Source organism: Seonamhaeicola sp. NFXS20 (assembly GCF_049132085.1).
Taxonomy (GTDB): Bacteria; Bacteroidota; Bacteroidia; order Flavobacteriales; family Flavobacteriaceae; genus Seonamhaeicola.
Window position 1 is genome coordinate 634,385 of sequence record NZ_JAFMPU010000001.1, and the last position, 57,671, is coordinate 692,055.

At 33.7% G+C, this 57,671-nt stretch carries 55 protein-coding genes and 1 tRNA gene (2 of these 56 running past the window's edge); 42 read left to right on the forward strand and 14 right to left on the reverse strand.

The features are described 5' to 3' along the window. From J1D01_RS02775 to argH, 16 genes are all read left to right on the forward strand, one after another. A protein-coding gene (locus tag J1D01_RS02775; protein WP_421149739.1) for an MFS transporter crosses the window boundary here: on the forward strand, window positions 1-184 show its final stretch. 983 nt of this gene lie to the left of the window's left edge; 184 of the gene's 1,167 nt are visible here — the last part of the coding sequence; its start codon lies off the left edge, out of view; its stop codon occupies window positions 182-184. A 6-nt stretch (window positions 185-190) separates the two neighbouring features. Next, a complete protein-coding gene (locus J1D01_RS02780) occupies window positions 191-1,339 on the forward strand; it encodes a Gfo/Idh/MocA family protein (RefSeq protein WP_421149740.1) in 1,149 nt (382 codons plus the stop codon). A gap of 125 nt (window positions 1,340-1,464) precedes the next feature. Beyond that, window positions 1,465-2,517 (forward strand): sugar phosphate isomerase/epimerase family protein, encoded by a 1,053-nt coding sequence (locus J1D01_RS02785; RefSeq protein ID WP_421149741.1) that lies wholly within the window; start codon window positions 1,465-1,467, stop codon window positions 2,515-2,517. Window positions 2,518-2,526: 9 nt separating this feature from the next. Continuing rightward, window positions 2,527-3,288, forward strand: coding sequence for a 3-keto-disaccharide hydrolase (locus J1D01_RS02790; protein WP_372935212.1), 762 nt, complete (start codon window positions 2,527-2,529; stop codon window positions 3,286-3,288). An 11-nt stretch (window positions 3,289-3,299) separates the two neighbouring features. Then, on the forward strand, window positions 3,300-4,277 hold the full coding sequence (locus tag J1D01_RS02795) for a ThuA domain-containing protein (protein WP_421149742.1): 978 nt from the start codon (window positions 3,300-3,302) through the stop codon (window positions 4,275-4,277). Window positions 4,278-4,791: 514 nt separating this feature from the next. Beyond that, entirely contained in the window at window positions 4,792-5,379 is a 588-nt protein-coding gene (locus J1D01_RS02800) for a GNAT family N-acetyltransferase (RefSeq protein WP_372935208.1), read from the forward strand. A 9-nt stretch (window positions 5,380-5,388) separates the two neighbouring features. Further along, complete coding sequence (locus tag J1D01_RS02805; protein ID WP_421149743.1) at window positions 5,389-6,564, forward strand: argininosuccinate synthase; 1,176 nt, start codon at window positions 5,389-5,391, stop codon at window positions 6,562-6,564. Window positions 6,565-6,640: 76 nt separating this feature from the next. Continuing rightward, window positions 6,641-7,624, forward strand: coding sequence for an N-acetyl-gamma-glutamyl-phosphate reductase (gene argC, locus J1D01_RS02810; RefSeq protein WP_372935204.1), 984 nt, complete (start codon window positions 6,641-6,643; stop codon window positions 7,622-7,624). Window positions 7,625-7,742: 118 nt separating this feature from the next. Then, on the forward strand, window positions 7,743-8,537 hold the full coding sequence (gene proC / locus J1D01_RS02815; RefSeq protein ID WP_372935202.1) for a pyrroline-5-carboxylate reductase: 795 nt from the start codon (window positions 7,743-7,745) through the stop codon (window positions 8,535-8,537). A 77-nt stretch (window positions 8,538-8,614) separates the two neighbouring features. Next, complete coding sequence (locus J1D01_RS02820) at window positions 8,615-9,739, forward strand: aspartate aminotransferase family protein (protein WP_421149744.1); 1,125 nt, start codon at window positions 8,615-8,617, stop codon at window positions 9,737-9,739. A gap of 85 nt (window positions 9,740-9,824) precedes the next feature. Then, a complete protein-coding gene (locus J1D01_RS02825) occupies window positions 9,825-11,021 on the forward strand; it encodes a glutamate-5-semialdehyde dehydrogenase (RefSeq protein ID WP_421149745.1) in 1,197 nt (398 codons plus the stop codon). 1 nt (window position 11,022) lies between these two features. Then, on the forward strand, window positions 11,023-11,787 hold the full coding sequence (gene proB, locus J1D01_RS02830) for a glutamate 5-kinase (RefSeq protein WP_421149746.1): 765 nt from the start codon (window positions 11,023-11,025) through the stop codon (window positions 11,785-11,787). Window positions 11,788-11,794: 7 nt separating this feature from the next. Then, entirely contained in the window at window positions 11,795-12,733 is a 939-nt protein-coding gene (locus J1D01_RS02835; protein WP_372935194.1) for an N-acetylornithine carbamoyltransferase, read from the forward strand. Window positions 12,734-12,818: 85 nt separating this feature from the next. Further along, window positions 12,819-13,598, forward strand: coding sequence for an acetylglutamate kinase (gene argB / locus J1D01_RS02840; RefSeq protein WP_421149747.1), 780 nt, complete (start codon window positions 12,819-12,821; stop codon window positions 13,596-13,598). Then, a complete protein-coding gene (locus J1D01_RS02845) occupies window positions 13,595-14,659 on the forward strand; it encodes a M20 family metallo-hydrolase (RefSeq protein WP_421149748.1) in 1,065 nt (354 codons plus the stop codon). Before argB ends, J1D01_RS02845 begins: the two co-directional genes overlap by 4 nt. A 37-nt stretch (window positions 14,660-14,696) precedes the next feature. Then, window positions 14,697-15,971 (forward strand): argininosuccinate lyase, encoded by a 1,275-nt coding sequence (gene argH / locus J1D01_RS02850; RefSeq protein WP_421149749.1) that lies wholly within the window; start codon window positions 14,697-14,699, stop codon window positions 15,969-15,971. A gap of 35 nt (window positions 15,972-16,006) precedes the next feature. Here the strand turns inward: argH and ppgK are convergent, their stop codons facing one another. The 5 genes from ppgK to J1D01_RS02875 all read right to left on the reverse strand — a co-directional run bounded on the left by ppgK (window position 16,007) and on the right by J1D01_RS02875 (window position 21,866). Then, the gene (ppgK, locus tag J1D01_RS02855) at window positions 16,007-16,741 is read right to left on the reverse strand and encodes a polyphosphate--glucose phosphotransferase (RefSeq protein ID WP_421149750.1); all 735 of its coding nucleotides are present in this window, start codon (window positions 16,739-16,741) and stop codon (window positions 16,007-16,009) included. Window positions 16,742-16,841: 100 nt separating this feature from the next. Beyond that, the gene (locus tag J1D01_RS02860; RefSeq protein WP_421149751.1) at window positions 16,842-18,329 is read right to left on the reverse strand and encodes a cellulose synthase family protein; all 1,488 of its coding nucleotides are present in this window, start codon (window positions 18,327-18,329) and stop codon (window positions 16,842-16,844) included. Next, on the reverse strand, window positions 18,329-19,018 hold the full coding sequence (locus J1D01_RS02865) for a glycosyltransferase family 2 protein (protein ID WP_421149752.1): 690 nt from the start codon (window positions 19,016-19,018) through the stop codon (window positions 18,329-18,331). Before J1D01_RS02865 ends, J1D01_RS02860 begins: the two co-directional genes overlap by 1 nt. 82 nt (window positions 19,019-19,100) lie before the next feature. After that, window positions 19,101-20,510 carry a 4Fe-4S binding protein gene (locus tag J1D01_RS02870; RefSeq protein WP_421149753.1) on the reverse strand — a complete coding sequence of 470 codons (1,410 nt, stop codon included), beginning with the start codon at window positions 20,508-20,510 and terminating at the stop codon, window positions 19,101-19,103. Window positions 20,511-20,519: 9 nt separating this feature from the next. After that, the gene (locus J1D01_RS02875; RefSeq protein WP_421149754.1) at window positions 20,520-21,866 is read right to left on the reverse strand and encodes an NAD(P)/FAD-dependent oxidoreductase; all 1,347 of its coding nucleotides are present in this window, start codon (window positions 21,864-21,866) and stop codon (window positions 20,520-20,522) included. A gap of 198 nt (window positions 21,867-22,064) precedes the next feature. Here J1D01_RS02875 and J1D01_RS02880 point away from each other — a divergent pair, with 198 nt between their 5' ends. Beyond that, a complete protein-coding gene (locus J1D01_RS02880; RefSeq protein ID WP_421149755.1) occupies window positions 22,065-23,066 on the forward strand; it encodes a glycoside hydrolase family 113 in 1,002 nt (333 codons plus the stop codon). 124 nt (window positions 23,067-23,190) lie between these two features. Then, entirely contained in the window at window positions 23,191-23,919 is a 729-nt protein-coding gene (locus J1D01_RS02885; RefSeq protein ID WP_421149756.1) for a metallophosphoesterase family protein, read from the forward strand. Between the two features lie 2 nt (window positions 23,920-23,921). On the opposite strand, the gene J1D01_RS02890 is transcribed toward J1D01_RS02885, so the two are convergent. The 9 genes from J1D01_RS02890 to J1D01_RS02930 all read right to left on the reverse strand — a co-directional run bounded on the left by J1D01_RS02890 (window position 23,922) and on the right by J1D01_RS02930 (window position 32,365). Further along, window positions 23,922-25,448, reverse strand: coding sequence for a carboxypeptidase-like regulatory domain-containing protein (locus J1D01_RS02890; RefSeq protein WP_421149757.1), 1,527 nt, complete (start codon window positions 25,446-25,448; stop codon window positions 23,922-23,924). Window positions 25,449-25,586: 138 nt separating this feature from the next. Next, window positions 25,587-26,300, reverse strand: a complete 714-nt coding sequence (locus J1D01_RS02895) for a TIGR04283 family arsenosugar biosynthesis glycosyltransferase (protein ID WP_421149758.1) — start codon at window positions 26,298-26,300, stop codon at window positions 25,587-25,589. Then, complete coding sequence (locus J1D01_RS02900; protein ID WP_421149759.1) at window positions 26,293-27,057, reverse strand: DUF547 domain-containing protein; 765 nt, start codon at window positions 27,055-27,057, stop codon at window positions 26,293-26,295. The genes J1D01_RS02895 and J1D01_RS02900 overlap by 8 nt, the downstream gene beginning before the upstream one ends. A gap of 20 nt (window positions 27,058-27,077) precedes the next feature. Beyond that, complete coding sequence (gene arsM, locus J1D01_RS02905) at window positions 27,078-28,049, reverse strand: arsenosugar biosynthesis arsenite methyltransferase ArsM (protein WP_421149760.1); 972 nt, start codon at window positions 28,047-28,049, stop codon at window positions 27,078-27,080. 1 nt (window position 28,050) lies between these two features. After that, complete coding sequence (locus tag J1D01_RS02910; protein ID WP_421149761.1) at window positions 28,051-28,863, reverse strand: purine-nucleoside phosphorylase; 813 nt, start codon at window positions 28,861-28,863, stop codon at window positions 28,051-28,053. Then, entirely contained in the window at window positions 28,856-29,488 is a 633-nt protein-coding gene (locus J1D01_RS02915; RefSeq protein ID WP_421149762.1) for a TIGR04282 family arsenosugar biosynthesis glycosyltransferase, read from the reverse strand. Before J1D01_RS02915 ends, J1D01_RS02910 begins: the two co-directional genes overlap by 8 nt. A 6-nt stretch (window positions 29,489-29,494) precedes the next feature. Then, window positions 29,495-30,559 carry an arsenosugar biosynthesis radical SAM (seleno)protein ArsS gene (arsS, locus tag J1D01_RS02920; protein WP_421149763.1) on the reverse strand — a complete coding sequence of 355 codons (1,065 nt, stop codon included), beginning with the start codon at window positions 30,557-30,559 and terminating at the stop codon, window positions 29,495-29,497. A 124-nt stretch (window positions 30,560-30,683) separates the two neighbouring features. Beyond that, entirely contained in the window at window positions 30,684-31,019 is a 336-nt protein-coding gene (locus J1D01_RS02925; protein WP_372936987.1) for an arsenosugar biosynthesis-associated peroxidase-like protein, read from the reverse strand. A gap of 203 nt (window positions 31,020-31,222) precedes the next feature. After that, the gene (locus J1D01_RS02930; protein ID WP_421149764.1) at window positions 31,223-32,365 is read right to left on the reverse strand and encodes an acyl-CoA dehydrogenase; all 1,143 of its coding nucleotides are present in this window, start codon (window positions 32,363-32,365) and stop codon (window positions 31,223-31,225) included. A gap of 91 nt (window positions 32,366-32,456) precedes the next feature. Between J1D01_RS02930 and J1D01_RS02935 the strand changes: the two genes are divergently transcribed. The 24 genes from J1D01_RS02935 to J1D01_RS03050 form a co-directional block, all read left to right on the forward strand. After that, complete coding sequence (locus J1D01_RS02935; protein WP_421149765.1) at window positions 32,457-33,542, forward strand: anhydro-N-acetylmuramic acid kinase; 1,086 nt, start codon at window positions 32,457-32,459, stop codon at window positions 33,540-33,542. Between the two features lie 142 nt (window positions 33,543-33,684). Next, complete coding sequence (locus tag J1D01_RS02940) at window positions 33,685-34,911, forward strand: Glu/Leu/Phe/Val dehydrogenase dimerization domain-containing protein (protein ID WP_421149766.1); 1,227 nt, start codon at window positions 33,685-33,687, stop codon at window positions 34,909-34,911. An 8-nt stretch (window positions 34,912-34,919) separates the two neighbouring features. Continuing rightward, window positions 34,920-36,320: a sodium:proton antiporter NhaD gene (nhaD, locus tag J1D01_RS02945; RefSeq protein WP_372936991.1), complete on the forward strand. Its 1,401-nt coding sequence runs from the start codon at window positions 34,920-34,922 to the stop codon at window positions 36,318-36,320. A 150-nt stretch (window positions 36,321-36,470) separates the two neighbouring features. Further along, a complete protein-coding gene (locus tag J1D01_RS02950; protein ID WP_372936992.1) occupies window positions 36,471-37,178 on the forward strand; it encodes a MotA/TolQ/ExbB proton channel family protein in 708 nt (235 codons plus the stop codon). 1 nt (window position 37,179) lies between these two features. Continuing rightward, window positions 37,180-37,572: an ExbD/TolR family protein gene (locus J1D01_RS02955; protein WP_372936993.1), complete on the forward strand. Its 393-nt coding sequence runs from the start codon at window positions 37,180-37,182 to the stop codon at window positions 37,570-37,572. 16 nt (window positions 37,573-37,588) lie between these two features. Then, entirely contained in the window at window positions 37,589-38,434 is an 846-nt protein-coding gene (locus J1D01_RS02960) for an energy transducer TonB (protein WP_372936994.1), read from the forward strand. Between the two features lie 3 nt (window positions 38,435-38,437). Next, window positions 38,438-39,655: a bifunctional folylpolyglutamate synthase/dihydrofolate synthase gene (locus J1D01_RS02965; RefSeq protein WP_421149767.1), complete on the forward strand. Its 1,218-nt coding sequence runs from the start codon at window positions 38,438-38,440 to the stop codon at window positions 39,653-39,655. Window positions 39,656-39,719: 64 nt separating this feature from the next. Next, a tRNA-Val gene (locus tag J1D01_RS02970) sits at window positions 39,720-39,794 on the forward strand. Window positions 39,795-40,025: 231 nt separating this feature from the next. Beyond that, complete coding sequence (locus J1D01_RS02975; RefSeq protein ID WP_421149768.1) at window positions 40,026-41,285, forward strand: site-specific integrase; 1,260 nt, start codon at window positions 40,026-40,028, stop codon at window positions 41,283-41,285. A 234-nt stretch (window positions 41,286-41,519) separates the two neighbouring features. Further along, a complete protein-coding gene (locus J1D01_RS02980; RefSeq protein WP_421149769.1) occupies window positions 41,520-42,356 on the forward strand; it encodes a DUF932 domain-containing protein in 837 nt (278 codons plus the stop codon). Between the two features lie 775 nt (window positions 42,357-43,131). Next, window positions 43,132-43,476 carry a single-stranded DNA-binding protein gene (locus J1D01_RS02985; RefSeq protein WP_421149770.1) on the forward strand — a complete coding sequence of 115 codons (345 nt, stop codon included), beginning with the start codon at window positions 43,132-43,134 and terminating at the stop codon, window positions 43,474-43,476. Window positions 43,477-43,566: 90 nt separating this feature from the next. Further along, window positions 43,567-43,947, forward strand: coding sequence for a DUF6876 family protein (locus J1D01_RS02990; protein WP_421149771.1), 381 nt, complete (start codon window positions 43,567-43,569; stop codon window positions 43,945-43,947). A gap of 407 nt (window positions 43,948-44,354) precedes the next feature. Next, complete coding sequence (locus J1D01_RS02995) at window positions 44,355-44,963, forward strand: BfmA/BtgA family mobilization protein (protein WP_421149772.1); 609 nt, start codon at window positions 44,355-44,357, stop codon at window positions 44,961-44,963. Then, window positions 44,932-45,966, forward strand: coding sequence for a MobB family relaxase (gene mobB / locus J1D01_RS03000; RefSeq protein ID WP_421149773.1), 1,035 nt, complete (start codon window positions 44,932-44,934; stop codon window positions 45,964-45,966). Before J1D01_RS02995 ends, mobB begins: the two co-directional genes overlap by 32 nt. Next, a complete protein-coding gene (locus tag J1D01_RS03005) occupies window positions 45,963-47,399 on the forward strand; it encodes a type IV secretory system conjugative DNA transfer family protein (RefSeq protein ID WP_421149774.1) in 1,437 nt (478 codons plus the stop codon). Before mobB ends, J1D01_RS03005 begins: the two co-directional genes overlap by 4 nt. Window positions 47,400-47,558: 159 nt before the next feature. Then, window positions 47,559-49,124 (forward strand): N-6 DNA methylase, encoded by a 1,566-nt coding sequence (locus tag J1D01_RS03010; protein WP_421149775.1) that lies wholly within the window; start codon window positions 47,559-47,561, stop codon window positions 49,122-49,124. Continuing rightward, window positions 49,121-49,462: a KilA-N domain-containing protein gene (locus J1D01_RS03015; protein ID WP_421149776.1), complete on the forward strand. Its 342-nt coding sequence runs from the start codon at window positions 49,121-49,123 to the stop codon at window positions 49,460-49,462. Before J1D01_RS03010 ends, J1D01_RS03015 begins: the two co-directional genes overlap by 4 nt. 1 nt (window position 49,463) lies before the next feature. Then, window positions 49,464-50,705 (forward strand): restriction endonuclease subunit S, encoded by a 1,242-nt coding sequence (locus J1D01_RS03020; protein ID WP_421149777.1) that lies wholly within the window; start codon window positions 49,464-49,466, stop codon window positions 50,703-50,705. A gap of 2 nt (window positions 50,706-50,707) precedes the next feature. Continuing rightward, window positions 50,708-51,913 carry a hypothetical protein gene (locus J1D01_RS03025; RefSeq protein WP_421149778.1) on the forward strand — a complete coding sequence of 402 codons (1,206 nt, stop codon included), beginning with the start codon at window positions 50,708-50,710 and terminating at the stop codon, window positions 51,911-51,913. Beyond that, complete coding sequence (locus J1D01_RS03030; RefSeq protein ID WP_421149779.1) at window positions 51,903-53,843, forward strand: ATP-binding protein; 1,941 nt, start codon at window positions 51,903-51,905, stop codon at window positions 53,841-53,843. Before J1D01_RS03025 ends, J1D01_RS03030 begins: the two co-directional genes overlap by 11 nt. 11 nt (window positions 53,844-53,854) lie before the next feature. Beyond that, a complete protein-coding gene (locus tag J1D01_RS03035) occupies window positions 53,855-53,977 on the forward strand; it encodes a hypothetical protein (protein ID WP_421149780.1) in 123 nt (40 codons plus the stop codon). Window positions 53,978-53,998: 21 nt separating this feature from the next. Then, the gene (locus J1D01_RS03040) at window positions 53,999-54,727 is read left to right on the forward strand and encodes a DUF6088 family protein (protein ID WP_421149781.1); all 729 of its coding nucleotides are present in this window, start codon (window positions 53,999-54,001) and stop codon (window positions 54,725-54,727) included. After that, the gene (locus J1D01_RS03045; RefSeq protein WP_421149782.1) at window positions 54,724-55,701 is read left to right on the forward strand and encodes a nucleotidyl transferase AbiEii/AbiGii toxin family protein; all 978 of its coding nucleotides are present in this window, start codon (window positions 54,724-54,726) and stop codon (window positions 55,699-55,701) included. Before J1D01_RS03040 ends, J1D01_RS03045 begins: the two co-directional genes overlap by 4 nt. Window positions 55,702-55,703: 2 nt before the next feature. Beyond that, window positions 55,704-57,671: the 5' portion of a type I restriction endonuclease subunit R gene (locus J1D01_RS03050; RefSeq protein ID WP_421149783.1), read on the forward strand. Its footprint extends 1,245 nt past the window's final position; 1,968 of the gene's 3,213 nt are visible here — the first part of the coding sequence; its start codon is at window positions 55,704-55,706; its stop codon lies beyond the right edge, outside the window.

The following is a 57,671-nucleotide window of genomic DNA, read 5'->3' on the forward strand; positions in this document are numbered from 1 at the left end:
GCTCTCAATTATGGGTGGTGCAGGTATGTTTTCGGTGTCGTTAGTATTACCTATTATGGGAAATTTAATGGATAATGCAAGTGCAGCTCAAGCTTTAAGAACAATGTCTATTTTACCAGCAATTTTAATTGTGGTATTCTTTGGGTTAAATATTTATATGAATAAAAGAAAACTAAAAGCATAATTTAAAATGAATAGAAAATTAAGAATGGGAATGATTGGCGGTGGAGCAGGCTCATTTATTGGCGATGTGCACCGAAAAGCCGCTGGAATTGATGGTATGATTGAATTGGTATGTGGTGCATTTAGCAGCACACCAGACAAATCAATTGCTTCTGGTAAAGCATTGTTTCTTCCAGAGCATAGATGCTATGGTTCTTTTGAAGAGATGATTTTAAAGGAAAAAGAATTGCCTGAAGGCGAGCGAATGGACTTTGTGTCTATTGTAACGCCAAACCACATGCACTTTCCGCCAGCAAAAATGGCTTTAGAACATGATTTTCATGTGGTAAGCGATAAACCAATGACACTTACTTTAGATGAAGCCATTGAACTAGAAAAAATAGTAGAAAAAACAGGAAAGCTTTTTGCTTTAACACATAATTACACCGGGCATCCTATGGTGAAGCAAGCCAAGGCCTTGGTAGATCATGGTGATATTGGTAGTATTAGAAAAGTACAAGTGCAGTATTTACAAGGTTGGCTGTCTACTGCTGTTGAAAAAACAGGGCAAAAACAAGCGGCATGGAGAGTAGATCCCAAACGTTCTGGTATTGGTGGTGCGTTGGGAGATATTGGTACACATGCCGAAAATTTAGTGGAATATATTACCGGACTTAAAATTGATGAATTAGCTGCCGATTTAGGTGTTTTTGGTGAAGGAAGAACTTTAGACGATGATGGCAATGTATTACTACGAATGGAAAATGGCGCAAAAGGTACCATGTCGTTTTCACAAATTGCTTTGGGTGAAGAAAATAATTTAGCTATTAAAGTGTATGGAGATAAAGGAAGTTTGGAATGGCATCAAGAAAACCCAAACCAATTAATTACACATTGGTTAGATAAACCTGTAAAAGTATATACACCAAATGGTAATGATTTGTATGAAGAGGCTTTGAATGTTTCACGAATTCCTGCTGGACATCCAGAAGGGTATTTAGAAGCTTTTGCAACCATCTATAAAAATTTTGCAATACATTTAATGGCGGTTTTAAAAGGAGAAACCATTGATAAACCAGATTATCCAACTGTTAAAGATGGTTTGCGAGGGATGCAATTTATTTATGCATCGGTTGAAAGTGATAAGAATAATGCAGCTTGGACAAAAATAAATTAATATTAAAACAATAGTTGGCAGACATTGCGTTAGGGATTGAACGGTATGTTGGAGCTCCTCTTTAGAGAGCGATTAGTGAAAGCCCGACCTTTAGGTAACGCCAAAATTATAAAACAATAAAGCACATGAAAACAATAAAAGGACCTGCTGTTTTTTTAGCGCAATTTGCAGGAAGTGAAGCACCGTTTAATAGTTTAGAAGGGATGTGTAAATGGGCATCAGATTTAGGGTATAAAGGCATTCAAATACCAACTTGGGAGACAGGCTTAATTGATATTGAAAAGGCTGCCGAAAGTGAAATTTATTGCGATGAGTTAAAAGGTAAAGTGAATTCGTATGGGTTAGAAATCACCGAATTATCTACCCATTTACAAGGGCAGTTAGTTGCTGTAAATCCCGCTTACGACACTATGTTTGATGGTTTTGCACCAGAGCATGTGCGCGGAAACCCTAAAGCTAGAACCCAATGGGCTATAGATTTTGTAAAAAAATGTGGTACTGTAAGTGGACGATTAGGTTTAAAATCGCATGCGTCATTTTCAGGTGCCTTAATGTGGCATACCGTTTATCCTTGGCCACAGAGACCTAACGGATTAGTAGAAATGGGCTTTAAAGAATTAGCTAACCGATGGTTGCCTATTTTAAATCATTTTGATGAACATGGTGTAGATGTGTGTTACGAAATTCACCCTGGTGAAGATTTACATGATGGTATTTCGTATGAGCGTTTTTTAGAAGCCACAGGAAATCATAGTCGTGCTAATTTATTGTATGATCCCAGTCATTTTGTGTTACAACAACTAGATTATTTATCATTTATAGATATTTATCACGAACGTATTAGAGCGTTTCACGTAAAGGATGCCGAATTTAATCCAACTGGAAGACAAGGTGTTTACGGGGGGTATGCCGATTGGAAAGACCGCGCAGGACGCTTTAGAAGTTTAGGAGACGGACAAGTAGATTTTAAAGCTATATTTTCCAAATTAACTAAATACGGCCTTGATTTATGGGCGGTTATGGAGTGGGAATGTTGTATAAAATCGTCTGAACAAGGCGCTAGAGAAGGCGCTCCGTTTATAAAGAAACATATTATTGAGGCTGCAGAACGTAGTTTTGATGATTTTGCTGGTGGTGATATTGATGAGGATTATTTAAAAAGTGTTTTAGGAATTTAAGTGATTTATATGAAACGTTCGCTGCTTGTTGTATGGTGTTTTTTAGGATTTTTAGCACATGGGTTTTGTCAAGTTGATGCTTTAGAGCCTACAAAGCCAAAACAAACAGAAGTTTGGGAACCTAAACCAAAGGTTGTAAATGTAGATGAAGCTACAGGAATTCCATCGGATGCTATTGTACTTTTTAATGGTGAACATTTTAATGAGTGGGTGTCATCAAAAGATTCATCGGCAGTACAATGGGTTTTGAAAGCTGATAAAAGCATGACAGTAAAAGATAAAGCAGGTGATATACAAACCAAACGTAATTTTGGAGATATTCAATTACATATAGAATGGAAATCACCCAAAGATATTCGGGGTAATGGGCAACATAGAGGTAACAGTGGCATTTTTCTTCAAAATAGATATGAAGTGCAAGTGCTAGATAATAATGATAACGATACTTATGTAAACGGACAGGTGGGTTCTATTTACAAACAAGCTATTCCGTTAGCAAAGGCATCGGCTAAAACAGGAGCATGGAACACTTACGATATTATTTATCATGCGCCAGAGTTTGATGAAAAAGGAAATAAAACAAAATCTGGCACAATAACTGTGTTACACAACGGGGTACTTATTCAAGATCATGCAGAAATAAAAGGAACAACCGAATTTATTGGTTGGCCTAAAAATAAACCACATGGAAAAGCCTCTATAAAACTTCAAGACCACAGAGATAATAGTGGTGTGAGTTATAGAAATATTTGGGTAAGAGAATTAAATTAAGAAATACAAAAATGATAAAAAAAGTTGTTTTTACATTGTTTGCGGTATGGTTTTTTACAAATATGTATAGCGCGAATGAGGGGAAAGGAAAAATTAAGGTTCTAATTGTAGATGGGCAGAATAACCATAATGTTTGGCCAAAATCTACGATTATGATAAAGCAATATTTAGAAGAAACAGGTTTGTTTCAGGTCGATATTGCAAGGACTAAATACTTGTACAACAGTAAGCGATTTTCCGACTGGTTAGAGTTGGCTGGTGTAAAGGAAGGGGTTGAAGGTAAGCCTAAAACCGATCCGGATTTTTGTCCTAAATTTAGTCAGTATGATGTTGTTATTTCAAATTTTGGATATAATGCAGCCCCTTGGCCAGAAAAAACACAAAAAAAGTTTGAAAAATACATACGTAAAGGTGGTGGTTTTGTGAGTGTGCATGCTGCCGATAATAGTTTTCCAGAATGGCAAGCTTACAACCAAATGATTGGTATTGGTGGCTGGGGCGGAAGAACCGAAAAACACGGACCATATTTATACATAGATAAAAACAATAAGCCTAAAAAAGATTATACCGAAGGTAAAGGAGGTAGACATGGTAAGCGCGAAGATTTTGTAGTAACTAATTATAACAATTCTCATGCTATTACGCAGGGTTTACCAAAAAAATGGATGCATGCCAATGATGAGTGTTATGCATTTTTACGCGGACCTGCAGAAAATGTTACTATTTTATCTACTGCGGTATCAACGCTTAAAAAACCAGAACTAGAGCAAAAAGAACCTGTTGTTATGACTATAGATTATGGAAAAGGCAGAGTGTTTCATACAACCTTAGGGCATGATGTAGAAGCCTTTGAATGTGTTGGGTTTATTACATTACTAAAACGTGGTACAGAATGGGCTGCAACTGGAAATGTAACACAAAAAACTGTTCCTGCAGATTTTCCAACTGAAACTCAAAAATCTACAAGATATTTTGAGTTGAAAAAATAAAACTTGATTACTTCTTGAGAAGATTAAAGTTTCTTAAAATTTGTGTGGTGAATACTTTATGAGTTTTCTATTGAATTGTAGGAGTATTGGCTTAATTTCAATAAAATTTAAAATAAAAACGAGGTTGAGTTAAGAATTTATTAATTCATTTTTAAGTTAATTTAAAACCTGTTTATTTTTCAATTATTTAGTTGTGTAATTCATAATTAGTTGTAATTTTGCTGCTTATATTAACGAAAGGGGCTCACGCCGACGATTTAGAGTTAATAGTTAAGATAGTTATTCAGTGAAAACAGGAAACAACATATCTCTTATCTCTTTTGTTCTAGTAAACACTACTAGAACTGTTGTTGTGCGTTTTCCTCAACCACGCCCCTAGGGGCTATTCAGTTTAAGAAAGCATCCGCTGCTTTCAATTTTCGTTATTATTTAGAATAAAAAAGTACAAAGCTTAAAGGCTTAATTAAATGCTTAGAGTTTAATTAGTTCTTAAGTGTTTAATAATTATTGAAAAATGAATTCAATATTGAATATAGATAAAAATATTGTGGTTGAGGAAGCTAAATCCTATTGTGATTTACAAGGTTTAGAAGTTGTTTTTACTTATGAGATTTCAAAAACTAATTTGCAGATAATCTCAGAAAGAACAAAAAATCTTCCTGCAATGTATCATGCCAGTGTAGGTATGTTACAAGATCGTTTAAAAAATGGTTGTTACCTTATAATGAAAGATGGTGAGATCTATGGTCACATTTTTGCACATAGGCATACCATTGATAAATATTCGGTTTTTGAGCGCTCGTCTTTGTGGGTGCATAAAGCTTACAGAAATCATAATTTAGGCCTACTTTTAATGGATTGCTTAACCAAAAAGTTTTCTAAAGAATTTCTTATTTCAATAGCTCAAGATGCCACCGTGCACCACAATAATGAGTTATTAGGTATGCAGTTTATTACACTAAAAGATTTGTCACCAGTTTTAATTGAAACCTTAGAAAAACTAGGTAAGCTAAGAGATGAATACAAATATAAATATTACGTTAATCCATATTTTGAATCTAAAATAAATCAATTTAATAAGATTCTTAAAAATAAAATTTAATTAATTACAATGAAAAAGTTAGTTATAGCCTACAGTGGCGGCTTAGATACATCATATTGTGCTGTAAGTTTATCAAAAGAATATGAAGTACATGCAGTAAGTGTAAATACAGGTGGATTTACTCAAGCAGAAATAGATCATATAGAAAGTAATGCCTATAAAATGGGGGTTACCACTTACAAAAACATTAATGCAATAGCAACATTTTACAAAAAAGTAGTGAAGTATTTAATTTTTGGTAACGTATTAAAAAATAATACCTATCCGTTATCAGTTAGTGCAGAACGTATTATTCAAGCTATTGAAATTGTAGAATACGCTAAAAGTATAGGTGCAGAATATATTGCTCATGGAAGTACAGGTGCAGGAAATGATCAAGTAAGGTTTGATATGATTTTTCAAACTTTAGCGCCAAATATTAAAATTATAACCCCCATTAGAGACGAGCAATTAACCAGACAGCAAGAAATTGACTATTTAAAAGAAAATGGTATTGATATGTCTTGGGAAAAAGCAAAATATTCCATTAATAAAGGACTTTGGGGTACTAGTGTTGGTGGTGCCGAAACCTTAACTTCAGAAAAACCATTGCCAGATGAAGCATATCCGTCGCAATTAAAACACGCAGAGGAAGAAAAAGTTAAACTTACATTTAATAAAGGTGAGTTGGTTGCTGTAAACGGTGTAGAAAACAACCCAGAAGTTAATATTGAAGTGTTAAACAATTTAGCATCGGCTTATGCTATTGGTAGAGATATTCATGTAGGCGATACTATTGTGGGTATTAAAGGTCGTGTAGGGTTTGAAGCGGCAGCAGCCTTAATTACTATTAAAGCGCACCATTTATTAGAAAAACACACCTTAACCAAATGGCAATTACAGCATAAGGAATACATAGCAAGTTTTTATGGTATGCATTTGCATGAAGGGCAATATTTAGATCCTGTAATGAGAGATATGGAAGCCTTTTTACAAAGCAGTCAAGAAAAAGTAACTGGAGATGTAACTGTAACATTAAAACCATACCACTTTGATTTAGATGGTATTAGCTCTGAGCACGATTTAATGAGTGCTAAATTTGGTAGTTATGGTGAAGAAAACAAAGTGTGGACAGCAGATGATGCTAAAGGGTTTATTAAAATTCTTGGAAATCAAAACAAAATATATCAACAGGTAAATAGTTAGTTATTGGTTATTAGTTGAAGGTTAGATTTTTAACCAAAAACTTACACCAATTGCAGATAGCTAAAAGCTATATAAAATGAAAAAAATACAAGTTGGAATTATTGGTGGCGCTGGTTATACTGCTGGCGAATTAATAAGATTATTAATTAACCACCCTGAAGCCGAAATAAATTTTGTTTACAGTACAAGTAATGCTGGTAATCAAATAAGTAAAGTACATCAAGATTTAGTAGGTACGTTAAATAAAACCTTTACAGATACTGTAAACCCTAATGTAGATGTGTTGTTTTTATGTTTGGGGCATGGTAATTCGGTTAAATTTTTATCGGCTAACAAATTTTCTGATAACACAAAAATTATTGATTTAGGAAATGATTTTAGGTTGGAAGCCGATAAAGTTTTTGAAGGTAAAACTTTTGTTTATGGGTTACCAGAATTACAAAAAGAAGCCATTAAAAGTGCTAATTATATTGCTAACCCAGGTTGTTTTGCTACAAGCATTCAGTTAGGGTTGTTGCCTTTGGCCAATGCAGGTTTGTTACATAAAGATGTGCATATTAATGCGGTTACAGGTGCTACAGGTGCAGGAACTTCATTGTCTGCTACTACACACTATACATGGAGAGATAACAACTTTTCGTATTACAAACCGTTTACGCATCAGCATTTAGGAGAAATTAACCAGTCGGTAAAACAATTACAAAATAGTTTCAATTCAGATATTTTATTTATGCCAAACAGGGGTAATTTCTCTAGAGGTATTTTTGCAACTATTTATACTGATTTTGAAGCTACTATTGAGGAAGCCAAAACTATTTATAAAGAGTTTTATAAAGATGCTGCTTTTACTTTTGTAAGCGATGATTTTTTACACCTTAAACAGGTAGTAAATACCAATAAATGTTTAGTGCATTTACATATACACGAAGGTAAATTGCTAATAACCAGTATTATTGATAATTTATTAAAAGGTGCATCGGGGCAAGCGGTTCAGAATATGAATTTAATGTTTGGCTTAGAAGAAACCACAGGTTTAGAATTAAAAGCAACATATTTTTAGAGAAACAGTGGTGCGTTAGCGATTGATGCGGCATCCTTTTTTTGAGGTACGAGAAAAAAGATATAGCGGAAAGCGCGACCCCTTGCGGGTAACGCCATAAAAATAAAAACAACAAAGCATGAAAATAGCCATTATAGGAACAGGGAATTTAGGGAGTTCTATAGCTAAAGGACTTATTAAAAACAAGTCGTTCACCTCTTTGTATTTAAGTGATAAAAATACATCTGCGGTAAAAAGTTTTGAAGATGAAGATTATGTAACCATTACCAATTATAATAAAGAAGCGGTAATGAATTCAGATGTCATAATTTTTGCATTACAACCAAAGCACATAGAAAGTGTGTTGAAGGAAGTAGAACCTGTAATTACCAAAAAACATTTAGTTATGTCGGTAGCTGCAGGATTTGCTATTTCTAAAATAGAAAGTGTGATTGGGGTAGATAAACACATTATTCGTGTTATGCCTAATACGGCTATTTCTATAGGAAAATCTATGACATGCTTATCGGCCAATGCAATAGGTGAAGAAAAAATAGAACTTGCTAAAACTATTTTTAATCAATTAGGAACCACTATGGTAATTCCAGAAGAACAAATACAAGCCGCAACTGTTATTTGTGCCAGTGGTATTGCTTTTTGGATGCGTTTGGTACGTGCTACCACACAAGGAGCTATTCAGTTAGGTTTTGAAGCCGAAGAGGCACATGAGTTAGCCTTACAAACCTGTTACGGGGCAGCTAGTTTATTAAAAGAATCTGGAAGACACCCTGAAGCAGAAATAGATAGGGTTACTACACCAAGCGGATGTACTATTGAAGGACTTAATGAAATGGAGCATCAAGGTTTGAGTTCGTCTTTAATAAAAGGTATTACAGCATCGTTTGAAAAAATTAATCAAATTAAAAACAGTTGATAGAGTTTTTATTAAACAGTAAGTAGTTTGCAGTTAACTAGCAACCATCAACTATTAACAAACAACAAAAAGAAAAAATGCCATTATTTGACGTTTATCCATTATATAATGTAACACCTGTTTCGGGTAAAGGTATTCATGTTTACGATGATAAAGGAACAGAATATCTAGACCTTTACGGAGGACATGCTGTAATTTCTATAGGGCATGCACACCCAAATTATGTAGAAGCAGTTACCAAACAAGTTGAAACATTAGGGTTTTATTCTAATGCTATTCAAAATCCGTTACAAACACAATTAGCCAATAAGTTAGAATCGCTTTCAGGCTGTAAAGATTACCAATTGTTTTTGTGTAATTCTGGTGCCGAAGCTAATGAAAATGCACTTAAACTAGCATCTTTTAAAACTGGCAAAAAGCGTGTTGTAGCTTTTAGCAAAGGCTTTCACGGACGTACATCGGCGGCTGTTGCAGTAACCGATAATAAAAATATTATAGCGCCAATAAACGCGCAACAAGCAGTAACAATTTTGCCTTTAAATGATATTGAAGGTGTAAAGGCCGAATTAGAAAAAGGCGATGTTTGCGCGGTAATAGTAGAGTTTATTCAAGGAGTGGGGGGCTTAGACCAAGGGAGTAAAGAATTTCTTGAACAAGTTTTTGCACTTTGTAAAGCTAATAACACCATGTTTATTGCCGATGAGGTGCAATCTGGTTACGGGCGCTCAGGCAAATTTTTTGCGTTTCAGCATTACAATGTAACACCCGATATTATTTCAATAGCGAAAGGTATGGGTAATGGTTTTCCTATTGGAGGTGTATTAATTCATCCAGATATCAAAGCTAAATACGGTATGTTAGGTACTACTTTTGGAGGAAACCATTTGGCTTGTGCTGCTGGTTTAGCGGTGTTAAATACCATCGAAGAAGAACATTTAATTGATAATGTAAACCAAATGTCTGAGTATTTTATTGAAAAATCAAAAGACATTTCAGAAATAAAAAACATTAAAGGCAGAGGTTTGATGATTGGTCTTGAATTCGATTTTGAAGTAGGCGAATTACGAAAAAAATTAATTTACGATTATCATATTTTTACCGGTGGTGCAGCAAACAAAAAGTTGTTGAGAATTTTACCGCCTTTAAACATTGAAAAATCACATATCAATCAATTTTTTGATGCCTTAAAAAAGGTGCTGTAAAAGTTTAACAAAAAATTATAAGGCTAAGTTCTGTATTCAATAAGAATAATTGTAGAATATAAGCTAAACAATAAAAAAAGAAGAAATGAACACCTTACTATCTATTAAAAAAAGAAACGCTGTTTTATTAAAAATGGCACAACTTTTAGAAGAAGAAAGGCAAGCAATTATTGAAATTAATAAAGTTGATTTAGAATCGTATCAAGGCGAAGACATTTCTATGTACGATCGCTTAAAAGTAGATGATGCTAAAGTAGACGAAATGATAAAATCAGTAACGCATTTAGCATCGCAAGAAGATCCTGTGGGTGTTGAACGTTTTAGTTTTAAGCACGAAAACGGCATGCAGGTTTATAACAAAACAGCATCGTTTGGTACGGTATTAATTATTTACGAGTCGAGACCCGATGTTACGGTTGAAGCTGCTGGTATCGCCTTTAAGTCGGGAAACAAAATCCTATTAAAAGGGGGGAAAGAATCGTTGCGTTCTAACTTAAAAATTGTAGCGTTGTGGCATCAGGCTTTAACTGAAGAAAGTGCTTCTACAGATTGGGTAGAATATTTACAATTTAATAGAACCGAAACACAGGCCTTTTTAGAAAAGCCAACCCAACCAGTAGATTTAATTGTACCTAGAGGAGGTGAACGATTAATAGCATTTGTAAAGCAACACGCAGCATGTCCTGTTATAGTAAGCGGTCGTGGTAACAACTTTGTGTATGTTCATAAAAATGCCAACACAGCTATTGCTTTAGATGTAATTGTAAATGGAAAAACTGCAAAAATTTCGGCGTGTAATGCGGTAGATAAAGTTTTAATAGATGCTAATCTTCCTAATAAAGAAGCGTTTATTCAAGCATTAATTTCAAAATTAAAAGAATTTAAAGTTGAAATTTTAGGAGATGAAAAAACGTCAAAATTTGATGAGATTACCAGATTTGAATCTGAAGAAATTTGGTACGAAGAGTTCCTAGATTATAAAATTGTAATTGGAGAAATAGCGTCTAATACCGATGCTATTGCAAAAATAAATACATATTCTGGCGGGCATTCATCATCAATTATCACAACCAATGAGGCCGAAGCCAAAACTTTTATGGAAAATGTAGATACCGCAGCGGTATATCACAACGCATCTACCCGTTTTACTGATGGCGGACAATTAGGTTTAGGTGGCGAGTTAGCTATTAGCACAGATAAATTACACCAACGTGGGCCTATTGGTTTACAGCATTTAGTAACCAATAAATGGTATATTTTTGGTAACGGACAAACCAGATAACATGCAAAAGAAAAAACGCATATTACTAAAAGTTGGTTCTAATACCTTAACCAAAGAAACCGATAATATTTCCAGAGGAAAGATTGAAGATATTGCAAATCAAATTGCGCAACTTCAAGATACTTGCGAGTTTATTATTGTAAGTTCTGGAGCTATTGCTGTGGCAAAACAGTTTGTGAAACTGGAAAGTAAACGCAAAGAAATTTTTGTAAAACAAGCGTTGGCATCTATTGGGCAACCACATTTAATTAGAATTTACCAAGAGATTTTTAGAGAATATGGGCTCTTAAGTTCGCAATGTTTATTGTCGTATTCAGATTTTGAAAAAGAAGAAAGTATTGTAAACATAACCAATACCATTAACGTTTTGGTAAATAACAATTATATTCCCATTATTAATGAAAACGATACGGTAGCTACCGATGAAATTAAATTTGGCGATAATGATAAATTGGGAGCCTTAGCAGCCTCACTTTTAAAAGCCGATTTATTTATTATTGCTACCAATACCAATGGTATTTATACCAAAGTATCAATGGAAAATGGTACACCAAAAACCATAGAACAGGTGTCAGATTTTGAAGCTTTAAAAGATCAAGTTGTTAATTCTAAATCCTCACATGGTAGTGGCGGAATGCAAAGTAAAATTGAAGCTGCCGAGGTTACCAAAAAAGCAAATATTGAAACATGGATAGTAAACGGTTTAGAAGATAATTTTATTATTAATGCCATGAAAAACAAGGTGCCGTTTACCAAAATAATATAAATTTAAAATGAAGCATTACACATCTATACAAGATATTGATAACATCAAAACATGGATTGAAGAAGCTAAAGCATTAAAAAAGGATCCGTTAGCGCATATTGAGTTAGGGAAAAATAAAACTTTAGGGTTGTTGTTTTTCAATTCTAGTTTACGTACACGATTAAGCACCCAAAAGGCGGCTTTAAATTTAGGAATGAATCCTATTGTTATGAATGTGTCTGGTGATGCTTGGGGCTTAGAATTTAATGATGGCACCATTATGAACGGTAATACTGCAGAACATATTAAAGAGGCTGCAGCTGTAGTATCTCAATATTGCAACGTTATAGCTGTTAGAGCATTCCCAACTTTAACAGATAAAGTAAAAGACGAAAGCGAACAGGTTTTAGAAGCATTTAAAAAGTATGCTTCTGTGCCAATAGTAAATATGGAAAGTGCTACCGGCCATCCGTTACAAGCATTAACAGATGCTATAACCATTTCAGAGTTTTCAAAAAAAGCAAAACCTAAGGTGGTTTTAACTTGGGCGCCACATATTAAACCATTACCACATGCGGTAGCCAATAGTTTTACACAAGCTATGCAAAAAATGGATGTTGAATTTGTTATTGCAAACCCTGAGGGATACGATTTAAATCCCGAAATTACTGGCAATACACCAATTTATCACAATCAAGAGGAAGCCTTTAAAAATGCCGATTTTGTTTATGCGAAAAATTGGAGTTCTTTTGAGGATTACGGAAAAGTCATAAAATCAGATACCAATTGGATGATTACAAAAGATAAAATAGGCAATGCAAAGTTTTTACATTGTTTACCTGTGAGACGAAATGTAGTAGTAGAAGATGCTGTTTTAGATAGTGAAAGTTCATTAGTAATTGAGCAAGCTAATAATAGAACCTTTGCTGCACAATTAGTATTAAAGAAGATTTTAGAAAATAAATAATCTGTCATTGCAGATATAATGAAGCAATCTCAATCTAAGAATAGATTACTTCGGCATAAATTTCTTATAATGACAAAAGCTTAGAATGAAAGAAAAATTATCAGTAGTAAAAATAGGAGGAAATGTTATTGAGGATAGTAAAGTTTTAAAAACATTCCTTGAAAATTTTTCTAATTTAGAAGGAAAGAAAATTTTGGTGCATGGTGGCGGTAAACGCGCTACTCATATAGCATCAAAATTAGGTGTAGAGTCTAAAATGATAAATGGGCGTCGTATTACAGATGCCGATACTTTAGAAGTAATTACTATGGTTTATGGCGGTCTGGTAAATAAAAACATAGTAGCGCAGTTACAAGCTTTAAATATTAATGCTTTAGGGCTTACCGGAGCAGATATTAATAGTATTACGTCTAAAAAAAGACCTGTTAAAGAAATAGATTTTGGTTTTGTAGGCGATGTAGAATCGGTCTCACATAATGCTATTGATAAACTAATTCAGGCAGATTTTACACCAGTATTTTGTGCTATTACGCATGATAAAAATGGGCAGTTATTCAATACAAATGCAGATACTATAGCTTCGGAATTAGCAATCGGACTTTCAAAATTATATAATATTGAGTTGTACTACTGTTTTGAAAAAAATGGCGTTTTAATGACTGTTGATGACGATAATTCGGTTATTGATTATATGGATTCTGGAACCTATGAGGTCTTAAAACAGGACGGCGTTTTTCATGATGGTATGTTACCTAAATTAGAAAATTGTTTTCATGCTTTATCAAGTGGAGTATCAAGAGTTTTTATAGGTAATCCATCGGTAATAAGTAATAAAGAACAAAAGTTTACAACCTTGTATTTATGATAAATCAGCTAACACAAGATGCTATACTGCTTTTAAAAAAGCTTATTGAAACCCAATCGTTTTCTTCAGAAGAAGACCAAACAGCAACACTTTTAGAATCTTGGTTTCAGCAATATAAAATTGATTACAAACGCACTAAAAATAACGTTTGGGCAGTTAATAAATATTTTAATGAAGATAAACCAACCTTATTACTAAACTCACATCATGATACAGTAAAACCAAATTCTGCATACACCAAAGACCCGTTTAAAGCTATTGTTGAAGATGGTAAATTATACGGTTTAGGAAGTAATGATGCAGGAGGTTGTTTGGTGTCGCTTATTGCCACATTTACTCATTTTTATAATCAAAAAAATTTAAAATATAATTTAGTAATTGTTGCTTCTGCTGAAGAAGAAAGTAGTGGGCCAAACGGGTTAAATAGTATGCTATCTGTCATTCCAAAAGTTGATGTAGCCATTGTAGGCGAACCAACATTAATGAATTTAGCGGTAGCAGAAAAAGGTTTAGTGGTTTTTGATGCGGTATTAACAGGAACACCAAGTCATGCAGCACATCCAAACGATGATAATGTAATTTATAAGTCGATTGAAGCATTACAATGGTTTAAAAATTATAAGTTTGAAAAAGGCTCTGAAGCTCTGGGTGATGTAAAGTTAACGGTGAGCCAAATAAGTGCAGGAAAACAACACAATGCAGTTCCAGCAGATTTAAATTTAGTGATTGATGTTCGTGTTAACGATGCCTACACTAATACTGAAATTGCCGAAATTTTACAAAAAGAAGCGCCTGTAACGAGCATTACACCGCGTAGTTTACGATTAAATTCATCCTCTATTCCAATAGATCACGATTTAGTAAAAGCAGGAATAGCTATGGGAAGAACTACCTATGGGTCGCCAACCTTATCAGACCAAGCAGTGTTGTCTTGTCCAAGTTTAAAACTTGGTCCAGGTGATAGCACACGGTCGCATTCGGCAGACGAATTTATATATTTAAGCGAAATAGAAGAAGGAATTAAAATATATGTTGAGTTGTTAAATCGGGTAATTATTTAAACAAATTAACGTATAAACAAATAAACATTTTTAAAAAATGAAACTCTGGGATAAAGGCATATCAATAGATAAAAAAATAGAGCAATTTACTGTGGGTAACGACCGCGAAATTGATATTCATATTGCTAAATATGATGTAATAGCATCTAAAGCACATGCTAAAATGCTACAAAGTATAGGCATTCTTACTACAGAAGAATTAGAACAACTTCTTGGTGGATTAGATGTTTTAGCATCTCAAATTGAAGATGGCACCTTTGTTATTGATGCCCAGTTTGAAGATGTACATTCTAAAATTGAGTTTGAGTTAACTAAAACTTTGGGTGAAGTTGGAAAAAAAATCCATACCGCACGCTCCAGAAACGATCAGGTTTTAGTAGCCTGCCATTTGTATTTTAAAGAAAATTTAAAGCTCATTCAAGCCAAAACAAAAACACTTTTTGATACACTTTTAAATTTAGCAGAAACCCATAAAGATAAGCTATTACCAGGTTATACACATTTACAAGTGGCAATGCCATCATCGTTTGGTTTATGGTTTTCAGCATATGCTGAATTAATGATAGATGATGTATATTTACTTAATGCCGCATTAAAAACAGTAGACCAAAACCCATTAGGTTCTGCGGCGGGTTACGGAAGTTCTTTTCCTATAGATAGGGAATTAACCACTAAAGAAATGAACTTTTCAACCTTAAAATACAATGTAGTAGCGGCACAAATGGGACGTGGGAAAAATGAGCGTACCATTGCAGCTGCTTTAGGGAGTTTAGCTAATACGCTATCTAGATTTGCTATGGATGTGTGTTTATATATGAGTCAGAATTTTGGGTTTGTTACCTTCCCCGATGAATTAACTACGGGTAGTAGTATAATGCCGCATAAAAAAAACCCAGATGTATTTGAATTAATACGTGGTAAATGCAACAAAATTCAAGCGCTACAAACAGAAATGGTATTAATAACCAATAATTTACCAAGTGGTTATCATAGAGATTTTCAATTGTTAAAAGAAAATATGATTGCGGCTTTTGAAGAATTGAAAGATATTCTTGATATTTTCAATTATGCCATTCAGCAAGTTATTGTAAAAGACATCGACTTAAACGACGATAAATACAAATATTTATTCACGGTAGATAATATTAATACTTTGGTGGTAGAAGGCCAAAGTTTTAGAGAGGCCTACCAGAAAATAGGCGGACAAGTGCAAGACGGAACTTATGTTCCTGATACATCAAAACAGCATACCCACGTAGGGAGTATTCATAATTTAAGTTTAGATAAGATAAGAGCTAAGTTCCCTGATTAGGCATTTGGGATTTACTAAATAGTTTCTAGTATTTTTTAAAATGATACTGCAGCGGCAGCACCTATAATTCCTGCGTGATTGCCCAAAATAGCTGGTTTTACTGGAGTTTCAATTTTTATTTGTTTTTCAAATTTATCAAAATCCTTAGAAACGCCTCCTCCAAGTATTATCAGGTCTGGGCAAACTATTAAATCTACCAATTCTAAAAAAGTGTTTATTCGTGCACCCCATTTTTTAAAACTTAGTTTTTCTTTTTTTCTTATAGAATCGGCGGCATAACGTTCAATTTTTTTATACTTCTTGTAAGGTATTTGTCCAAGTTCAAAATTAGGTATTAAAACGCCATTATAGAATGCACCGCTACCTATACCTGTACCTATGGTTATCATTAATACTAATCCTTGTTCGCCTTTACCTATGCCATAATTCATCACTGCGTATCCTGCGACATCAGCATCATTAACTATTGTAACTGGTAATCCGCAGGCCTCTGAAAACAGGTTTTGAGCATTTAAATTCAGCCAACTTTTGTTTAGGTTACCTACAGACTTGCAAACACCATGATTCATAATTGTTGGAAAACCGCAGCCTACAGGTCCTTTATAATCGAAATGCTCAACTATATCTTTAAAAACTTTAGCCATTTCCTTTGGTTTTCGAGATGCTGGGGTAGGTATTCTAAAGCGTTCGGTTATAAGTTCTCCGGTTTCTATATTTACTAGGGCACCTTTCATGCCCGAACCACCAATGTCTATTCCTAAAATGTCCATACTTGTTTTGTTAAGCTAAAAAGATAGTTTAATTTAATTAAGCTTTTGTGATTTCATTAAAAAGATTTCTAAAAGACTACAAATAGATAGTATGTTGTGCTTAAACTTTAGAAGCAATAGATTTAAAAAACACATAACCAAAACCGGCACATAACATAGCGTGGAAAGGGAATAGTCCAAAATCACCACCTTGGTCTCCTACAATAAAGGCACTATACATACCAAAGCCGAAGTAAATCATAAGAGCACCTTCAAAAATAACATTGGCAGAAAGTTTTTTTCTAATGTATTTGTTGTTTTTCCAAGAGTCTTTTAAGTTACTAATATTAAATTTTGGGGTTCTTACAAAAGCACTTTTTTTACCTATGTGACCCTCTAAAACGGCAATAGAATTATGTAAAGAAAAGCCCATGGCTATTGAGAAAAACATAAAAAACATGCCAATGTAACCCATAAAGTTTTTAATGCCTTTACCATAGATGTTTCGGTACATAATCCAGTAACAAATAAAGAAGATAACAGTACTTAATACAAAGAAACTCATTACTAAAAAGTACTGTTTTAAGTGCGCGTATTCATTTTTAATATAAAGCATAGGAATGCTAAGAATAGCAACAATAAATATGTTTAAAAACATGGTGCTATTAAGTAAATGTAAGAGACCATGAATTTTAGTTTTAGCAGAAATATTGTTGCTTTTTAAAACGCGCCAAAGCATTTTTCTGAAATTTTCAGCCCCACCTTTATTCCATCTAAACTGTTGAGAACGAGCAGCACTAATAACAACTGGTAACTCTGCAGGCGTTTCAACATCTTCTAAATATTTGAATTTCCAGTTTTTAAGTTGTGCACGGTAGCTTAAATCTAAATCTTCAGTTAGGGTGTCACCTTCCCAGTTACCAGCATCAATAATACAAGTTTTTCGCCAAATACCTGCTGTTCCATTAAAATTGATGAAATGCCCTTTACTATTTCTGCCTACTTGTTCTAAAGTAAAATGTGCATCTAAAGCAAAAGCTTGTATTCTTGTTAATAAAGAATAATTTCTGTTTATATGTCCCCAACGGGTTTGTACTACCCCAATTTTTTCGTCTTTAAAATAGGGTACTGTTCGTTTTAACCAATCTGGTTTTGGTAAAAAATCAGAATCAAAAATGGCTATAAATTCTCCTTTAGCCTTTTTTAATCCTTCTTTTAAAGCTCCTGCCTTAAATCCTACACGATTAGTTCTTGTAATATGCTGAATGTCTAACCCTGTTTGTTGTAGTTTTTCAATATGGGCAGCTGTAGATTTAACAGTTTCATCTGTTGAATCATCTAAAACTTGAATTTCTAACTTGTCTTTAGGGTAATCTATTTTTGCAATGTTATCTAACAAACGCTCCATAACATACATTTCGTTATACACAGGAAGTTGTATAGTTACATATGGAACTTCTTTAGGATTAGATAAATCTAACTTAGGTTCGTTTTTTTCTCGTTTTGCAGAAATGTAATTAAAAAGCAGGTTTAATTGCGCCAATGCATACATAAAGATTAGTAAGATGGCAATAGTATAAATAACAATAATAATACTCTCTATAATCATTATTTAAAACTGTATTTAAATATCCAACCCAATATTTTTATGCCTGCAAATATAGCACCTTTTACCGTACCAGAAACTTTAGATATTCCAATTCTATTTCTATAATTTACAGGAACTTCGGTATAGGTTAGTTTTTGTTTTAGTGCTTTAAGTTGCATTTCTACTGTCCAGCCATAGGTTTTGTCTTCCATTTTAAGAGCTAAAAGTTTTTCATATTTTATAGCTCTAAAAGGACCTAAGTCTGTAAATTTTGAACCAAACATAAGTTTCATAAGTGTAGTGGCTAGCCAATTTCCAAAAATTTGAGGCTTAGTCATAGAGCCAGATTCTCTTAATTTTTTTACACGTGCACCAATTACAAAATCAATATTGTTGTTTATAATGGGTTCAACAATTTTGGTGAGTTCATCTGGGTAGTCAGAATAATCACCGTCTAAAAAAACAACAATATCAGGTTTTTTTTTGTTTTCAGCAATATAATTCATACCCTTTAAACAGGCGTATCCGTAACCTTTTCTGTTTTCTGTTAAAACAGTGGCTCCAGCTTTTTTAGCATTAGCTTCGGTGTTATCTGTAGAATTATTGCTAACAACTATAATTTCTTCAACAATATTAGGAATATCTTTTATAACTTTTCCAATAGAGTCTGCTTCGTTATAAGCAGGAATGATGACTTTTATTTTGGGCATAAAAAGTTATTAGGGAGTAAAAATACAATAACCTTAGATGTTGTTCAAATAATGAACTAATAATGAGCAATAAAATTTTAGATTATTTTTTGTTTACTAGATTCATTAAATCAACATCATTACCCAATAAAACATCAGTTGGGTTGATACGTCCTTTTTCGGGGCCGTTTTCTAATTTTAGTACGCCTCTTGGGCAAACAGCGCTACAAATACCACAACCTACACAACTAGCGCGTACAATATTTTCACCTTTTTGAGCATAGGATCTTACGTCAATTCCTTGTTCGCAATAGGTTGAACAGTTTCCGCAAGAAATACACTGTCCGCCATTTGTTGTAATTCTGAATCTTGACTTGAAACGTTGAATAAGCCCCATATATCCAGCTAACGGACAACCAAAGCGGCACCAAACTCTACTACCCAACATAGGATAAAAGCCAACCCCAATAACTCCAGAAAACATAGCGCCAATTAAAAATCCGTAAGGTTTGCTAAAGTAGGTGTAAATGCTTAATCCGAAGAATTCTCCGCTTCCTGTAAAGTAACCATAAAGAACCACTACGGTTACAATAAAAATAAAAACCATAACACTATGAATTAACCAGCGTTCTAGTTTCCAGGCTGATAACTTTTTTGATGATAAGTGTCTAAAAGGATCACCAGCAGTTTCTGCTAAACCACCACACCCGCAAACCCAAGAACAGTACCAGCGTTTTCCAACAAAATAGGTGATAATTGGAGTGAAAATTAAAAACATAAAAATACCTACAACTAAATAGAACATACCTAAAGTACCGCCATTTAGCATATTGTCTAGGTGCCAAGATTCAAAAAAATAATAGTTTAAAGGCCACATGTTTTTTATGTCTTTTGCAAAATATGGGGCTTCAGAATTTAAACCTTCTAAAATTTCAGGAATTAAATAGGCTAAAAATAATTGTGATATAATTACTACTGTGGTACGTATTAATTGGTATTGGTTATGACGGTATTTATACATGAATTTAATACCTAAAGACAAAATGGCTAAGGTATATAAAGTGCCATATACAAACCATTGACTAGCAGGTTGCCCTTTAAAAAACATGCTTATGCTGTCAAACATAACAATGAGTCCTGAATTAGGTTCGCCATTCATTCCTAACCCTAGAAATTCAGGAAACCAGTATAATAACACATAGAATAATGTTAATATAATTCCAACAGACCAACCTAACACACTACGATTGGTTAGTGATTTAAACCATACATGGTTGTTTTTTATTCCTGGGGGTTGTTTTAAATAGGTTCTTCTGGCATAAGTTGTAGTGCCTATTAAAATTAATCCTATAGATACTAAAACAAAAATATTTTTGGGTTCTAAATGAACATTAAAGGCGGCTAATGCAAGTATTAATAAACCGCTTATTCCCAACCACAAACCTAGTTTTTGAATGTTGTCTAAGGCTACTTTATGAGGATTTGATATTGCAAAACTTGAATGTTTTTCCATTATTATAAATTATGATGTTAGGTTGAAAATATTTTTCCAGTTTTTCTTTTTTAATTTGATGTTGCTATTGTTTTCCTTATTGAATTTAGCTACTATTTCGGGTTCATGAAGTTTGTAAAACTCCGGATCAAAATTGGCATCAGCTAAATGTTCTAAAACATAATTTACAGTTTGTTTTTCTGTTAATGCCTTATCAAAATACTCATGCCTCATTCTAATTCCTAAACAATTTATACCAATAAATTCTTTGGTGTTTTTATCATAACTTATGTGAATGCACTTTTTGCCGTTTTTATGTTCCCAATAAAAACGTGCTTCATTTTCTTTGGGTTCTGCCCAAACCCAACCGTAAGTTTGATATTCAATATCAAAAAATTTGGCAGAGTTAAACCAGTGTCCTGGTTTGTATGGTATTCTATTTCCGCAAATGGTTTGTGCCACAGTTTCTCCCATCATTCTGCCTGTGTACCAAACAGCTTCTATGGGTTTTCTGTATCCAATAGCTTCGTGTTGTTCTGCACAATCGCCAATGGCATATATATCAGGAGTGTTGGTTTTTAAATATCTATTAACTTTTACACCTTGATTGGTTTCAATTTCAGAATCTTTAATAAAATCAATATTAGGAGATACGCCAGCAGTTAAACCAACCACATTACAAGGGATTTCTTCTCCGGTTTCAGCAATGACAATTGATTTAACCTTTCCGTTTTCATCTGGTTTTATTTCTTTTAAATTGGTGCCCAAGCGTAAATCAATACCATTACTAAGAATTTCTTTGTTTATCATTTCAGACTCTTGTTTGGGCAAAACTTTGTTCCAAAAACTGTTTTCTCTTACTAAAAAAGTAACAGGAATATGTCTAGAATGAAGCATTTCGGCTAATTCAATTCCAATTAAACCACCACCAACTATTACGGCTCTTTTGCAAACACTATTATTTGGTGCATATTTTTCAAGGTTTTCTAAATCTTGTTTGTGGTACATGCCCATAACACCATCTAAATCTTGCCCAGGCCAACCAAATTTATTGGGTTTGCTACCTGTAGCTATAATTAGTTTGTCATATTGTAAAGTGTCATTATTTAAAAAGTGAAGCGTTTTTTGTTTGGAGTTTACCTTTGTAACGTACCCTTTTTTCAATTCAATTCTGTTTTTTTTCCAAAACCAGTTTTCATAGGGTTGAGTATGTTCAAATTTCATATGCCCCATGTATACATACATGAGAGCGGTACGAGAAAAGAAATAATCTGTTTCAGCAGAAATAATAGTGATTTTTTTATCAGATAATTTACGTATGTGTCTAGCTGCTGTTACGCCAGAAATTCCATTTCCAATAATGACAATATGCTCCATTTTTTATAATTATGATGTAATAGGTCGAAACTAAAGGTAAGAACTTAATATAACCTGTGTTAATTTAGAATTATTTTACATAGAGGGAGTTATTCTGGGAATTATTACAGCTTTAATATAATTGAGTGTTTATAGTTGTATTAAAAAAGATATACTTTAATTGATTTAATATTAAATTAGGAGCCAATAAAATTGTAAATGAAAAAAATTAAGTTTTTAATTTGGGTATTAATACTTCAATCTTGTTCTGGGCAGATAAAAAAAGTTAATGGTGTTAGTTTTGTGGCTTCAAGAGAACGGATAAATCAAAATCATGTAAGCCCTATAGTTAATTTAAATGCTAATTATGCAGCAATAATGCCTTTTGGGTTTCTTAAAGAAGTTAACAGTCCTAATATTATTTTTAACACCCAACGCCAGTGGTATGGAGAGACAGAACAAGGAGCTAAACAATATATTAAGGAGCTAAAAAAGCAAAAAATTAAAATCATGCTAAAACCCCAAATTTGGGTTTGGCGTGGTGCATTTACTGGCTTAATTAAAATGAATAATGAAAATGATTGGAAAACTTTAGAAACCTCTTACCTAGAGTTTATTTTAAAATATGCAAAACTGGCTCAAGAGCTTAAAGTTGATATATTTTGTATAGGTACAGAGCTAGAAACCTTTATTAATAACAGACCTGCATATTGGAAAAATTTAATAAAAGAAGTACGAAATGTTTATAAAGGAAAACTTACCTATGCTGCTAACTGGGATGAATATACGCGCACGCCGTTTTGGGCATATTTAGATTTTATAGGAATAGATGCGTATTTTCCAATAAGTGAAAATAAAACACCCTCTGTGGAAGATTGTTTAGAAGGATGGCAAACTCATTTTTTTGAGATAAAAGAAAATCATGAAAAATTTAATAAGCCTGTTTTGTTTACAGAGTTTGGTTATAGAAGTGTAGATTATACAGCTAAAGAACCTTGGAAAAGTGATAGAAGTATGAATCAGGTAAATCTAAAAGCACAAGCCAATGCAACTAAAGCTTTGTTTGAAATTTTTTGGAAACAAGAATGGTTTGCAGGAGGATTTGTATGGAAATGGTTTCATAATCATGAGAGGGCAGGTGGAATAGATAATACTAGGTTTACACCTCAAAACAAGCCAGCTCAAGCAGTAATAAGTAATCAATTTAATATGGATTATTAGATGGTGAAGCTATAGGTTTAAATAATACAGTAGTTGTAATATTCTAATTTTTTTAATCTAAACTTAACTTCATTTTCTTTTTTCTAAAAACAAATCTACTAGTTTTACTAAAATTTTAAAAAGAATGAAAACAATAGCAATTGGCGATATTCACGGAGGCTTAAAAGCTTTAATTCAAGTGTTAAATAAGGTTGAAGTAAAAGACGAATACCAACTTATTTTTGTAGGCGATTATGTTGATGGTTGGAGTGAGTCTGCCCAAGTTATCCAGTTTTTAATAGATTTATCTGAAAAAATAAATTGTGTTTTTATAAAAGGAAACCATGATATATGGGCAGAAGAATGGTTAAGAAGCGGAGAAGTGCCTCCAACTTGGTATATACATGGAGGTAAAGAAACCATAGAAAGCTATGAAGGTTTTACTGAAAAGGATAAAACTAAACATTTAGAATTTTTTGAAAAGATGAAAAGTTACTACATTGATGATGAAAACCGTTTGTTTTTACATGCAGGTTTTACCTCAATGCACGGTGTAGAGAAAGAGGTGTTTAAACAAACTTTACATTTTGATAGAACCCTTTGGGAAATGGCTTTAACTGTGGATAAAGAGATTGATGAAAATTCAGAATTATACCCTAAACGTTTAAAACATTATAAAGAAATTTACATTGGGCACACACCAACTATTCATTTTAATTCTGACGTTCCTATGCAAGCCATTAATGTATGGAATATAGATACAGGAGCCGCTTTTACAGGAAAACTATCTGCTATAGATATTGATACTAAAGCCATTTGGCAGAGTGATAATTTACCAGATTTGTATCCTAATGAAACGGGCAGAAATAAATAAAGTTACTCTATACTTTTAAAATCTTTAATAGCTTTGTTGGGTTCTATTACATTATAGCCTTCCCAAAATTTAGGGTCGTAATCAGGTAAATACGTTGGGCTTATATTTGGTTTTTCTTTAAAGGCTTCAAAATCTGCATTGGTAATGATGCTGTTTTCAAAAACTACCAGTTCTTTTTTAATGGTATTAGACATTTTAAAATGAAGGTCTGTAGATAATTCGTTTTGTTTTCTTCTACCTTTTACATGTTTGTTTTTCTCAATAATTTTTAAGGGACGTTTTACGCCAAAGCTTATGTTATTTATAGCTTCTGCATACTTGAGAGAGTAGGTTGCTGTGTTGTTTTTTTCATAAATTAAAGTGCCTTTGTGTAACTTTTCTTGGTATGAAATTCCTAGCAATTTAAAGTTTTTAAGCAGTTTTACATTTTCATAATCTACTCGTATTATGGCAAAATCTTCTGTATTTACATAAATAACACCTTTGTAATCTGCACTTCGTTTAGGTTTAAAGCTAATTTTATAAGAAAAAGCATCTCCAATAAATAGGTAGTCTAAAATTTCAAAATGATACTTTTTAGGTTGCTTTAAGAAGTTTAAATGAGAATCTTCAAAAATAAAACTACCTTTTTCTAAACTAGCAATAGTTTGTTTTCTGTGATTTAAAAAATCTTTTTTTCTGGCAGTTTCTTTCTTTTTTTGTTCAGTAATAAAAGCATCAGTTTTGGCTTTATCTTCTTTGGTGTTAGAGCTGTCAAAAAGAGACGAATCTATAGCTTCTTTAGTACCAAAAATACCCGACTTAATTTTGAAGTAAGAGTCGCGTTTTACGTGCTTTCTAAAAATAGAATTAAAGCGCTTTTCTAAGCCATCAAAAGATACTTCTAAATTTTTGTCATAAAGATGAGAGGCTTTAATAATGTCTAATTTTTGTGAATTTTCATTACCTAGGTTAGAATAAAAATTGCCTAAAATTTCAATGTGATCTGAGGCGTTTTTTGGCATAATTTTCATAATACTATCCATAAACGTTTGGTTAAATTCTGGAATAGAAGATTCTTTTACTCTTATGCTATTTTTGGTAATATTGTTAAAGTTAGATTCTCTAAAAAAGAGTTTGCTTTTAATAAAGTTGAAGTTGTAATTTTTGCTTAAATTCTCATGAACTTTTTCAATAATTTCTAACGGTGTGTATTTTTTGTTAGACACTAAAACTTCATCTAATTCAATAGATTGTGGTTGTAAAAATAAAATACTATCAGAAAATTTTTGAGCAGCAACAGATTTAGATTTATAGCCCATACAACTTATAAATAAAGAGTCTTTCTTCTTAAGGTTGTTTCTAAAATGAATTTGAAATACACCGTTACTGTTTGTAATAACACCAGATTGTTTCCCAAAGCTAATATTGGCATAAGGGATTGGTTTTTGAGTTGTAGAGTCTAGTAATTTAGCAGAAATAGTGTGTTGTGCAAAAGCAGTAATTGATAATAGACAAACAATAATTTGAATATACTTGGTTAATTGCATTTACATTTATATTTAAGTCGAAAGTATATATTTACATTTTAAAACCACTCAATTTATAAATTTATTAAGTAAGATTTATTTTAAATTTAACAAATAAGTTTTAATTGTTCTAGGTTTTTATAGATGGTACATGGGTTTTTAAGAAACATATTTTCTATAATACTCATGTAGTTCATTTGCTGAAGCACCCAACCATTTTTTTAAATAAATAATCCAAAAATGATATTGTAGTTTCCAAATGCCATGTTGCTGGTAGCGTCTTGCAGAAGTTATTAATTTTTTATTAATAACAGAAAATTGTTTACGTTTATAAAGCTCATTAATAAGTATGTTGTCTTCGTAAATAATATAATTTTCATCATAACCACCAATATCATTAAATAAAGATGTAGTAATAAATTGACTTTGGTCACCACCTCTACAAATTCTCCGATTAAACTGTGTAAACCAACTAGCTAACTGTAACCACCAATGTTTATTATTAAATTGAAGTCTAAAACAACCTGCTAAATGGCCTTGTTTAATTTCATTAATAATGAGTTGGTCAAAATGTTTTGGAGGAAATGAGTCGGCATGTAAGAAATACAGAATGTTTCCAGTGGCAAATTTGGCGCCAGTGTTCATTTGTTTTGCTCTGCCTTTAGCAGATAAAATTAATTTGATACTGGGTTTGTTGAGGTTTGAATTAGTAAATTGAGTAACTAATTTTTGTGAATTATCTGTGCTTCCGCCATCAACAACAATAATTTCTGCTAGGTTCTCTTTAGAGGAGTTTTTTAATAAATGTTTAAGCAGGTAAACAATAGTTTCTGCTTCATTAAGAATAGGGATGATTATTGAAATGTTACTCATTCAAAGCCCAATTGTAATCTTTGTATTGTTTTTTAGCATTTGGGGCAATTTTTATTTCTGAATACTGATTTAAAAAATCAATCAAAGTTCCTTTTTTGGTAAAGTCTTTAGAGAACCAGTCGAAAATTTTAGAAATTTTAATACTGTTTTTAGAAATTTCATTGCGGTTTATATCAGTCAAAAACTCTTTAGTAGCTATAGTTAATTGCGTTTCAATATTTTGAGCAGTAAATGCTGTGTTTTGAAGTTTAGGGCAGGAGTAAGAAGCACAAACAATAGCAAAATGAATACGAGGTTCGTTCATTTTTCTAAGTATTTGGTGTTCAATTTCATCTAAATTATACATTTTATCACCTAATTTCCATAAGCGTTGTCCCCAAGGTTTTTTTATATCTTTTATACTTTTCACAGGATAATTTCTAGTAATTAAATCTATGGTTAACGCATTGTAAGCGTTAATCCAATAAGCAAGTTTCTCTTCTTTAGACCAAGAGGCATTAGGCGTATTTTGGGCTAAAATGGTTATATATTCTTGAAGTTTTTGTTTGTTGGCGTTAAAGCCTTTATAGTTTACATTTCCATTTTTAGAGACATACTTTTGTAATAATTCATGCCATAATTGATGGGTTATAAAAGTTTTTTCTGTGTCTTTTTTATAGACTAGGGTTTCTTTTTGAGGTGTGCTTGATAAAACAGTTTTTGAGTAAGGAAAAAAGCATAAAAAACTAACTATAGATATTATAAATAGAGACTTCATTTGTAAAACTTTATGTTTGACTAACAGCAACCTCCACCATCATAATGATAAGTTGATTCACTAATAAAAATATCGTCTCTGTTAAGATTTGCCAAGGCAGTAGCAGTTTTATCGCAAATAGCTAAGGGCTGATTTTTAAGTAAAATATGTCCTGAATTATCATCAAAAAAGTCTTCATTACCAAAATAAATAGCGGCTTTTCCTGTAAACACGCAAGGGCCATCACTTGGCATTGGGTCTTTTATGGCAGCCACTTCAATAGATTCTATGTAAATTAGTTCATCAGTAGCATAATGTTTAGGGTCTAAAATTCGGTAAGGTTTTCTAGCTCTAATTTCAATGGTTCCAAAGCCAGCATCAGTAAGCATTTTTACATAGTCTGCAATAGGTAAGCTACCGCTTAAACACAAAGCACGTAACCTATCATCATTTCGTAATGCTTCATTCATAGGTTGCTCGCAAGTAGGATCGCTCATTACCAATCGTCCGTGAGGTTTGAGTACACGATACATTTCTGCAATGGCTTTTGTTAAGTCGTCTGCTTTAAAAATATTAAATAAGCAGTTTTGAGCTGCTACATCAATGCTATTACCTTCAACAGGAAGATTCATTGCAACTCCCTTTTTTAGCTCAACAAATTCACTTTTAAACCAAGGGTTTAATGTTTCTGCTTCTAAAAAGTTCTTGCGAGAAGCTTCTAACATTTCATCTACAACATCAACACCAATGACACCTCCTTTTGTTCTGTTGAAATATGAAAACTGGAGTAATTCCATACCGCCACCAACACCAACATACAACATTTTAGGGTTGTTAGTTAAATCTCGAGCATGAACTGTACTACCGCAGCCATAATTCATTTCTTGCATGATTTTAGGGATTTTTAAACCAGGTAATTCCCAAATAGGATTTGTGGTACAACACAGACCTACATCAGGAGTTAGAGCTGCTTCTTTGTAAACATTGTGGGTGGTTTTTAGATAATTGCTCATTTTACAATGTTTTAATCAATTCTTTAAATAATGTTATCATACTTGGTTCAGCTTTTTCTGCACTTGCAATGATATCTTCTATGTCTACCGGTTCTAGATTATCTGGGTCGCATTCATCTGTTAAAACCGACACAGCAGCTACTTTTAATTTTAAATGATTTGCAACTATAATTTCTGGTACTGTGCTCATGCCAACAGCATCTGCACCAATTATTTTAAGCATACGGTATTCTGCTTTGGTTTCTAATTGTGGGCCAACAACTGATGCGTATACGCCCTTGTGTAAAGTAATATTATTGGTTTTAGCAATGGCTTCAAATTTTGAGTTAATTTCAGCATCATAAGGAGCGCTCATGTCTGCAAAACGTTCACCCAATAACTCAACGCCTTTAAAAGCTAAAGGAGAGTTGCCTAATAAGTTAATATGGTCTGTAATTAACATTAATTCGCCTTTTTTAAAGTTAAGGTTAATTGCTCCTGCTGCATTAGATACAAGTAATGTTTTAATACCTAATTTTTCCATAATACGAACAGGATATGTTACATCTTGTAGGGTGTAGCCTTCGTATAAATGAAAGCGCCCTTGCATAACTATTACTTTTTTACCTGCTAATGTTCCGTAAATTAGTTTGCCTTTGTGAAACTCTACTGTTGCGGTTGGAAAATTAGGAATGTGGTTATAGCTGGCTTGGGTTATAATTTCAATGTCATTAATAAGTTGCCCTAAACCTGTACCCAAAATAATACCCACTTCTGGGGTTTCAAATCCTTTGTTTTTTAAATAATCAACGGTTTCTTCAATATATTTAATCATGTGAATTTTTAATTTTTTCTTGTAATACTTTGTTTGATTTATAAAAGTTTGAATTTTTTAAATCTTCAAATGTATCTATATCATTTAATGTATCTAAAGTACTAAATGTTATGTTATTTTTAGTTAATTGATTTAATGTTTTGCTTAATAAATTTGGCTGGCTCCAAGGTTTATTTTTAAAAGCCATTTTATGCATATTACGCATACCAATTAAATAATAACCACCATCAATAGCAGGTCCAAAAACAGTATCATACTTGTTTAAAAGAGAAAGTCCACTTTCAATATGTTTAGCAGTTATATCTGGTAAATCAGAGCCAATTAAAACAATACGGTTATACCCGTTATTAAAACCATCATTGAAGGCATTTTCCATACGGTCACCTAAATTTTCTCCTTTTTGAGTGTGTTTATGATAGTTTGTCCATTCTGAATTAACAATAAAATCAGAAAAGTAAATACGCACATCGGCGGTTGTTAGGTTTTCTAAGGTTTTTTCTGTGATTTTAATTAGTTCTTTGTAAACCTTAAAAGCAGCCTGATTTCCTATTGTTTTAGCTAAACGAGTTTTTACTTTTCCAGGAATGGCATTTTTTACAAAAACGATAACTAGTTCTTTATTCATGATTTATTACGCAACGGTACCTTGACAACTGCTTCCTGCTCCAGCAGTACAGCCGTAACAATGTTGAGAAATTACTATGTTTCTGCCTTCTATTAGCTCTTTATTATATTCTGAAATGTGTTTAGCTTTACTGTTAACAGGTAATTCTAACATTTGATTAAAATCGCAATCAAATAAATAGCCATCCCAACTTACTGAAAGTGTATTGGTGCACATCACATTTGCAACAGCAGCAGGATTATAGGCTTCAACGAGTTGATACATATAATCTTCATAGTTTTCTGAAGCAATTAAGTAATCTAAAAATCGTGCAATTGGTAAATTGGTGATAGCAAAAAGATTGTGAAATTGAATTCTGAAGTCTTCTAATAATGCCTTTTTAAAATCTTTTTCCATAGATATTTGATCTCCTGGTAAAAAGGCTCCTGAAGGATTATAAACTAAGTCTAATCTCAAATCACTATCTGGCATTCCGTAGCCAATGGCATTGAGCTCTTGTAAAGCTTTAATTGATTTATCAAAAACACCATCACCACGCTGTTTGTCTGTTTTTCCACGAGTCCAATGTGGCATAGAACTTACAACATGAATGTTATATTTTTTAAAAAAATCTGGTAAATCGTAATATTTTTTGTTGGCTCTAATTATGGTCAAGTTAGAACGTACAATAAAATCTTTAATCCCAACCTTAGCAGCTTCTTCTACAAACCATCTAAAATCTGGGTTCATTTCAGGAGCTCCTCCTGTTAAGTCTAAAGTATGTACGCCAGAATTTTTTATAACTTCAAGGCATTGTTGCATAGTTTTGCGGGTCATAATTTCTTTTCTATCTGGACCAGCGTCTACATGGCAATGTTCGCAAACTTGGTTACACATATAACCAACATTTATTTGAAGAATTTCTAATTTTTTAGCTTTTAGGGGAAACTGATAGGTTTCGGTAATTTTTTTTGCAAAGGTTGGTAGCTCACCGTTTTGAAAAATTCCGTTTGATAATATTTCTAATTGCCTTTTGCTGTTGGCCAAGGCGCTTTCGCGTTTATGTAGTGATTGTGTTTTTAACTTTGACATATTGTGAATTGGGAACTATTAATTTGTCTGGCGTTTTTTGCGTTAGGGATTGAGGCATTTGTTGGAGCTCCTTGCAGAGAGCGACTGCCGAAAGCCCGACCCTTTAGGGGAACGCCCAAAAATATTATCCGTCTAGTTTATTTACTTTATTCATCATTTGTACCCCATGAACTAAAGTAGCTCCACTTTTTATGGCGGCTCCTACGTGTATAGCTTCCATCATTTCTTCTTTGGTAACGCCGCGTTGTAAGGTGTCTTTTGTGTATGCATCAATACAGTAGGGGCATTGTTCTGTATGAGCTACAGCAAGTGCAATTAAACTTTTTTCACGGGCAGTAAGTGCACCTTCTTCAAAAACTTTTCCGTAGTATTCAAAAAATTTATTCCCTAATTCTTCATTCCATTCTGTAATGTTTCCAAATTTTCTTAAGTCTGCAGGGTCGTAATATGTTTTTTGCATAGTTTTTATTTTTGTTAAATATAAAAATCTAATTTCTTAAGTCGATAAAAAGGCGGGTTCTTAACACAAAATTTAGAAGTTTTTTAGAGTGCATTAAATAAGATAATTTTAAGCATTAGTAATAATGAAATAAAATTCTATTAAAAAAGGGTTTCAAAAAGAAACCCTTCAATAAAAAATCTATTTAGATAAAATTAGCATAATTAATCTCTTAAAATACTTCTAGAAATCACTATTTTCTGAATTTCAGATGTGCCTTCATAAATTTGTGTAATTTTGGCATCGCGCATTAAACGTTCTACGTGATATTCTTTTACAAAACCGTTACCTCCGTGAATTTGAACCGCTTCAATGGTGGTTTCCATAGCTACTTTAGAAGCGTAAAGTTTTGCCATAGCACTAGATAGGTCGTAATTTTTACCAGAGTCTTTATCGTAGGCAGCTTTCATAACTAAGTGGCGTGCAGCAGCAATTTCGGTATGCATATCAGCTAACTTAAAAGCAATAGCTTGGTGGTTGCCAATTTCAGTACCAAAAGCTTTACGTTCTTTACTGTATTTTAAAGCAAGTTCATAAGCACCTTGGGCAATACCTAATGCTTGGGCAGCAATACCTATTCTGCCTCCAGATAGAGTTTTCATAGCAAACTTAAAACCAAAGCCATTCGCACCAATTCTATTTTCTTTAGGTACTTTTACGTCGTTAAATTGTAAGGTGTGGGTGTCACTTCCTCTAATGCCTAATTTGTCTTCTTTAGGGCCAACATGAAATCCTTCCATGCCCTTTTCAACAATAAAAGCATTAATGCCGTGAGAACCTTTGTCTTTATCAGTTTGGGCAATTACCAAATAAACATCGGCTCTTCCGCCATTTGTAATCCAGTTTTTGGTGCCGTTTATTAAATAATAATCTCCTTTATCAATGGCAGTTGTTTTTTGTGATGTTGCATCACTACCAGCCTCAGGTTCGCTTAAACAAAATGCCCCAATCCATTCGCCAGAAGCTAATTTAGTTAAATATTTTTCTTTTTGTTCTTTGGTTCCATAAGCCTCTAAGCCATAACACACCAATGAATTGTTTACCGATACCATTACAGAAGCGGAAGCGTCAATTTTAGAGAGTTCTTCCATGATAAGCACATACGAAATAGTATCCATACCACTACCTCCATATTTTGGATCTACCATAACTCCCATGAAACCTAATTCTCCCATTTTTTTTACGAGTTCATCTGGGAATTCTTGTTTGTTATCACGATCAATGACACCTGGGAGTAGTTCGGTTTGAGCAAACTCTTTGGCTGCATCTTTAATCATGATGTGTTCTTCAGAAAGACTAAAATCCATAACCTAAAACAAATTGTTGATTCGATAAAATTGATAACAAATATAAGTGTTTGATGTGATATTTTTAACAAATATCATTATTTTTGTGAATATGATAAAAACGAACTACAGTGTTATTGGGGTGATGTCTGGGACATCATTAGATGGAATTGACTTAATTTATGTGTCATTTAATCATAACAACAGCAAATGGGTATTTGAAATTCATGCAGCTGAAACGGTGTCTTATAATAAAGAATGGAAAGGAAAACTTAGAAATTTGGTAACAAATTCTAATGAAGAGTTACACCAAATTGATAAGGAATATACCTTTTATTTAGGGGCTGTAATTAATGAGTTTATTAACAAGCATAGTATTATAGAAATTGATGCGGTTTGTTCTCATGGGCATACCGCTTTACATCAGCCCGAAAATAGACTTACTTATCAAATTGGCAATATGCCACATTTGGCAACTCTTTTAAAAAACAAAGTGGTTTGTGATTTTAGAGTGCAGGATGTTGCTTTGGGAGGTCAAGGAGCGCCTTTAGTGCCTATTGGTGATAAATTGTTGTTTTCAGAATATAATTTCTGTATTAATTTAGGTGGGTTTGCAAACATTTCTTCAGAGATAAATAATGAGCGTATTGCTTATGATATCTGTCCGGTAAATATTGTTTTAAACCAATATGTAAAAAATCTTGGGCTGGATTATGATGACGAAGGAAAATTAGCAGCAAGTGGTAATGTTAATACAGATTTATTACAACAACTCAATGCTTTACGTTTTTATGTTGAATTACCACCCAAATCTTTAGGATTGGAATGGGTGAAAACTAATATTTTTCCAATAATTGATGCTTTTAATTTAGAGATAAAAGATGTTTTAAGAACGTTTGTAGAGCATATAGCTGTTCAAATTTCTAAAAGCATATCACATATTCCTAAAAGCTCTGTGTTAATTACAGGAGGCGGTGCCTATAACTCATTTTTAATAGAAAGAATTAAAGCTTTATCTAGCAATAAAATCATAATTCCTTCAAAAGATATTATAGAATTTAAAGAGGCTTTAATTTTTGGCTTTTTAGGCGTTTTAAAATTAAGAAATCAAATTAATTGTTTAAAAAGCGTTACAGGTGCTTCAAAAAATCATAGCTCAGGAAAAATATACTTCCCTTCAAAAATAACCCAAAATTAATATTTAAGATTTTAAGTTTTTTATATTTGTTACTTCAATAATTTAAAACATTTAAATATCATGACTCAACTTTAGCTACGCCAGAATTACACTCCGGATATTAAGTTTTATGCTTTAAGTTGAATTATTATGATATATAAAAATGAAAGAATTATTAAAAAGATACGAAAACAAGAAACCAGAAATAGTTTTTAATTGGAAAGATTCCAAAACAGATGCCGAAGGATGGGTTGTTATAAATTCCTTAAGAGGAGGTGCAGCTGGTGGTGGAACACGTATGAGAAAGGGTTTAGATATGAATGAAGTGTTGTCGTTAGCAAAAACAATGGAAATAAAATTTACAGTGTCGGGTCCAGCTATAGGTGGAGCCAAATCTGGAATTAATTTTGACCCTAGAGATTCACGTAAAAAAGGCGTGTTAGAACGTTGGTATGCTGCTGTTTCTCCATTATTAAAAAGTTATTATGGCACTGGTGGCGATTTGAATGTAGATGAAACACATGAAGTTATCCCTATAACAGAAGCAAGTGGCGTTTGGCATCCACAAGAAGGTGTTTTTAATGGTCATTTTAAACCCACTGAAGCCGACAAGATTAATAGAATTGGACAGCTAAGACAAGGTGTAATAAAAGTTATTGAAAACCCAATTTACTCGCCAGACGTTTCCAGAAAATATACTGTAGCAGATATGATTACAGGTTTTGGTGTAGCAGAAGCTGTAAAACACTATTATAATATCTACGGAGGAAATGTTGAAGGGAAACGAGCTGTTGTTCAGGGGTTTGGGAATGTAGGTGGTGCAGCCGCTTTTTATCTAGCTCAAATGGGAGTGAAAATAGTAGGTATAATTGATTCAAATGGAGGGCTTATTAATGAGGAAGGTTTTTCATTTAATGATATTTGTCATTTTTTTCTATCCAAAAAGGGTAATATTTTAGCAACCGAAAATTTAATACCGTTTGAAGAGGCAAACGAAAAAATTTGGTCTATTAAAACTGAAATTTTCGCACCTTGTGCAGCATCACGTTTAATCACTATTCATCAAATAGATGAAATGATTAATAGCGGATTAGAAGTGATTTCTTGTGGTGCTAATGTGCCTTTTGCAGATAAAGAAATTTTCTTTGGTCCCATTATGGAGCATACAGATCGTCGGGTTAGTTTAATTCCCGATTTTATTTCTAACTGTGGAATGGCAAGAGTATTTGCTTATTTCATGGAACGAAAAGTACAAATGACAGACGAAGCAATTTTTAACGATACATCAAATATAATTAAAGAAGCTATTGAAAAAGTGTATAGTAAAAACCCCTCAAAAACGGGGGTAAGTGCTACAGCTTTTGAAATAGCATTAAATCAACTTATTTAAAAAAGTATATGGAAGCAGTAATTATTTTAGTTTTTGTAATGGGCTATTTAGCCATTACCCTTGAGCATAGTATAAAAATTGATAAATTAATTCCTGCTCTGGTGATGATGGCCATTTGTTGGGCTTGTATAGCACTTGGCCTTGAGTCGTTTCCGCAATGGTTTGATTCTGGAAAGCATGCTCTTTTAGAAAATTTTGGGCTGCTAGCTCATGAAGAGAAAATGCATTTAATGGAGGAAACACTTTTGCATCATTTAGGTAAAACATCAGAAATTTTGGTGTTCCTTTTAGGTGCTATGACTATTGTTGAAATCATTGATTATTTTGATGGTTTTTCAACAATTAAAAGCTTTGTTAAAACTAAAAAGAAAACAAAAATTTTATGGATATTTTCAATTTTAGCATTTGTTCTATCGGCTATTATTGATAATCTAACAGCTACTATAGTGCTTATATCAATACTACAAAAAATTGTAAAAGATAGAAATATTCGTATTTGGTATGCTGGTTTAATTATAATTGCAGCTAATGCAGGTGGTGCTTGGTCTCCTATTGGAGACGTTACAACTACCATGCTATGGATTGGTAAAAAAGTAACTACAGGTCATTTAATAGGATATTTATTAGTACCATCGTTACTTTGTATGATGGTGCCTTCTTTAATAGCATCATTCTTGCCTGTTTTTAAAGGTAATTTAAACACTGTTGAAGAAGAAGATAAAACCAAATCAAGGTTTAGTAGTACAATGCTTTATCTAGGCTTAGGAGCTATTGTATTTGTGCCTATTTTTAAAATGGTAACCCATCTACCTCCTTATGTAGGTATGATGTTATCTTTAGGAGTGGTGGCCACTTTTGCCGAAATTTATAGTAGCTCTAGGTTTAGTTTAACAGAGCATGGAGCAGAAGAAAGTGATGCGCATGCACAACATAGTCCAGTGCATTATTCGTTATCAAAAATAGAATTGCCTAGTATATTGTTCTTCTTAGGAATTTTAATGGCAGTTGCTGCATTAGAATCTTTGGGTATTTTATTTGGATTTGCTAATTCATTACAAGAAACTATGCCTATGTTAGGAACAGAAATTCACCCAGGAGGACATGAAGGCGTTTCAGATTTAGTAGTGCTATTATTAGGAGTAGGATCTGCAGTAATTGATAATGTGCCATTAGTAGCAGCTAGTTTAGGTATGTTTTCTGAGCCAATTGATAATGAATTGTGGCATTTCATAGCATATTCTGCAGGTACAGGAGGTAGTATGTTAATTATAGGTTCTGCTGCAGGTGTAGTAGCTATGGGAATGGAAAAGATTGATTTCTTTTGGTATTTAAGAAAAATTTCTTGGTTGGCACTTGTTGGGTTTTTAGTTGGTGCAGCAGCATTTATGGTAACCAGAACATTATTTTAGATAAAAGTTTTTAAATTGGTATAAAATTTGAAAGATTAGTGTTTTTACTAATCTTTCTTTTTTTAGAATGATATATAGAACCGAAAATTTAATTTTGTTATACTTTAGCAATAAAACAAACGTTATACAGTTGCAATAAATTTATATTATATGCTAAGAACATTTTTAACCCTACAAACTACACAAGAAGGTACAGAATTACTTACCGACGAAGAATCAGTTGAAAAAACACTTTCAATAATAGAACTTATTAGCAGCGGAGGTGCTGCGGGGCAGATTATCATTGCCATTCTATTTATACTGTTAATAGTAGCATCATATATTTATTTTGAAAGGTTGTTCGCTATTAAAGCTGCTTCAAAAATGGATTCTAATTTTATGAATCAAATTAAAGACCATGTAAGTAATGGTAAAATAGACGCTGCCCAAGTATTATGTGCGCAAGTAAATTCTCCAGTTTCAAGATTAATTGGGAAAGGTATTACAAGAATAGGAAAGCCATTAGCAGATATTAATACAGCAATAGAAAATGCTGGAAGGCTAGAAGTTTATAACCTTGAAAAAAATGTAAGTGTATTGGCAACTATTTCTGGAGCTGCACCTATGATAGGATTTCTAGGTACAGTTATTGGAATGATATTGTCAATATTTGAGATAGCAAATTCTGGCGGACAAATAGATATTAAACTATTAGCAGATGGTTTATACACAGCTATGACTACCACAGTAGCAGGTTTAATTGTTGGTATTGTTGGGTATATAGCTTACAATCATTTGGTGGTAAGAACAGATAAAGTGGTGTACCAAATGGAAGCAAATTCATTAGAGTTTTTAGATCATTTAAACGAGCCTACATAACATGAATTTTAGAGGAAGAAATAAAGTAACACCAGAATTCAATATGTCGTCTATGACAGATATTGTATTCTTGCTTCTTATCTTTTTTATGCTGGCGTCAACCCTAGTAACCACTAATGCTATTGATATTTTACTGCCAAAAGCAAGTGGTAAAACAGAAAACAAGAAGTCTGTAGCCGTAAGTATTAAAAAAGATTTGACTTATTATATTGACCAAAGACGTGTTGGAGAAAGTGTTTTAGAAAATGAATTATTAGCAGCACTTTCTAAATTAGATAAACCTACCATAGTTTTAAGAGCAGAAAAATCTGTACCCGTTCAAAACGTTGTAACGGTAATGGATATAGCTAATAGAAATAAATTTAAAGTAATACTAGCAGTAAAACCTAATTAGTTTATATAGGCTAAAAATGAAGTACTTTAAAACCAAACACGAAAAAAATTCAGCTAAAATTACAGCACTTATAGCTATAATTTTATTGTTATTATTGTTTGTGGTTGGTCCACCATATATGGATCCGCCAGAAGAGTATGGTGTTGCAGTTAATTTTGGAACTACAAATTTTGGGTCAGGTAACGTGCAGCCTAAAAAGCCAATTAAATCTGAACCTAAAGAAATTAATAATCCTCCACAACCCGATGTTTCTCAGTCTGAACCAACAAAAGCTTCTGAAGTAAAAGAAGAGGTTTTAACTGCTGATAATGCAGAGGAAATAGCTATAAAAAAGCAAAAAGAAGCAGAGGCTAGGGCAAAAGCTATTGCAGATGCTAAAGCCAAGGCAGAAGCAGAAAGAATTGCTAAAGAAAAGCAAGAACAAGAGGAAAAAAAGAAAAAATTAGATGCTCTAATTGGTGGTGTAAGTAAATCTGATGGAGCAGAGACAGGAAGTGAAGGAAATGATAATAAAGCAGGTGATAAAGGTCAATTAGATGGCAATCCTTATGCACCAAGTTACTTTGGAGGCTCTGGACCAGGAAAAGGAGGCGTTGGATATGGGCTAGGAGGAAGAGGGAAAATTTCAAATAAAGTATATAAGCAAGAATGTAATGAAGAAGGTCTTGTTGTTGTAGAGATAAGAGTTGATAGAAACGGAAGAGTAATAAAGGCAACACCTGGTATAAAAGGAACAACAGGAACGAATTGCTTGTTTGAAGCTGCCAAAAAAACAGCCTTATCATTTAAATTTTCTGCAGATAAAAATGCTCCAACTACCCAAGTGGGATTTGTGAGTATTAATTTTAGTTTAGGGCAATAATTTATGACGTATCAAGATACTCTTAATTGGATGTTTTCTCAACTCCCAATGTATCAGCGTCAGGGGAAATCGGCTTATAAAGCAGATTTAAGTAACACCCACTTACTAGTAAACCATTTAAAAAAACCGCACTTAAATTTTAAATCCATTCATGTGGCTGGAACCAATGGAAAGGGTTCAACAAGTCATATGATAGCATCTGTATTACAAGAGGCTGGTTATAAAGTGGGTTTGTATACTTCTCCACATTTAAAAGATTTTAGAGAACGTATAAAAATTAATGGACAAGTAGTAAGTAAACAATTTGTGATTGGTTTTATTAAGCGAAATAAAGCGTTTTTTGAAGCCAACCAGTTTTCTTTTTTTGAAATGACTGTTGGTATGGCGTTTGAGTATTTTTCAAAACAAAAAGTTGATATTGCAGTTGTTGAAGTAGGGCTTGGTGGTAGGTTAGATTCTACTAACGTAATAACCCCTGAAGTTTCAGTAATTACTAACATAGGTTTAGATCATACCCAATTTTTAGGTAATACCCTAGAGCAAATTGCTACAGAAAAAGGAGGTATTATTAAACCTGAAATTCCAGTTGTTATTGGTGAAACTCAAACTGACACTAAAGATGTATTTAAAAAACTGGCTAAACTGCATAGCTCTAAAATAGTTTTTGCAGATAAAGAGGTTGAGGTTGCTTTTGAAAGTGATTTAAAAGGAACATATCAATCAAAAAATATTAAAACGTCAATTCAAGCAATTAAAGAATTACAACTAAAAGGTTATACAATAACTAATTCTAATTTAAAAAAAGGATTGTTAAATGTTGTTAAAAATACAGGGTTGCTTGGGCGTTGGCAGGTTTTAAATACTCAGCCCAAAGTAGTTTGTGATACGGGGCATAATAAAGAAGGGTTAACATATTTAATGCAGCAAATATCAGAAGAAACTTTTCAGGATTTGCATATAGTTTTTGGAGTTGTAAATGATAAAGATTTAACCTCAATAATTAATTTATTACCTAAACATGCTACTTATTATTTTTGTAAACCTGATATTTCTAGAGGATTATCTGTTAAAAAGCTAAAAACCTTTTTTAATGAATTAGGATTTAAAGGACAAGCATACAAATCTGTTAAAGAGGCATATACAGCCGCTTACAATAATTCTTCGCCAGAAGATTTTATATTTGTAGGGGGGAGTACATTTGTGGTAGCAGAAATAATTTAATTTTTTTCAAAAAAAGTTTTTGCAGAATTAAAAACTAGGTTATATTTGCACACGCTAACGGCAAGGGCGCGTAGCTCAGTTGGTTCAGAGCACTTGGTTTACACCCAAGGGGTCAGGGGTTCGAATCCCTTCGCGCCCACTTTTATAGCCCAAACAAAAACAAAACCTTGTATATCTTATTGATTTACAAGGTTTTAATGTTTTAGGGCAATCATTTAATTCGGTTTGATTTGATATGTTTTGGTCTGCAATTCGGTTAGTAATTTTTTTTTAGAAAAGTGTTAACCGAATAAGGGTTTAACTATCTGTATTACATTATTTTAGAGTTTGGCTTTCGTAGGTAATTTTCGTATAATTTAACACAAAACCTATGAGAACTCGGTTAACATTTTCCATCAGTTTTTGGATAAGTACATCTAGAAGAAATGATGACACTGCAAAAATTTACGCTCGAATAACTATTGATTCGCAGCGTGTGAACTTAAGCCTTAAATACACTATTCCAATTGATGTATGGGACAGCAAAGCTTCAAGGGTAACTGGACGCACCAAAGAGGCTAAACAAATAAATTCCTATTTGAAGGAGGTGGAATCTGAACTTTTTCAGAGCTATAGAGAACTGCGATCAACTACACCTCATGTTACTCCCCAAATGGTCAAGGCCAAATATTTAGGAGAAGATGAAGGACAGGTGACATTAACTAAACTCTTTGAATATCACAACATCCATAGTGCTCATCTTTTAAGCAAAGCTACAATTAGTCACTACAAGACCACTCAGAAATATTTACTCAAGTATATTAAAGAACAATACAAAAGCAATGATTATAAATTATCCTTGTTGAATCATGCTTTTATTGTTGGTTTTGAAACATTTTTACGAAAGTTGCACCCAGCACATTATCATGGTAGGTTGTCTAACAACGGTGCTATGAAGCATATTCAACGGCTTCGTAAAATGACAACGATGGCCGTTCATAATGAGTGGCTTGAAAAAAATCCATTTCGAAAGTTTAGGATTAAAATGGAAAGAAATGAACGCGAATACTTGACATTAGAAGAACTTCAAAATATTCAAGATTATTACACTCCAATTGAACGATTGCGGATTGTAAAGGATTTATTTGTGTTTAGCTGTTATACTGGTATTGCTTATTGTGATGTAATGAATCTTGAAGAGGATAATCTTGTAATGGGTATTGATGGAAAACATTGGATAAGCACAAAAAGACTTAAGACAAAAAACACATTTAAGCTTCCTTTGATTGGTCCAGCTTTATCTATTATAAAAAGATATCATTATCACCCAAAGCGAAAAGAAAGGTGTCTGTTTCCTAAAATATCCAATCAAAAATTGAATAGTTATTTAAAGGAGGTGGCGGACGCTTCTGGAATAACTAAAAACCTCACGTTTCACATGGCGAGACATACGTTTGCTACAACCGTGACTTTAAGTAATGGAGTGCCGATAGAGACTGTATCCAAAGTATTAGGACATAGTCATCTATCTACGACCCAAATTTATGCACGGGTATTAGATAAGAAAATAAGCGAAGATATGGGTGATTTAGAATCAAGGTTCGAATCCAATATTTTATTAGGTTCGAATCCTTTAGAAAAGACAGACTGAAATTAATTTAAAAGCTTAAAGACAGATTCGAAATCTATTAAATTAAGTTCAATAGGGTTTGGTTTTATCACACAATACCCTCGCAATTTAAACACGTAAAATACTTCCATCAAAAGACTTCGGCATAAAGCCACTACTTTTTCTCATGCTATTTATTCCGATTCCTTTTGAGCTAAGATTTTAGCTTCCGTTTGGGTTATCGCTCAAATATTGTTTAATCTAAAATTTATTATTATGTATTTGAGTAATTTACAACAGGACGACATCTTCATATCATCGGAGATGACATCATTAAAGTGTTTAACAGGAATTGCTTCCAGAAGAGGACTAGAAAATGCCATTATTTCTAATGGGAAAATCGTCAATGTAGTGTCCAATAGCTATGGGCATATACCCAATCAGCTGTTTTTCAAAAAGGCAGAAAGGATGTTGGTAGATGCAGAACTTACTTATCATAAGCGTACCATCAATAAAAATGACAGGTCATTTGTTATGGATTTTATAATCGAGGATAAAAGCCAGTTTACCGTCAAGAACCATAAGGATTTAATACTCCCTATGCTTCGTTTTAAAAACTCGTATGATGGTAGTGAAAAGACCTCAGGACACTTTGGGTTTTACAGAAAAGTATGTTCAAATGGTTTACACGTTTCACAAGCAGAAATCGAGTTTTCTATTAAACACAGCAAGAATAACACGAGTCTAATTATGCCGAGGTTAAACAACCTGTTTGATAAATTTCTAGACAATGAATTCTATACCATTACTAAGAAATTTGAAAAGATGAAAGCCTTTAAAATTATCGATACACAAGAATTTGTAAAAGCCATACTCGATAGAACGAAGCTGTTCAGATACGAGTGCAGTGATAAGAATAGTGACCCTTCGAAAAAGTCTCGTGAGGTCATCGAGACTTTGAATTATGAAGCCTTATTGCTCAATGAAGAACCAAATCTATGGTTGGGTTACAATGCCTTTAATGCAGTACTTCATAATGTTTTGAAGAAAAGTTTCGGACAACAAGAACGGTTGGATAAAAAGCTGTTTGATGAAATTTATGCTATGGCTTGATAGAGTAAAGGTTTGTCCAGTACCTAAAACTGGATGGTCAAATATATAAGGGCTAATACTATTTAATTCCGTTCAGCACATTCCCCTACATTCCACGTTTGCCTACAGAAAAAGCAGGCAACCACTTTATTTCGTGAAAAGCGCTTCACTAAAAACATCTTGAACCTATCTGTTGTTTTGCTTCCTGCATTCCGTTTGTCCGCACCGCGGTGCAGGTACGGGACACTCCATTACGTAACAAAAAACAGACAAGTCCGCTTGCCACAACGTAAAGCCATCACTCCAGTTTTTTTAACGTGGTTTTTGGCAAGCCCTTCTTGGGATCTTGCCTATAAAACCCTAAAAACCGAACCGCTGGCTTACACATTTTAAGGGGTTTATAATAGATAAAGCCTATTGTTGTTTTTCGGGGCATCGAAAAACAGGTAGGGCATAAGGCATTCTAGATTAAACCCTGTTTCTCGCCTCGCTCAACTTCCCGTATGCTCGGGTCACTACAGGCTTTAAAAGAATGACTAATCCCCTTATGGAACCTGTAAAGACTGTACAAGTTTCGAAAAAAATAGGGTTTCTACTTTCTTGAAATCCCGAGGGATTTGCTAGGTCGCAGACACTCCCAATTTTTTCTCGAAAGTCTTGACAGAACCCACTTTATCTATTGTGCTGCGCTGGAAAGAAAACATACAAAACACCCCTTAAAATTCAGTTATTACCCTTGAAAAAGGGGACTTCTGGATTGAAAAGGGAAATTATTAACCTTTTAAATTTTTTAATTATGAGTACGATTAGAAATCATGTACAGTTGATTGGAAACGTTGGACAAGCACCAACGGTTACAAACTTAGAGAGCGGAAAGAAAGTTGCCCGCTTTTCATTGGCTACCAACGAGTATTACAAAAACAGTAATGGCGAGAAACAAACAGATACCAATTGGCACAACGTTGTGTCTTGGGGTAAGACCGCAGAAATCATTGAGAAGTATGTCGAAAAGGGTAGTGAAGTCGGTATTGTCGGCAAGCTAAAAACAAGGACATACACGACCGAGGCAGGTAATCAGCGCTATGTAACCGAAGTGGTTACTGATGAAATCCTTTTACTAGGAAGTAAGAGTGATCAGTAGCGCCTAAAAGAAAAGAGGCGTAACCGTTATGGGGATACGCCTCTTTACTTACGATTTGCATTAAGATCCAATAATTAAAATTTTAGAGCAATGCATACAAAAGCAAATAAAATACAAGAGCAACTCCAATATTTCAATGGAAGTGAAATGTTTTATCACATCCCCTTGCTTAGAACGCGTTTTACAGACGGAATAAAGTACCTAGTCAACGCAGCCGCATGTTTTTGGCTGGTAACAGACACCTCTGTGGTGGCTAAAAGCTTAAAAGAGCGAAGTAGCTGGGTGACTATAGATTTTAAAAGATTACCAGAGAAAGAACGAGAAGCATCAGGCTATGAAGCTGTAATCATCTATAGTGATGGCAATGACAATATTTTGGAAGAGCATGGGTATACTATGACGGATTTTCCGCTTGATGAACTGCGGTTGTTTTTTGTGAACGACACTTTGATGTTGCCAAGTGAATATTAAAACGGTAAAACATAATGTATTTTATCATTTAAAATGAGTACAATGCACCCCTGAGTCGCAGGGGTGTTTTTATGTGAAAATTTATTGTGTTAAAGAAAAAAAACGTATATTTAATTCGTTGTATATCAGTATAAACATATTATATAGCTATCCTGTTTTTGACTTTCGCTGATAGCTGTATCCATCGTTTTAAACATTATCGGAATTGTTTGAAATTCCGAAAAGAGCAATCCTTCATAGGACTGGATTGTATGGAATTTTGTTCGCCTACAGCGAACGAAATGGAAGAGCAAGAGGGTAACACGCTGCGCGATGTTTCGGTTTGATTTTTGCGCTTAAACAATTGATATTCAGGTGTTTGAAAAACATTTGATTGAGCTGGTTTTCAGAGGTTTGCAGCAAATCCTTTGAAACCCATTATAAACAGGTCAAATTTTGCAGCAAAAGTGAAGAAATTTTCAACATATGGCTTTTCGGGAATCAATGTTAAGAAAGATGTAGCTAAGCGTTTTCGGGCATTTTCTAAAGACGTTTCAAAATCACATTCGGAGACGCTGGAGACCATGTTAAACTTCTTTAAGTGGAATCATCTTAACCCAAATGATAATCTCGAAGTTAAAGCCGATGATACTAAAAAACGTATCAATGCTCTGATAGCGATAGTTCGCAATATAGAAAAACAACAAACGCTGCCTACTAAAGCAATGCTGGATACACTCTTTCAGGAAATAGCACAAGTGGAACAAGGAGGTGTGGAGGAAGAGGTGTTTGATTTTGGTATGCCAGAAGCCATAACCCGTGATGAAGCATTAGAACATTACCAAAACCGCTATGAAGCGATGCAACGACAACTCAGTCGTTATAAAAATACAATGGAAGCATTATTGAACCGATTACAGCATGTCAAAAATACTTTTGGTAAGGATTACCATAAATTGGATATGGATAAAAAAGAATTGGAGGATTTTAAAATGAATTTGGATTATGTACATCACCATCACCGCCCAACGCCTTAGTGGCAATTATGCACAAAGCGCTACCGCTTTTGTGGACTATCTTGAAAAAGAGAATGAGGGTAAACCCATGCCTGAAATGGAACCATTTTTTAACCAACATGATGATGAGATATCTGCAGAGGAAGTTATTAAAGAGATTGATAATAATACGGCAAAACTAAAAAAAACAGAACCTAAATTCTATTCCATCACGCTTAATCCAAGTCAGCGAGAACTCAAAGCTATTGAGGATTCTCCTGAAGCTTTAAAACAATACACCAGAGAAGCAATGAAAGTTTACGCAAAAGCTTTTAATCGTGAAATCGATGGGAAACCTGTTGGTATAAGCGATATTAAATATTACGCCAAAGTGGAACGACAACGCACGTTTACAGAAACCGATAAAGAGATACGGGAAAATCAACCCTATGCGACTAAAATTTTGGAATTAAAACAGCAGGTGAGACGCATTGAGCAAGGGGAAACATCAGGAAATATTAAAAAGTTACAAAAAGACATAGCACACTTAGAACGGGAAGCTCCCCATCAATTAAATGGTAAACGTATTGTCAGGAACATGATTAAACCAGGGTATCAAAGCCATATTCATATCATAGTTAGCCGAAAGGATACTTCTAACCGCTACAGTCTGTCTCCAGGGAGTAAGTATAAAGCCTCAGAAGTAGAAATGAATGGAAAAATGATAAAGCGCGGCTTTGATAGAGATGCTTTTTATAAAAACGCCGAAAAGACCTTTGATAGCTTGTTTAAATACAAACGCAATTACGTAGAATCCTATACCGCCCGAAAAACCTTTTTAAAAGACCCCAGGCTGTATTTCTCTATAATTACCAAACTACCTGCTAATGAAAGGGCGCTAGCTTTTAAATTGTTACAAAAAACAGGAGTGAATACGACATTGTTTAACATTCCTACTAACAAACTTCAACTTACTATGAAGGCTATTAACACCTTGAAAAAAGGTCTTGGTAAGGCTATGGAATCAGGAACTATAGGGATATGAGTTGGCCTTGGGAATATATCATTCTGTATATGGTGGTACCTATATTGTTTGTGGGAGCAATTTTGTATGGGCTGTTCTTTGATGAAAATCAGAAACAAATAAATAAGACATACCAAGTGCGCTTCAAACTGAAAAATTGTAAGTTTAAAATCGATAATATTCGTCGGGGTGCTTCAGTTATTGGTTCGGCAGGGAGTGGAAAGACTGAAAGTGTGATTTATAATTTTCTACAACATTTTAGTCAGCAGGGGTTTTGTGGTGTTATTCATGACTATAAAGACTTTGAACTAACCGAAATCGCCTATCCACTTTTCAAGGGAACGACGGTACCATTTTATACCATTGCTTTTGATGAGATTCATTGTCGGGTGAATCCCATAGCACCACATTATCTACCCAATGAAGAAAGTGTGATAGAAGTATCACGAGTACTTATGGAAAATTTATTAGAACAAAATCTTTCTGGGAATACTGGAAGTAACAAGTTTTTTTCTGATGCCGTGGAAGGGCTTTTATGTGGAATGATCTGGAAGATGAAAACGGCCTATCCTGATTTATGTACATTGCCACACGTTATGGCGTTATACCAACTGATGAGTACAAAAAAGTTGGTAGCTTTCTTGAAGTCTGATATGATATCTTATAGTATGGCGAGTGCTTTTATTCATGGTATCGAATCGGAGAAACAGACTGCAGGTGTAAGGAGTACTTTATCAAATGCTTTTAAAAAAATTAGCTCTAAAAAAATATGTTACGTTTTATCTAAAGATGAGATTCCTTTAGATATTAATAATCCTAAAAATTTAGGGGTTGTCTCATTGGTAAACAATCCCAAATATGATACTGCTTATTCTCCTGTGATTGCTTTGATAATGCATACCATTATTAAACAAATGAGTGTGCGCCAAAGAGCAACTTCATTTTTGGTAATGGAAGAAGCACCAACGTTAAAATTGACTAATATGCATCGGATTCCCGCAACATTACGCAGTTATGATATTTGCACTATCTATGTAATGCAGGATAAGGTACAAAACGATTTGCTTTATGGTGATAAGGCTAGTAAAGCCATATTAAGCAATTTATCCTATCAGTTCTTCGGAAAAGCAAATGACCCCGATACTGCTAAATATTATGAACGCTTTTTTGAAATGATAAAAACACCAACCCGTAGTGTTAGTAAATCGAGTGGGTTGAGTTTGGAAAGTAGAATCACTAAAGGCGAACGCGAAGTATCCAAACGTAGAGCCGAAATATTCTTTAAGCTAAAGCAAGGTGAATTTATTGCTTTTGCTGATGGAAATGATAAAAAGTTACGGTTTGCATTGCAATCTATTACCAAAGAAAAGCCTGCAAGTAAAAATCATCTGATTGAAGCCGATGTTTCAATAGAGTATCAAAATATTTTTAATGCGGTAAAAATGATTTGTTAAGAGGAATAACCTATTGTTTTGAGGGGGCTATTTATTGGTATGTAATATTAACTTGAACTGTAAAATAAGAAAAACCGTAATGTGAAACCAATATATATTTATATTTTTAACTTTCAGATTACACAGAATAATTAAATTAGATATTAATATATTTTTAAAGTGAGCAATCCAAAAACAAAAGTCAAAAATAAAAAATCCATAGAAGAAACCCTCTGGCAGTCCTGCGATAAGCTAAGAGGTTCGGTTGAGCCCTCAGAATACAAACACGTAGTATTAGGATTGATATTCCTCAAATTTACCAGTGATAAATTTGAACAACGAAGACAGGAACTCATCGATGAAGGCAAAGAGAAATATGTAGAAATGAAAGATTTCTACAACATGAAAAACGTCTTTTTCCTGGATGAAGCCTCACGTTGGGACTACATCATCAAAAACGCCAAGCAAGACGATATTGCCATCAAAATAGACACCGCCCTGCACACCATCGAAAAAAACAACCCATCGTTAAAAGGCGCCTTGCCCGATAACTACTTTTCGCGCCTGGGACTGGACAAATCCAAACTGGCCTCCTTGCTCGATAAAATCAATGAAATCGATACCATAAAAGACCAGGAGCAAGACATTGTAGGCCGTGTGTATGAATATTTTCTGTCCAAATTTGCCCTAAAAGAAGGAAAAGGTAAAGGCGAATTCTACACCCCAAAAAGTATTGTAAAACTAATCGCAGAAATGATAGAACCCTATAAAGGCATTATCTATGACCCAGCTTGTGGTTCGGGCGGAATGTTTGTACAGTCTATTAAGTTTATAGAAAATCATCACGGCAATAAAAAAGAGGTGTCCATTTACGGACAAGAATATACCAATACTACGTATAAACTGGCTAAAATGAATTTAGCCATTCGTGGCATAGCGGCCAATTTGGGTGACAAAGCGGCCGATACCTTTGCCCAAGACCAACACAAAGACCTCAAGGCCGACTACATTATGGCCAACCCTCCTTTTAACCAAAAAGATTGGAGAGGGGCAGACGAACTTTTAGACGACCCCCGTTGGAAAGGCTATGACGTGCCTCCAAAGAGCAACGCCAACTATGGCTGGATTTTAAATATGGTGAGTAAGCTATCCGAAAATGGTGTAGCAGGCTTTATTTTGGCTAACGGTGCTCTGTCCGGTGGTGGTGAAGAATATAAAATCCGGAGAAAACTCATTGAAAACGATTTGGTAGAGGCGATTGTGATTCTACCGCAAAATATGTTTTATACCACTAATATTAGTGTAACCCTTTGGATTTTAAATAAAAACAAGACCGAACGCACCGTTGAATTACCGGATACTACACGAAAATACCGCAATCGTGAGGATGAGATTTTGTTTATGGATTTACGTGAAATAGGCGACCCGTTTGAAAAAAAATACACCCAATTTTCAGAACAACACATTCTAGATATTGCAAAAACCTATCACAATTGGCAGCAAAAGGATTCAGCTTACAAAGATGTGCCAGAATACTGTTACAGCGCTTCTTTGGAAGAGGTGGCCAAAAAAGATTTTTCTTTGGTTCCAAGCAAGTATATAGAGTTTGTAAACCGTGATGAGAACATCAATTTTGAAGAAAAAATGACGGCCTTACAACGCGATTTGCAAAAGCTCTTGCAACAAGAAGAAGAAAACAAAGCCCAATTGTTAAACGTGTTTAAGGAATTAGGCTACGAATTATGAGCAAAAAGTCTAAAATAGAAGTTCAAGGAAATCAAATTACTGTTATTGCGGCCAATGAACAGGAATACATTTCTTTAACAGATATTGCCAAGCATAAAACCGATGATACCAGTGCAGTGATTGGAAATTGGATGCGTAACCGCAATACCATTAAGTTTTTGGGTATATGGGAGACGTTGTACAATCCCCATTTTAAACCCATCGAATTCGATGGGTTTAAAAAACAAGCAGGATTAAATGCTTTTACACTTTCTCCTAAAAAATGGGTAAGACCAACAAGTCTTTTAGAATTGTTAAAAATTAACTATTGGGGGTTATCAAAACCTAATTCAAATTAATATGACTAGAGCAAATTATAGAAGAATTGGAGATTACATTAAGCTTGTTGATGAAAGAAATTCTGATTTAAGAGTTGATTTACTATTAGGCTTATCTGTTGACAAAAAGTTCATTCCATCTGTAGCAAACACAGTAGGAACAAATATGAAGAACTACAAGATTATTCGAAAGAATCAATTTGCTTGTAGTACGATGCAGGTTCGCAGGGATAAAAAAATGCCTATTGCTATTTTAAAAGATTTTGAAGAAGCTATTATTTCACAAGCTTACCCTGTATTTCAAGTTGTGGATGAATCTTTACTTGACCCCGATTATTTAATGATGTGGTTTTCACGTAAAGAGTTTGATAGACAAGCTACGTTTCACGCAGTTGGTGGCGTAAGAGGTAGTCTAGAATGGGAAGATTTTTTAGATTTCACACTCCCCATCCCCTCCATAGAAAAACAACGCGAAATAGTAAAAGAATACAACACCGTTACCAACCGAATCAAACTCAACGAACAAATCAACCAAAAACTGGAAGAAACCGCACAAGCCTTGTATAAACATTGGTTTGTGGACTTTGAATTTCCTAATAAAGAAGGCAAGCCTTATAAATCTTCTGGAGGTAAAATGGTTTATAATGAGGAGTTGGATAAGGAGATTCCAGAAGGATGGGATGTTAAAAAGATTAGTGACTTTACATTGAAAATGAAAAGTGGAAGCACACCAAATCGTAGCACTAATGAATTCTGGTCATCAAATGACCACCCTTGGATTAAAACTGGAGAGCTAAAAAACAGTGTGCTTATTAATTCTGAAGAATATATTTCTGAATTAGCTTTAAAAAAGTGTCCTGTAACTCTTTTACCAATTAATACAGTATTAGTAGCAATGTATGGTCAGGGTGATACAAAGGGACAAGTAGGCTACTTAAAAATTCCTGCTACTACGAATCAGGCTTGTTGTGCTATGATTTGTAATGACGAATTTCAGGCTACATTTCTATATTATCATTTAAGAGTAAATAGAGATGAAATAGTAAGTGTGGCTATCGGTGGAGCACAACCAAATTTGAGTAAGGAAATTATAGAAAATATAAAATTAGTTATACCGGAAGATAAAGTTATGTCAAAACACCCTTTTGTTAAAATTATGAAGCATCGTGAGAATTTAACAATAGAAAACAACGCACTTACTGAATTTAGAATAATGCTTTTAAGCAAAATGAGTAAAGTTGAGGAAGTCATAATAAACAATTAAGTATGGATGTAATAGACATAAAAAAAGTAATTGAAAGCTGTCATCTGAATTTTTTAATTGGTTCAGGTGCTTCAAAGAATTTTTTAGAAACATTGAAAGGTGTAGAAGAGGCTCTGGATAGTTTAGAAAAAAGAAAAGGACTTTCTGAAAAACAAACAGATGAAAAGCTTCTCAAACTGATAGAGGTTTCTATCAAGTATTTTTACTTTAAAAAATGCATTGAGAAAAATACTGAATTGCTTGGTGTTACAGATGATTCTAACGAAACCTTAAACAATTACACCAATCTTTTGAGTGCACTGCATACCATTTTAGCGAAACGCACTACTAATTTAGTTTCTAAACAAGTAAACTTGTTTACCACCAATATGGATGTGTTTTTGGATATTGCTTTAGAAAAACTCAATTATGCCTATAACGATGGGTTTTCAGGGCGAATGAACACAAAATTTAGTACAGAGAATTTCCATAATATCATTAACAAAGTATCCTCTTACTACGAATATCAATCCGCCACGCCATTATTTAATCTATTCAAGCTACACGGTAGTTTAAATTGGAAATACAATAAAGAAAAAGACACCATTCAATACGATAACCAACTGGAAAGCACTAAAAAATTATCACAAATAAAATTTAATGACTCCGACTTGCTTGCGTGTTTCGATAATGAGGGAGATTTCTTAGGCTTAGATAAAATTTATAAAGAAGCCGAGGAAAAAGATTTTTCTAAAGTTGAAAAGAACATAGATGAATTTCTGGAGGAATATAACAACTTAATTATGGTCAATCCCAACAAAGAAAAGTTTGAGGAGACCACCTTAAAATTGTCCTACTATGAGTTGTTAAGAATGTATTCCAACAATATTGAAAAAGAAAATTCAGTGTTATTTGTTACCGGTTTTTCTTTTGCCGATGAGCATATTCGAACCATTACGCTTAGAGTTGCTAAATCTAATCCCACCTTATTAATTGTCATTTTTGCTTTTAACGAAGTAGATAGAGATAATTATAAAGCTCTATTGAATTTATCAGAATACAATAATATTATTGTTTTAACAAAGGATAATGGTAACTATTCTTTTGGAGAGGTTTACAATTCTATTTTCAAGGAAATATTAAAAGACCTTCAAATATCTCCTAGCGAAAATAAAACAACTAACACTTCGGAAAGCTCATCTGAAAATAAAGCGGAAGATGGAAAATAATGCTGTTTTACATATTGGAAATGTGGAATCGATACGTGGCTGTATTGTAGAAATAAGGGTAAGCAAATCTAAAAACTCTCCGCATCTGCTTTACAACGGACAAATCATAAAAGGAATATCCGTAGGTAACTATGTTAAAATCTGTAAGGGATTCGAAGAACTTATTGGGAAGGTAGATGAAGAGTATATCACAGAAGATAAATTAATCTCTCAAAAAGAATACAAACAAGGAAAAGCAAAAATAAAAAGGATTTTACGTCTTAGTTTAATTGGGTATTTCGAAAATTCTAATTTTAAGCAAGGCGTAAAAGAACTTCCACTTATTGAAAACGAAGCTTTTCTTTTAACCGAAGATGAAATAAATAAGGTCCACAATTTTATTAAAGAAATAGATGGCAAACTCGATGACAAACTTAAAATCGGTGTATTAAGTAATGAAACAGGCACACCAATAGGTATTGGAGTAAATAGTTTGTTTGCAAGCCATATTGGTATTTTTGGAAATACAGGAAGTGGAAAATCTTATACACTTGCCAGTTTGTATCATAAGCTATTTAAAGAATACGGAAGCCAATCTAGGTTTAAGAAAAATGCTAAGTTTCTTTTAATTGATTTTAATGGGGAGTATTATAATGAAGCTAACCATAATATCATCACAAAAAGCAGTAACAAAGAATGTTTCAATATTAAATCAGAAAACAATTATAAGAAAATAAAGCTATTGAAAAGTTCATTTGAGAATATTGAAATGCTTTCTTTGATGACTGATGCAAAAGATAAAACACAAATTCCATTTCTCAAGAGAGTTATAAATTACAAACAAATAGACAAGAAGGGGGTTGCAGATTATTTAATTAATCTTGTAAACAAGATTATCAATAGTAAAAGTAAAGATTTAGGAACGAAGGTTTTTTTTGAAATTTTTGCTGATTTGTACTTTTTGCGACAAAAGAATGAACACGTCTTTACAGAAATTGATAAATTATTAGGTTTAGTTGATAAATATGCAAATGACTCTACTAGTTATTATATTCTTAAAGAAAATGGCAATAGAGCACATGCAGGTGATGATCAAGAATTTGATACTGAATTTAAAATTCCTCTTGAGAATGAGATTAAAAAAATACAATTTCCACAAGACAAAGAGTTTATTAGATACCTTCAATTAAAAATTATCTTAAAATACTACGATGAAATAGTTAGTGGCCATTCAAATAGGGAACATATATCTCCACTGATTAAACGTGTTAATAGTACTTTCAGCTCTCTTTCTTCTATTTTTGAAATTGTAGAAGAGAGGAAGATAAGTGATAAACCATTAACAATTATTTCTCTTCGAAATATTTATGACAACTCTTTAAAAAAGTTAATAGTATTGTTGGTTTCAAAAGAAGCCTATGAATTACAAAAATCTAAGGGCAAGCCTTCAGATTATTTGAACATAATCATTGATGAAGCTCACAATATACTTTCTTACACATCACAAAGAGAAAGTGAAACGTGGAAAGATTATCGATTAGAAACCTTTGAAGAAATTATAAAGGAAGGTAGAAAATTTGGGGTTTTCCTTACCATTGCAAGTCAAAGACCTTCTGATATATCTGATACCATCATTTCACAATTGCATAATTATTTTTTACATCGCTTAATCAACAATAGAGACATTCAAGCGGTAGAAAGAACCATTTCCTATTTAGATAAGGTTTCTTTTGATGCCTTGCCAATTTTACCAACAGGCACTTGTGTATTGGCAGGATTGAGTGCTCAAGTACCGGTAATTATTAAAATTGATAAGATAGATGAAGGTTATGAGCCATTTAATAAAACCATAAGACCTACAGATTTTTGGAAAGATGAAGAGAATGCCCAAAATACAAAGGTAATTGAAACATCCTCACAAGATGATGAAGAAGATGATTTACCTTTTTAAAAAATAACGATATGCCAGAAACCAACCGCATAGAGTACAAAGCACAACTCACCAAAGAGGTGGATTTGGCTTTATACAATCTTTCAATAGGTTTAAAACGTCAAGTTTTCCGCTCCAAAAACTTGACATTTTAAAGAAAGGCTTATCTTTGTACTATGACACTAACCGCACAAATACGTAAAAAAATAGAGCAATTTTCAGATGGAAAAACATTTGGGTATCAAGATTTGTGCATAGACAAAAGAGACTTTGTTTCAGCCGCTAAAGCGATGGAGCGCCTACAAAAAGAGGGGCTTATCAAAAAAATCAGTAAAGGGCAATTTTACAAACCTCAAAAAACCGTTTTTGGCGATTTAAAACCCAATTACACCGAATTGTTGCGTCCGTACTTATTTCAAAACAACCAACGAATAGCTTATGAAACAGGAACCTCATTATACAATAAGTTAGGCTTAACCACGCAAATACCTTTTACCATAAAAATAGCCAGTAGAGGAAAGAAAATTAATGTTAATAGAGAAAATTTAAAAATAAGATCAGTTAAAAGCTATGCAGAAATCACAGAGGATAACTATCAAATTTTAGGTCTGTTAGATGCTTTTAAGGATGTGAAAGAAATACCAGACTGTTCAGTAGCTCAGGCCATAAAACGTTTAAGTGTGCTATTAAAAAAACAAAGCAATACACAAATAGACAACTTAATTGAATATGCACTACTGTATCCCCCCAGAGCAAGAGCTTTATTAGGAGCTATTTTAGAAAATAATGCTTATCCAATCCGTAAATTAGAAAAGCTTAAAAATAGTTTAAATCCTTTAACTAGTATAAAGCTAGATATTGAAGAAAAAGAATTACCCACCAAAAAAGACTGGTACATCCGATGAAGCTACACACTAATAAAAAGTTATTTGGAGATGCGATAAAAGCAACGGCACAGCAATGGCAGCTAAAAGAATCCTATATAGAAAAAGATTATTGGGTAACGGTGGCTTTACAGCTTCTGTTTTCAGGTGAAAATGCTAAGCATTTAGTGTTTAAAGGAGGAACATCTTTGTCAAAATGTTATGGTCTAATCAAACGTTTTTCTGAAGATATTGATTTGGTACTTTTAGATGTAGATACTTTGAGTAGCAATCAAAAAAAAGCCATGCTAAAACAAGTGAGTATAAGTATTCAGGATGTTTTACCAGAGGTAGAGATAGAAGGTTTAACACATAAAACAGGGCAAATTAGAAAAACAGCACACCAATTTCCAATGATGTTTTCCGCTAAAGACGAGCAAATACGAAATGAAATTGTGCTAGAGGTGAATTGGCTTGGTGATTCAGAACCTTATAATAAAAAAGAGGTGTCTTCATTGGTTTATGAAATGATGAAAAAAGCCAACCAACACGAAATGATACAGACTTATGGTATGCAACCATTTACAGTAAATGTAATGGATTTAAAACGTACGTTTTGTGAAAAGATAATGAGTTTAGTTAGGTTTTCTTACAAAGAAAACCCCATACAAGAGTTGAGAGCCAAAATACGCCATGCTTATGATTTACATCAGTTGGTTCAGCAGGAAGAAATAAAGATGTTTTTGGAATCACCAGATTTTCAAGAGATGATGTTGAAGGTGGCAAACAATGATTTAGAAGCCTATAAAGACAGCAGAGAATGTTTAAAAACACATCCCCAAAAAGCATTATTTTTTAGTGAATTAGATAAAGTTTGGGAACAATTGCTGAACACATACACCACAACATTTAAAGATTTAGTTTACGAAGATTTTCCAACAGAACATGAAGTATATACTTCACTTTTGTTCATTAAAGAAAAAATAAACGCCATCTGTTGGTTAAAAAATGGTTAAAAATGAAATTCACCGAAGCAAAATTAGAACAAGCATTTATAGAGTTATTGGGCAATGAAGGTTACCCACATTACTTAGGCAATACCCTTAAGCGTTTGCCCGAAGACGTATTGATTGAAGACGATATAATCGAGTTTCTATTAACACAATACAAAAAAGAAGGACTAACCCTTAACGAGGCCAAATCCGTTGTATTACAGCTGAAAACCTTACCCGCTTCTGATTTATACGAAACCAATAAGAAAATCATGCGGTGGCTCTCCGATGGCTTTATTCTAAAGCGTGAAGATAGTAACCAAAAAGATATTTGGGTGTCTTTGATTGACTATGCAGGCTTAGACCGTCAAATGCAAGGAAAAAACCTAGACACCCTATCTGTAGCCGAACCCCAAGAAAATTATGGCGACAATAACATCTACAAATTTGTCAACCAACTGGAAATTGTAGGTACAGAAAAGCGTATTCCTGATGGTATTTTATACATCAACGGTTTGCCGGTAGTCGTCTTTGAATTTAAAACGGCCATTCAGGAGAATGTAACCATACACAATGCTTACAAGCAGCTTACCGAACGTTATAGAAGAGACATTCCCGAACTGTTTAAGTACAACGCCTTTTGCGTTATTAGCGATGGGGCAAACAACAAAGCAGGGTCTTTTTTTGCACCCTATGAGTTTTACTATGCCTGGCGTAGAATATCAGGTTTTTCTAAAGGTGTAGATGGCATTGATAGTATGTATACTTTGATACAAGGAATGTTGCATAAAAACCGCTTACGGGACATTATCCAAAACTTCATTTACATACCTGATACCTCTAAAAAGGATGAAAAAATAGTATGTCGCTACCCACAATACTATGCCGCAAGAGCCTTATACGACAACATTAAAAAGACTCAAAAACCTAAAGGAGACGGTAAAGGGGGCACCTACTTTGGTGCTACGGGTAGTGGAAAGAGCTATACCATGCTCTTTCTCACAAGACTTTTGATGAAAAGTGAGCATTTTGAAAACCCCACCATTGTGCTCATTACAGACCGTACCGATTTAGACGACCAGCTCTCAGCGCAATTTACCAATGCCAAAACCTTTATCGGTGATAATACCATCCAAAGTGTAGAAAGCAGAGCTCAATTAAGAGAACTATTACAAGGTCGTGCTAGTGGAGGGGTCTTTTTAACCACCATTCACAAGTTCACAGAAGATATTGAGCTATTAACTGAGCGTTCTAATGTGATTTGTATTTCTGATGAAGCTCATAGAAGTCAAACCAACTTAGACCAAAAAGTACGCGTTACAGAAAAGGGGGTAAAGAAATCTTATGGCTTTGCCAAATATTTGCACGACTCTTTGCCCAATGCCACCTATGTAGGTTTTACAGGAACACCAATTGATGCCACTTTAGATGTATTTGGTAAAGTAGTAGATGCCTACACAATGACCGAATCGGTTAAAGATGAAATCACGGTTCGTATTGTGTATGAAGGTAGAGCTGCAAAAATAGCCTTACAGAACAGCGAATTAGAAAAAATTGAGAAGTATTACGAAGAAGCAGCCCTGGCCGGAGCCAATGAATACCAAATAGAAGAGAGCAAAAAACAATCGGCCAATATGAACGCCATTCTTGGCGATCCTGATAGGTTAAAAGAATTGGCAGCCGATTTTGTACAGCATTATGAAAATCGCGTAAACGAGGGCGCTACGGTTAAAGGAAAAGCCATGTTTGTAAGTAGCTCTCGGTTTATAGCCTACGAATTTTATAAAAACGTAATAAAACTTAGGCCCGAATGGAACCAAGTAAAAGTTGCCGAAGATGGTACAATTCTTACCGATAAAGAAAAACGGGAAATCAAGCCTATGGAACGCATCAAAATGATTATGACCCGTGGAAAGGATGACCCCCAAGAATTGTACGATTTATTAGGCTCTAAGGAATACCGTAAAGAGTTAGACAGGCAATTCAAAAATGAA

What these genes read in the sequence shown, in the direction of transcription:
- J1D01_RS02780 (WP_421149740.1), top strand. Translation starts at nt 191, where the DNA reads ATGAATAGAAAATTAAGAATGGGAATGATTGGCGGTGGAGCAGGCTCA.
- J1D01_RS02785 (WP_421149741.1), top strand. Translation starts at nt 1,465, where the DNA reads ATGAAAACAATAAAAGGACCTGCTGTTTTTTTAGCGCAATTTGCAGGA.
- J1D01_RS02790 (WP_372935212.1), top strand. Translation starts at nt 2,527, where the DNA reads ATGAAACGTTCGCTGCTTGTTGTATGGTGTTTTTTAGGATTTTTAGCA.
- J1D01_RS02795 (WP_421149742.1), top strand. Translation starts at nt 3,300, where the DNA reads ATGATAAAAAAAGTTGTTTTTACATTGTTTGCGGTATGGTTTTTTACA.
- J1D01_RS02800 (WP_372935208.1), top strand. Translation starts at nt 4,792, where the DNA reads ATGAATTCAATATTGAATATAGATAAAAATATTGTGGTTGAGGAAGCT.
- J1D01_RS02805 (WP_421149743.1), top strand. Translation starts at nt 5,389, where the DNA reads ATGAAAAAGTTAGTTATAGCCTACAGTGGCGGCTTAGATACATCATAT.
- argC (WP_372935204.1), top strand. Translation starts at nt 6,641, where the DNA reads ATGAAAAAAATACAAGTTGGAATTATTGGTGGCGCTGGTTATACTGCT.
- proC (WP_372935202.1), top strand. Translation starts at nt 7,743, where the DNA reads ATGAAAATAGCCATTATAGGAACAGGGAATTTAGGGAGTTCTATAGCT.
- J1D01_RS02820 (WP_421149744.1), top strand. Translation starts at nt 8,615, where the DNA reads ATGCCATTATTTGACGTTTATCCATTATATAATGTAACACCTGTTTCG.
- J1D01_RS02825 (WP_421149745.1), top strand. Translation starts at nt 9,825, where the DNA reads ATGAACACCTTACTATCTATTAAAAAAAGAAACGCTGTTTTATTAAAA.
- proB (WP_421149746.1), top strand. Translation starts at nt 11,023, where the DNA reads ATGCAAAAGAAAAAACGCATATTACTAAAAGTTGGTTCTAATACCTTA.
- J1D01_RS02835 (WP_372935194.1), top strand. Translation starts at nt 11,795, where the DNA reads ATGAAGCATTACACATCTATACAAGATATTGATAACATCAAAACATGG.
- argB (WP_421149747.1), top strand. Translation starts at nt 12,819, where the DNA reads ATGAAAGAAAAATTATCAGTAGTAAAAATAGGAGGAAATGTTATTGAG.
- J1D01_RS02845 (WP_421149748.1), top strand. Translation starts at nt 13,595, where the DNA reads ATGATAAATCAGCTAACACAAGATGCTATACTGCTTTTAAAAAAGCTT.
- argH (WP_421149749.1), top strand. Translation starts at nt 14,697, where the DNA reads ATGAAACTCTGGGATAAAGGCATATCAATAGATAAAAAAATAGAGCAA.
- ppgK (WP_421149750.1), bottom strand. Translation starts at nt 16,741, where the DNA reads ATGGACATTTTAGGAATAGACATTGGTGGTTCGGGCATGAAAGGTGCC.
- J1D01_RS02860 (WP_421149751.1), bottom strand. Translation starts at nt 18,329, where the DNA reads ATGATTATAGAGAGTATTATTATTGTTATTTATACTATTGCCATCTTA.
- J1D01_RS02865 (WP_421149752.1), bottom strand. Translation starts at nt 19,018, where the DNA reads ATGCCCAAAATAAAAGTCATCATTCCTGCTTATAACGAAGCAGACTCT.
- J1D01_RS02870 (WP_421149753.1), bottom strand. Translation starts at nt 20,510, where the DNA reads ATGGAAAAACATTCAAGTTTTGCAATATCAAATCCTCATAAAGTAGCC.
- J1D01_RS02875 (WP_421149754.1), bottom strand. Translation starts at nt 21,866, where the DNA reads ATGGAGCATATTGTCATTATTGGAAATGGAATTTCTGGCGTAACAGCA.
- J1D01_RS02880 (WP_421149755.1), top strand. Translation starts at nt 22,065, where the DNA reads ATGAAAAAAATTAAGTTTTTAATTTGGGTATTAATACTTCAATCTTGT.
- J1D01_RS02885 (WP_421149756.1), top strand. Translation starts at nt 23,191, where the DNA reads ATGAAAACAATAGCAATTGGCGATATTCACGGAGGCTTAAAAGCTTTA.
- J1D01_RS02890 (WP_421149757.1), bottom strand. Translation starts at nt 25,448, where the DNA reads ATGCAATTAACCAAGTATATTCAAATTATTGTTTGTCTATTATCAATT.
- J1D01_RS02895 (WP_421149758.1), bottom strand. Translation starts at nt 26,300, where the DNA reads ATGAGTAACATTTCAATAATCATCCCTATTCTTAATGAAGCAGAAACT.
- J1D01_RS02900 (WP_421149759.1), bottom strand. Translation starts at nt 27,057, where the DNA reads ATGAAGTCTCTATTTATAATATCTATAGTTAGTTTTTTATGCTTTTTT.
- arsM (WP_421149760.1), bottom strand. Translation starts at nt 28,049, where the DNA reads ATGAGCAATTATCTAAAAACCACCCACAATGTTTACAAAGAAGCAGCT.
- J1D01_RS02910 (WP_421149761.1), bottom strand. Translation starts at nt 28,863, where the DNA reads ATGATTAAATATATTGAAGAAACCGTTGATTATTTAAAAAACAAAGGA.
- J1D01_RS02915 (WP_421149762.1), bottom strand. Translation starts at nt 29,488, where the DNA reads ATGAATAAAGAACTAGTTATCGTTTTTGTAAAAAATGCCATTCCTGGA.
- arsS (WP_421149763.1), bottom strand. Translation starts at nt 30,559, where the DNA reads ATGTCAAAGTTAAAAACACAATCACTACATAAACGCGAAAGCGCCTTG.
- J1D01_RS02925 (WP_372936987.1), bottom strand. Translation starts at nt 31,019, where the DNA reads ATGCAAAAAACATATTACGACCCTGCAGACTTAAGAAAATTTGGAAAC.
- J1D01_RS02930 (WP_421149764.1), bottom strand. Translation starts at nt 32,365, where the DNA reads ATGGATTTTAGTCTTTCTGAAGAACACATCATGATTAAAGATGCAGCC.
- J1D01_RS02935 (WP_421149765.1), top strand. Translation starts at nt 32,457, where the DNA reads ATGATAAAAACGAACTACAGTGTTATTGGGGTGATGTCTGGGACATCA.
- J1D01_RS02940 (WP_421149766.1), top strand. Translation starts at nt 33,685, where the DNA reads ATGAAAGAATTATTAAAAAGATACGAAAACAAGAAACCAGAAATAGTT.
- nhaD (WP_372936991.1), top strand. Translation starts at nt 34,920, where the DNA reads ATGGAAGCAGTAATTATTTTAGTTTTTGTAATGGGCTATTTAGCCATT.
- J1D01_RS02950 (WP_372936992.1), top strand. Translation starts at nt 36,471, where the DNA reads ATGCTAAGAACATTTTTAACCCTACAAACTACACAAGAAGGTACAGAA.
- J1D01_RS02955 (WP_372936993.1), top strand. Translation starts at nt 37,180, where the DNA reads ATGAATTTTAGAGGAAGAAATAAAGTAACACCAGAATTCAATATGTCG.
- J1D01_RS02960 (WP_372936994.1), top strand. Translation starts at nt 37,589, where the DNA reads ATGAAGTACTTTAAAACCAAACACGAAAAAAATTCAGCTAAAATTACA.
- J1D01_RS02965 (WP_421149767.1), top strand. Translation starts at nt 38,438, where the DNA reads ATGACGTATCAAGATACTCTTAATTGGATGTTTTCTCAACTCCCAATG.
- J1D01_RS02975 (WP_421149768.1), top strand. Translation starts at nt 40,026, where the DNA reads ATGAGAACTCGGTTAACATTTTCCATCAGTTTTTGGATAAGTACATCT.
- J1D01_RS02980 (WP_421149769.1), top strand. Translation starts at nt 41,520, where the DNA reads ATGTATTTGAGTAATTTACAACAGGACGACATCTTCATATCATCGGAG.
- J1D01_RS02985 (WP_421149770.1), top strand. Translation starts at nt 43,132, where the DNA reads ATGAGTACGATTAGAAATCATGTACAGTTGATTGGAAACGTTGGACAA.
- J1D01_RS02990 (WP_421149771.1), top strand. Translation starts at nt 43,567, where the DNA reads ATGCATACAAAAGCAAATAAAATACAAGAGCAACTCCAATATTTCAAT.
- mobB (WP_421149773.1), top strand. Translation starts at nt 44,932, where the DNA reads ATGTACATCACCATCACCGCCCAACGCCTTAGTGGCAATTATGCACAA.
- J1D01_RS03005 (WP_421149774.1), top strand. Translation starts at nt 45,963, where the DNA reads ATGAGTTGGCCTTGGGAATATATCATTCTGTATATGGTGGTACCTATA.
- J1D01_RS03015 (WP_421149776.1), top strand. Translation starts at nt 49,121, where the DNA reads ATGAGCAAAAAGTCTAAAATAGAAGTTCAAGGAAATCAAATTACTGTT.
- J1D01_RS03020 (WP_421149777.1), top strand. Translation starts at nt 49,464, where the DNA reads ATGACTAGAGCAAATTATAGAAGAATTGGAGATTACATTAAGCTTGTT.
- J1D01_RS03025 (WP_421149778.1), top strand. Translation starts at nt 50,708, where the DNA reads ATGGATGTAATAGACATAAAAAAAGTAATTGAAAGCTGTCATCTGAAT.
- J1D01_RS03030 (WP_421149779.1), top strand. Translation starts at nt 51,903, where the DNA reads ATGGAAAATAATGCTGTTTTACATATTGGAAATGTGGAATCGATACGT.
- J1D01_RS03035 (WP_421149780.1), top strand. Translation starts at nt 53,855, where the DNA reads ATGCCAGAAACCAACCGCATAGAGTACAAAGCACAACTCACCAAAGAG.
- J1D01_RS03040 (WP_421149781.1), top strand. Translation starts at nt 53,999, where the DNA reads ATGACACTAACCGCACAAATACGTAAAAAAATAGAGCAATTTTCAGAT.
- J1D01_RS03045 (WP_421149782.1), top strand. Translation starts at nt 54,724, where the DNA reads ATGAAGCTACACACTAATAAAAAGTTATTTGGAGATGCGATAAAAGCA.